The following is a 56,733-nucleotide window of genomic DNA, read 5'->3' as shown; positions in this document are numbered from 1 at the left end:
TTTACGTCGATACCAGTTCGGTCCTGCGCCCGCTGCTGCGCGGGCTTGCGATCACCCCGGATATCAATCAGCGGGTGCGCATGATGAGCAGTACCCTGTTCAGCAGGCCGAATCTCGAGAAGCTGGCGCGCATGACGGACCTCGACCTCGAGGCGACCACGCCGGCCGAGCAGGAAAAATTGATCGAGCGTTTGCGGGAGTCGATGTCGCTCAGCGGCCAGCGCGGTAACCAGTCTCTCTACAACATCAGCGTGCGCGACCGCGACCGCGAGACTGCCCGTCGCATCGCGCAATCCCTCATAACGGTCTTCATTGAAAGCTCGTTGAGCGAAAAACGTGGCGACACGAATGACGCCGAGAGTTTCCTCGACGAACAGATCGCCCAGTACGAGCGCAGGCTCATCGAGGCCGAGAACCGGCTGGCCCGCTTCAAGCAGCAGAATGTGGACGTGCTGCCGGGCCAGCGGGGCTCCGATTACTACTCCCGCCTCGAGACCCTGCGCAACGCCCTGGACGAGACCCGCCTGGACCTCGACGCCGCCAGGAAACGCCGCGACGCGCTCGCCGGCCAGCTCGGCGGCGGTGAGGATGGCATCGACCGGCTGGTGGCTTCCGGGATCATGACGCCGATCGACGCCCGGCTGCAGCAGTTGCGCATCAAGCTCGACAGCCTGCTCTCGCGCTATACCGACAAGCACCCGGAGGTGCAGCAGATCACCGGCCTGATCGGTGAACTCGAGGCCCAGCGGGAAGCCGCCCTCCAAGCGCCTGGCGACTCCCCCGGCCGGCTGGCCAACCCGCTCTACCAGGATGTGCAGACGCTGCTTTCCGAGGCGGAGGCGAACGTCGCCGAGCTCGAGGTCCGGGTGGCGGAACTGGAGCGACGGGAGGCGGAGCTGGCGGGCAAGGTGACGCAGATCCCCGAGGTGGAAGCGCAGCTCAAGGCCCTGAACCGGGACTACGAGGTCGTGCGCGCCCAGCACCAGGAACTGCTTGAGCGCCGCGAATCCGCCCGGCTCTCCCAGGGGGTGGAGGACAGCGCGAGCGACGTGACCTTCCGCGTGGTCGACCCGCCCTTCGTGCCCCTGGAACCGAGCGAGCCGAACAAGCTGTTGCTGAACGCCGGTGTGCTCGTCGTGGCGCTCGGCGCGGGTGCGGGGCTGGCGCTGTTGCTGTCGCTGCTGCGGCCCATGGTCGTCGATGCGCGCTCGCTTGCGGACGCCACCGGGCTGCCGCTGCTCGGCGTCGTCACCTTCAACAAAACGGCGGCCGAACTGCGCGCGGACCGCCTGCACTACGCTGCCTTCGCTACCTGCCTGCTGCTCCTGGTGGGGGTCTTCGGGGGCGTGGTGGTCGCGCCGGAGCTGTTACCCCTATGAGCAGCATCATCGAGAAAGCCCTGAAAGCGGGCCAGAAGCGTAGAGAGCCGGCCGAGCCGGCCCCGTCGACGCCGGAGGAAATGGTCAGCCGCCAGCCGGGGCGCCCCCCTTCCCCGCCCGAGGCGGTGGCAGGCGCGGTGCAGGCAGCGGCAAGGAGCGAAGCGTCCTCAGGCGCAGAAGAGACCGCCGCCGCGCCCGCGGACTTCGACAAGCCGGTGATCGAGATTCCCTTCGAGGCGCTGCAGGCACAGGGCTTCCTGTCGCCCCTCGTGCCGCGCAGCCGTACGGCGGAGGAATTCCGTACGATCAAGCGGCCGCTGCTGCGAAACATCAGCGGCCGTGGCGGCGCCAGCATCGATTACCCGAACCTGGTCATGGTGACCAGCGCCCTGCAGGGCGACGGCAAGACCTTCTCGTCGATCAACCTGGCCATGAGTATCGCCATGGAGAAGGACAAGACCGTGCTCTTCGTCGATGCGGACGTGGTGCGTGCGACGGCCGGCAAGCAACTCGGTGTGCCGGAGGATGCCCCCGGGCTTATCGACCTGCTCACCGGGGCGGTGGCAGACCCGGGGGACGTGATCCTGCGCACGAACCTGCCGGACCTGCGGGTGCTCCCGGCCGGTAATGCCAGCGAGCATGCCACGGAGCTGCTGGCGAGTAGCGACATGCAGCAGCTCATGATCGAGCTTTCCAACCGCTACCCGGACCGGGTTATCGTTTTCGATTCGCCGCCGCTGCTGCTCACTACGGAGGCCGGCGTGCTCGCCTCCTTCATGGGGCAGATTGTCTTCGTGGCTTCAGCGGATGTGACGCCGCAGGCGGCGGTGAAGGAAGGGCTGGAGCATATCGGCGCGGACAAGATGGTGGGCGTAATGCTGAACCGGGCCTCGCGCCGGCGCAGCGGCATCTTCGGCGTGGGCACCTATGGCTATTACGGCTACGGCCAGGGCTACGCCGAGTACGGCAGCGACCGCTACAAGGACACCGAGCGGGCTGAGGGCAGCGCATGATGCGGGGCCAGTGCAATGTCTTTCTGTTGGCCGCCGGCAGCGCATTGGTCAGCGGGGTGCTGGGGTCCGTTGGCGCTGCCGCCGCGGAGTGGACCCGTGGCGCCGGGCTCACCGTGGGCTCCTACTACTCCACGAACATCTGCCGGGCGCCGGACGACGAGCAGGGTGAGCCGGTGGGGACGGTCACGCCGCGTGTTAACCTGCAGGCCGACGGCGACCGGCTGGACTTCGCCCTGCGCGGCGCCGTGGAGTACAACACCCTGGGCGAGAGCGACATCGACTGCCCCCAGGGCGGGTTTGGCAACCAGGTAAACCGCGAGACCTGGGCGCCCAGGGGCAACGCGTTCGGTGAGCTTGAGGCCTTGGAAAACCTCTTTTACCTGGAAGCGGATGCTTTTGCGGCGCAGAACCCCCTCAACCCCTTCGCCGCAGGCGGTGACGACAACATCAACGCCACCGGTAACACGAACATCACCTACCGCTGGGGCGCCGGGGCCCGCATAGATCGCCGCTATGGCGAGCGCTGGGCCACCTTCCTGCGCTACAACTACAACGAGCAGTACAACTCCTTCAACCGCGCCCTGGGCGACTCGCAGGAAGACCGCGCGGAGCTGGATATCGGCATGGTGCCCGAAGCCAGCCGCTTCAGCGCCGGGCTGCGCGGCAACTACTCGGAGATCACCTTCGAGCGGCAGGGGGCGCTCCCGGAGTTCGACAACCGCCTCGCCCGCTTGGAGGTGCGCGCTGCCTTGAACCTGTCGCGCCGCTGGCAGCTCAACGGCTATGCCGGCGAGGAGGACAACAATTTCGTCTCGGCGGACAACGAGACGGACGGTGACTATTGGGACCTCGGCGTGCGCTTCACCCCCAACGAGCGGGTGACGCTGGACGCGGGCTATGGCGAGCGCTTCTTCGGTGAGACGCCGCGTTTCGCCATCGACTACCGGCACAAGCGCACGAACCTGCGCGCCGAGTACCTGCGGGACCTGCAATTCCCCCGCAATATCCGCGGCGCCGGCGGCGCCTTCGACCCGGATGACCCGCTGGACCCGGGCCTCGGCAGCCCCGGCGAGCCCCTGCCCGGGGCGGGCAGCCCGACTTTCATCGGCCAGGGCCCGGTACTCAACGAACGTTTCACGCTGGCCTATCGCTTCGAGGCGCGGCGAACGACGTTTACGCTGCGGGGTGCCGATTCGCAGCAGACCCGCGCGCTGGACAATGGTGAGGGTGAATTCCGCAGTATCAGTGGCACCGTGTCGCGCCGCATCGGCCCGGGAACGACACTTGACCTGAGCATGCGGTACCGGGAAAACGAAGGCAGCCTTCTTTTCGGCGGGTTAAGCGGGGCTCAGGGCCTTGAGGCCTGGGGCGGCAGTGTGGGCCTGCGCCGACGCCTGGGCCGGGATGCGGTGCTGACGCTGCGCTACGATTACACGGACCAGGAGGGCACGGGCGTGGCCGGTGCCGTCGGCGGTAATTTCAACACTTTCGAGGAGCACCGCCTCTCCCTCAGCCTGCGTTTCAATTTTGGCGCAGGTGGCGCAGGTGGCGCAGGTGGCGCAGGTGGCGCAGGTGGCGCAGGTGGCGCAGGTGGCGCAGGTGGCGCGGGTGGCGCACGTGGTGCTGGCGGCGCAGGCGCGCGGGGAATCCCGGGTCAGGGCCTGTGACCGCCATCCGCAATGCCATGACCGTGGACGTGGAGGACTATTTCCAGGTCTCCGCCTTCGAGCAGGCCGTGCACCGCGCTGAGTGGGACCGGCTGGAACTGCGGGTGGAGCGCAACGTCGATCGTATTCTGGCGCTCTTCGACGAACACGGTGTCAAGGCGACGTTCTTCACCCTGGGCTGGGTCGCCGAGCGCTGCCCGGCGATGGTGCAGCGCATCGTCGCCGAAGGGCACGAGCTGGCCAGCCATGGCTGGGAGCATGTGCGCGTGGTGAACCAGTCGCCGGAGGGCTTCCGCGAGGATGCCGGCCGCACCAAGGCCTTTCTCGAGGACCTGGGCGGCTGTGCCGTCAATGGCTACCGCGCTGCCAGCTATTCCATCGGCGCGCAGAACCTGTGGGCCCATGACGTGCTGGCGGACCTGGGCTATCGCTACAGCTCGAGCATCGCCCCGCTGCGCCACGACCTGTACGGCATGCCGGAAGCGCCGCGCTTCGCCTTTCTCACCGCGGGCGGGCGGCTGACGGAAATCCCCGTCACCACGATCACCGTGGCGGGCCGCCGGTTGAACTGCGGTGGCGGCGGCTGGTTCCGCCTGTTTCCCTACGCGTTCTCGCGCTGGGCTCTGCGGCAGGTGAACGAAAATGATCGCGAGAGCGCTCACTTCTATTTTCATCCCTGGGAGATCGATGCCTCGCAGCCGCGCACCGCAGGCCTGTCGCGCAAGGCCCGCTTTCGGCACTATCTCAACCTGGCGCGCACCGAGCCACGGCTGCGGCGATTGTTGCGGGATTTTTCCTGGGGCCGCATGGACCGTGTTTTCCACAGGCAGATCGCTGGCGAGGCGCCGCCGCTGACTTTGCCGGAGGCGTTGCAGGCTTGTTGCCGCCACGAATCGAACCAGGTACGTGCGTAGCTCTTGAGCGCGAAGCCCCCACTGCTCTTTCTGTGCCATCGCATCCCCTACCCGCCCAACAAGGGGGACAAGATACGGTCCTGGCACTTGCTCGATTGGTTGGCCGATCACTTTGCTGTCTATCTGGCCACTTTTGTTGATGACCCCGCGGATCACCGCTACGAAGACACCGTCCGGGGGCGCTGCGCCGATGCGCTATTCCTGCCCCTGGCACCCCGCCGCGCCAGGCTCCTCAGTGCGCTCGCGCTGCTCAAGGGCGAGGCACTGTCGCTTGCTTACTACCGTAGCGCCGCACTTCAGCGCTGGGCTGACGAGCGAGTTGCGGCACATGCCATTGAGCGGGCGCTCGTGTTCTGCTCCCCGATGGCGCAATACCTGCGGCCGGGAACGGGGGCGGGTGAGAGAGTCAGAAAGACCGTCATCGACCTCGTCGATGTGGATTCAGACAAATGGCGGCAGTACGCCGCCAGTCGGCCGTGGCCGCTGTCAGCGGTGTATGCGCGCGAGGCACGCACCCTGCTGAAGGCCGAGCGCGAGGCAGCCGGGTTGGCTGTGCGCACGTTCCTCGTTTCTGAAAGGGAAGCGACCCTGTTCCGCACCCTCGCGCCGGGTGCTGCCGAGCGCGTCTCTCATTTCAACAACGGCGTTGATAGCTGTTATTTCCGTCCACGGCCGGAGCAATCCACTCCCTATGCCGAAGACGAGTTGCCGCTGGTGTTCACCGGCGCGATGGACTACTGGCCGAACGTGGACGCGGTGACCTGGTTCGCTCACGAGGTGCTGCCATTGGTGCGGGCGCGCAACCCGCGAGTCGCTTTTTACATCGTGGGTAGCAAGCCCACGCCGGCGGTCGTCAAGCTCGCCGAGTTGCCGGGTGTTACCGTCACTGGCAGGGTCGAGGATGTCAGACCTTACCTGCAGTTCGCCCTGGCGGCGGTGGCACCGCTGCGTATCGCTCGCGGGGTGCAGAACAAGGTGCTGGAAGCAATGGCCATGGCCCGGCCGGTCCTTTCTAGCAGCGCGGGTCTGGAGGGGATAGCGGCAGAGCACGGTAAGACCGTACTCTGCTGTGACAGCCCGGTGGATTACGTAGCAGCCCTGGAACGCCTGATCGCGAATGAATACGACAAGCTAGGTGTGCTGGCTCGGGCGCTGGTCGAGGAACAGTTTAACTGGGCCCGGAACATTGCCCCGGCACATGAGGCGCTGCGATGAGCGGCCAGACTGGGTGCTGCTTATGCTGGTGGCAGGCCGGCTCCATCCGGCTTGCGGCTGCACTGTTCTTGGGCCTGTTTTTTTCTGGTGTGCTGCGGGCTGATGAGCGCATCGTCGTAAGCACAGCTGAGGAGCTTCTAGCGGCCGTCAAGGCCGGTAACGAGACAGGGGGCGTCACCGTTGCTCTGCGTGATGGCGTTTATGAACTCGATCGTGTGCTCAACATTAGCGGCGATCGCGTTGTGTTGGAGTCCGTCAGCCAGGGTCCGAGCGGCGCTATCCTGCGTGGGCGTGGTATGCGGCAGGGCGCCGGCAACCTCGTGGTGGTCAGCGGCAAATGGGTGCGCCTATCAGGGCTTACACTAGAGCGGGCAGGTAACCACCTCGTGCAACTGCGCGGCGAGGCCGATGCGGATTTCTTTAAAATGACAAACTGTGTACTGCGAGACGGCTGGGAGCAGCTGTTCAAGGTGAGTAAAGTCGAAGGAGAAGACGTTTCTGCCGATTTCGGAGAACTGCACAACAATATGTTTGCGTACAGTGCACGCTTCGGCCCGCAGTACTATATCGGCGGTTTGGACATGCACGGTGGACGCGGGTGGGTGATCAGTGAGAACGCCTTCCGCAATATCGCTAGCCCCGCCGGGCGCGTGGCTGAGCACGCTATCCACCTGTGGAAGGGCAGTGCCGACAACACCGTGAAGAACAACCTGATCATCAATTCGGACCGGGGTATCGGGTTCGGCCTGACGGCTGACCCGGCCAACGGTAATAATGGTGGCGCTATCCTCGGCAATGTCATCCTGCACACCCGTCGCGATGACCCTTTCAGCGATGTCGGCATTGCCCTGGAGTCCAGCCCGGGTACATTGGTGGCCAACAATGTCATTGAGCTGGCGCACAGCTACCCGCACGCAATCGAATATCGGTTCGAAACAACCCGGGGTGTCAAGATCGTGGGCAATCGTACCAACAAGGCGATTGTCGGGCTCGACGGTGGTAGAGCCGCGCTCCAAAGCAACACAAGCGGCTCCCTCTGGCGCCGTGCTATTGATATACTGCGGACATCGTGGCGCGGCTATTAGCAGAGGCAGGGCAATACCACGAAGTCTGGTGGTCAAGACTCATCTGCGGAGCCGCAGCAGGAGAAAATAAACTTGTCATATGGCGGAAAAAAAGTTTGAAGGATGGCGTAGGCGACCAAGCTCGGAGGCTTGTCTCAAGGACCGCGGCTGCACTCGCAATCATATCTCCAGTATTACCTGCGGATACATTGCCTGACACCGCCATGCTGGCTGGTCGCTATGAGCTTAGCTTCCAGGGCGGAATCCGTTTGCAAGCTGGTACGTTCGGCACGTCGCGGGTGGCCTACAACACAGGGCCGATAGCGGTGTCTGAAAACGGCGGAAGCCTCTGGATAGCCGGCCACACCCACCATTTCAGTATTGCGCGCTATGAGCTGCCGGCGCCCGTATTCTCCCGCAACATTGAGGACTACCCGATCGCACCAGTCGTTGATGGATTCGTAAAAATTGATCCGCCGGTTTCGGAAGGGAATTTGCCAACGCGCGTTACTGGTATCGAGCTGTTTAATGGAGCACTGGTTGTCAATGTGGCCGAGTATTACGACGCAGATGCGGACAACCTCCAAACCACTGTAGTTTTTGACGATGCGTGGAATCTTACTTCTACCTTAAGGGGATACTTTAGGTTGCAGGGCGCAACACATTCGGCGGGTTGGATGAGCGAAGTACCGGATCCACTAAAGTCTACGCTTGGCGCGCCTTATCTCGCGGGCTTTGCTAGTAACTTACCCATAAACAGCCGTTCCAGCATGGGCCCATCGCTCTTTCTCTGGGATCCGGCTGTGATAGTGTCCCGCTCCGTCCGAAGTGCGCAGGTGCCTGCTAAAGCAGTCCTTGATTACTCCCTCTCCAACCCCTTGCATCACGACCTTGGAAATCGTAGTGGAGCGAATAACGTCTGGACTCATCTTTCCGCCGCCGTGCACGGTTTCTTTGTGCCTGAGGATTACAACTACTTAGTTTTAGGGAGCTCAGGGGGACACGAAAGCGGCGTAGGCTATAAAATAAAGCAGGATAACGGTACTCAATGCGCAGGCTACTGTGCCTACGATCATCTCGATACTGGTAGTTACTACTGGCTATACAAAAAGGAGGAAATAATAAAAAGCAATAGAGGTACAGTCGCACCACATTCTCTCCGGCCGTTTGAGTATGGATACTGGCCCGTATTCACGCTAGGAAAAGAAATCTCCGGGGCTGATTTTGAGCCTTCGACAAAACGACTTTATTTGATGATTAACGATGCCGATCCGCTTCAGAGCCGCTATGAGCGCCAACCCGTGCTATTAGTTTACAATCTCGAGCTGGTGTCCACAGTCGACACCGGATCCGAAGACCCTCCAACGATACCCACTCAGGAGCCTCGTGCCGATGATCCTGCAGTTCACCAAGAGCCGCGCATGCCTGGGCCGGGCGCGGAGATTTTGATCGGGGAGAAATGGACCACTTCTGAAGAAGATCCGCATCTCGGATCTCCAGGAAACAACGCCCTTCCTTTTTGGCAGCGCATGTTGCACCGACGCCTCCAGTTGGATGGGGAGTAGGTTGCTCTTTAAGTTGCGCGAAATGCTTTAATACACATTAATGTTTCTACGCAGTATTCGTTTCAGAGCTTCCGGACAGGCCATAGTCAGGCGCTGCCTAGGCTTCATATTGAAACTGTTGAAGAGGGCAATGATGAGTCGACGACCGTATGGCAGTTTACATATCTGCTCATATAATAAGCTTTGGACGCTATAATTGATGAAACCATCGACCGTAGCACTTGTATAGTTTTTCTTAAATTCTAGTGCTAACCTATTAAGTGTGGTTCTAAGTTCATTGATGTCGTTGTGACTGTGGCTATCAATGAAGGTTAAGCTTGCTCCCAATTGAAGCCCACAGCTCTCCCTGATGGCCATCTGGGAAACCCTAGATCTTATAGAGTGCTGTAAGTCCGTCCTTACAGAGGATACGGTATTTTCGTGGATGCGGTACTTCACAAGGCGTTGCTGCAAATTGTGGAGCCGACAAACTCTAGACATTCTTACCCAGCAGTCGTAGTCGGCCGCAGCGTGCAGATCCTCGTCATACCCTCCAATTGCATTGAAGGCACTCAATCTGAACATTGAACTTGGATGGGCTATGGCACTGTTGAACATTAGCGCCCACCGAATGCATTCGTCCTCTTCAGGATAATCCCAGTGAGTAAGTTCGTCACCGCTCTCATCGATGAGTGTCAAGTTAGAGCCAACGCACCCAACAGACGGATTTGAATTAAGGAAAGCGACTTGCTTCGCTAGCCGATCCGGCGTAGCAACATCGTCACTATCAATGCGAGCTATCAAGCTGCCATTTGCTTTGCCGATAAGGGCGTTCGCTGTTTTGTAACATCCTAGATTTACACTATTGTAGAAGACTCTTACCCTAGGGTCCTCATATGTTTTCAGTAAATCACGCGTTCGATCCGTGGAGCAGTCATCCCCAATCAAAAACTCGAAGTTGCCATAAGTTTGCTTAAGAATGCTTTCGACTGTTTCGTTTAAGAAACGCTCTGAGTTGAAACAGGACATGACGACGGATACTAGTTGCATATCTCAATGATAAGCCAGACAAGAGGAAACGTAAATGTATTTCCCGAATCTGAGCACCGACTGGCGCGCCCGGGCGTCGCCAGAGCCGGCTCGGAGAAATGAGTTCTTTTAGTCAATAGCTGGTTAGAGTTTTAGCGATCATCGTGGAGTTCAACGATGATATTCTCTATCTCCTTCCCAAGCCGGTAATTATATCTGACCTTTTCAGCTATTCCGTGGGTGGCAACAGGCGTGTCGTATGTCATCTTCGCAGCGCATGCTTCTTCGACGAGGCGCTGTTGGTGAAAGTCGACCGGGTCGCTCCCCGAAAAATTAGTGTGGGTGTCGAGAAAAAATCTCATCTTCTCATCGCAAATGAGAGGAATGAACGGCGTGTTGGTTGCCAAGGCGATAATGCACCCATGAAGGCGACTGGAGACAACAATCGCGGCGGAAGATATTTGACGTACTGCGGAACGGTAATTGGTTCCCATATTGTCTGATTGTCTATAAACCAGTCCGCTTGCCGAGCAAAATTTAATGAGATTATCTCGTATTTTACCTACGTCCGCCCCAGCCATGCGTAGATCAGGCCCATGGACTATGTGAAGCAAAGTGTTGGATCGCTTGGCCGAAAATGATCCCATTGAGTGAATAAAGTTGACGCTCGGGCAGATACCCAGTCGAACAGGGTTAACGCGGTAGGCTCCCAGTTCCGACTGAGTAAACTTGTCGCGAACTCCGCACCACATAGCAGAACGTGCAATCTTGCTGACCAAATGTTGCGGTAATGCAGCCCTTCCAGGCATTGTATTGATGCCAATACCTATGAGGATGAACTTAATGTTGCTATTCAGCAGTTGTCCCCAAAAATGCTCGAACGCTGGTTGTAATAAACCGCCACCGCCAACAATCGCCACGATATTCCGTTCACGGCACAAGGAAAGGTAGGACGGCATATGCCGGCTCCAAGCATTGGCGCAGTAAAGCTCTCCTCCGTTAAGGCCAACAATTTCTTTGGCACCTCGAAAAGAGAGATAGTCGCCGATATTCCGCCTGTTTGCATAGATATAAACGACCGGGTTGTTTGAAATCCGAGTCCTCAGTTGTCGATGGTATTGAACAAACTTGGGGACACTTCCATACAGATCAATTGTCGGCTCCAGACTTTCGCTGTATCGCCAATACAGCGCTTCCTTAAACCTCTTTAGCATTTTTGGCCTCCTAACTCTTTCTAAAGGCGCATACCCGCGATCGAGCACCTCCGCCTGGCGTCATTATAGCCGGGGACGGCACAGCCCTCAGGCTGAGCGCAGTGGCATGTATGGGCGGTCTTAATATAACCCCTGTCAAGGCTCATAATAAATTAGCTGCCTGGTCGTTCCGCCGGACCCCGGGGTGGGGGAACTCGACTCAGTTCAGACTGCGGCTTTCAGAGCCTGTCAACGGATTCGCAAAAGGGCGATCGAAGCCATAAGAACGATAATACGAGTTTTCTTGATGGCGATGAATGGGACGAAAACCTGATCACTTTCTCCCGATCTTGGAATCAACCGAACCTGCCCGATAGCAAACAACTATCATCAATATGAGGATATATAAAGACACACCCCTGAATCGGTCCAAAAAACTGATAGCGGTCAGGTGGCCAATCATCGCTGCCTCCAGGCCCAAGGCCAATACGTGCCATGGGTAGGATCCCAATATCAAAGCAGACTGTTTTATCCTGAACAGATAAATGAAAGCAGTCGCAAATGTAAGACACAAAATAATCAAACCTGGATAGCCGGTCTCAGTAAGGGCTTGAAACCAAGTTGAGTGAGCAGCTCTGTTCCTTAAGCTTCCTGTATTGATATCGTCCGATATATACTCTGGTGACAAAACGATAAAGCTCCGAGCGCCCGCACCAAACGGGAAGTCCTTCGACATTTCAAATGCAGCAGCCCAGAAGTACAGTCTGGTGTAGCCTGTCTGCTTGTCCTTAGTGATCTCGGCTTCATCCTTTATCGATAAGAATCTATCGATGGCACTCTGGTCTACTACTAGCATCAGGCATGTGGCTCCGGCTGCCACGAGCGAGAGTATTTTCAGTTTCTTATGTGCGATCGGAAAGCTAGAGCGATATGTTTGAAGTACAAACCAACCAGCACCGGTCAGTACACCCAGAAAAGCACCTCTGCTATTCATGAGCACCAACGCGTTGACAATCAAAGCTCCGCATACAATCGAGATAAGACGTTGAAAACCCCTACAGAACCAAAACAACATCAATGAAAAGATAGCACCGATAACCAGCGTGGCTGCTAAACCGTTGACATCCGGCGCATCCACAACGCCGACACCTTCGACACGTCCATAGGCCGTTCTTCCGGTTTCAAGAATATAGTATCCAATATAGGCGCAGCCTAGCGTAAAAGCCCATATGAGTTTTTCGAGATCGTGTCTGCTTGTGGCAAGCTTAACCGAGGCAATAACCACTAAGAGCAGTTTTACAAAATTAAGCGCATCGTATGTATGGATGTCGGGCGCCACGGCCCAAAAATTTATCGTATAATAGTAGACCCCCAAAACAATAAGCAATAGAATGATTCTGTCGCCAAATACAGACTCAGAGCTATTTCTGTGATGAAAGGCCAAAACTAATATGGTTCCAGATATGTAGAAAGAGTAGTTTAGCTCGGGGACATTTGCATGCCACCAGCGGCTACTATCATATAAAAAATAAATCAAGATATAACCCGCAACTGAGAAGGCGGGAGTCTTCGCTAGGCTCAGGATATAACAGGCAATCTGCGAGGAAAAGAAGATAAAAATACTGACCATTTTATACCTACGCCTAGATTTATTCTGAGGTGCCTACTTGATACTTTACCAATATTCTATGAGATCAATTCCCCATTCCGCCTTAAGTTTTCTCATGTCATTGACATAGAAGCTTCTTATATCTTCAAGGGTTTGCCTGCTAAGAATCGGCTTTGTAAAGCGGCGTCCACCCAGCCGAGCGATATTTTCTAGAGACTGACCGATGAAATACGGAAGGGCTAAATGCTCAAAGTGATGGTTGTAGAACTGCATCAGTGCTTTGCCGAACTCTGTCATCTCAATGAATTCAGTGTTTTTATTATGGACCGCCTGTTTCTCCGCAGGAAGAAGGATTGGCCTAACGCCAAGAAATTTATATAACGATTCCATTGTCTCCTGAGGCTTGGCCTTTAGCTGGTTTAAGGTAGTCACGAAAAAATTCGCTTTCTCAAAATGCTGTAAATATTGGTCGAGCTGATAGGCGTACCTTCCTTGATTGATGATACTGCTTTTTTTCTCTTCCAAAATTCTATCCAGTGGCTCGACCGTCTGACCGCGGAAGGCATAATGTATATAGTGTGAGAGGATTCTTTCGACTGGGTCTCGAACAATATAAATAAACTTAATGTTCTCGCCCAGCAGCTGCCTGATCCTGCGTGGCGTCTCGCTTACATTTGGTGCAGATGTGTAGCTCGTTGATGCTTCCCCTACGGCATATGCTGTTGTTTTGAAATGAGAGAGGTACCACCTCTCTCCTTTTGAGTAAAAACGGTCTCTAGAGAAAAAATTGGTCTCTTTCGGCTCACTAAGAAAAATGTCATGATGATGCTGAAGGTACTTATGCAAACTCGTGGTACCGCAACGAGCCGATCCGATAATCATAAAGTTTGGTTTAGCCGGACATTTCAAGCGCATATCACCGCCTATTGCTAATCTTTCTATATAGGCCAATAGCGACTTCGCCTATAATATGTCTGGTGTAGAAGATCGTTCCGGCCCATACTACAGGAAGGATCGCCGTTGAAAGCAGGATAGCGGCAGTGTGGCTTACACCATCACTAGTCGTACTGGAAATCAGGTAAGCAACAGCAGCGCAGGCTGTGGTCACGACAAAAGACTTAATGTTGCTCCGCAGGTAGTCGGCCAGGCCGACTCCTACATTCCTCTTGATCAATCGGCTTAGTACAGCGAAGTCTACTAAACCTACTAGAAGGAAGACGTATACGACCTGCTCTGGTTCGTGTGCCGACACACCTACCACACCAAAGACGAATAAAGAAAAACTGAATAACCTGGAGATGAAGAGCGGCCTTTCTCTCTTCAGACTTAACAGTAGGGGAAACGCTGTGTAGTGTAAAGCTCTCAAGACCATCCAAATGCCGAGCAGCCGTGCATAAAAGACAGACTCCCCCCACTGTTCTCCAAACATCACGTAGATTAGCGATTCGCTTAAAATTGACGCGCACACGAGTGGCGGGACCACGAAGCAGTTAACTATGTTTGAGGCTTTTATGTAAGCAGTACCAACGTCATTCTGCTGCCGAGATTCCGAGGAAAAGTACGGTAACGCGATGTTGTTTACACTCGTAAGCAAGGTTCCATATACGAAGACCTGGAGCCCCATGGCACGCGAAAAAACCGCTGTGAAAGCGGGTCCGGCAACGCGTCCAAAAACTAGATCTGGAATAATTGTTTGGAACTTCTGCATCACTTGAATGCCGGAGCTGAGCGTGCCTACTTTCAGTACATCACCTAAGCCGAAGAAGAGTGGCTTCCATGACATCCAGGACGGGCGGACGACGCGAGCAATGATCACAGTAGTGACTGCAGTCACCGATTGTCCAATAGCAAGGGAGAAGTAACTTAGTCCAGCTTTAATAAGACCTATGGTTGTGATTAGACCAATGAGCGGTCCTATATTTTGTATGAGCAGGACTCGCCTGAATCTGTAGTCGCGTGAAAGTGTTGCGCTGGTTGCAGCTGTAAACGGCACGACAAAAAAACCAGCGCAAAGAATGACTAAGAGATACTGGATATTGTTGTTCCCGTAGAAGGCAGCGAGAGGTGATGAGGCGGCAATCAAAAACAGGGCAAAGCCGTAGGAAAAAAGGATAGCAAGACCGATGCACCTGCTGACCTTTTGTTTGGTTAGGCTTGCCTCTCGAATTATATAGGTATTTATTCCAATGGTTCGCAACTCAGAAGCAATAAGTGTTAGCGAGGAGGCAATAACGAACACACCGATCTCCTCCGGCGTTAATAGGCGCGCAACCAAAACAACATTGAGTAATCCAATTATGTTGGAGAAAAGCCCCGAAATCGACGATAGAATCGCTGCGTTTTTTATGTTCACCGCGATAAACCAGCAGCGATAATTCTGCTGAGCTTTATCGTGGCTACCGGGTCGGCCTTTGAGGGTATAGTACTTTCTTGAGGTGTTCTCACAGCAACGACCTATACACCTCAATATGAGTCTTGATTGACTCGTTCCAGGAAAACCTCTGAGATGCGTCAATCGATTGAGCGCTTATCTTTTTCCACAGGCCGTCGTCATTCAAGTACGCCCTCAATAGCTCACTCATAGAGTTCACGCAATCTACAGGCGCACAAGGGTAGGTGTCGCCTGCGACTTCAGTGAGTACATCGGCATCCGAAATTACGGTTGGGGTACCAAGGTGTAGTGCTTGAAGCAAGGGAAAACCAAATCCCTCTTCGCGTGAAACGAAGAGAAACGCTCTGCAAGACGAAAAGTAAGATGCTAATTTCTCAGTGCTAACCCAGCCAAGCAGTTCCACGTCATCTTCAATACCGTAGCGTTTGATCGTGCGAAGAATCAGTGAATCTTGTTGCTGGGTAAAGCCGCAGATTGTCAATTTATGAGTTTGCCGTGTTGATTCGTCAAGCTGTGCGTAGGCGGCTACAGAGGCCTCGCAATTCTTTTGAAAGCTTTCCCCGCCGAGCATTAATACACCGTTTCTTAGGGCTAAAGGCTTTCGGGTATTCGCATCATATCCATCCGGCATTCCGTGTCTGCAAACAGTAATGTGCGATGCTTTTACTTTAAGCAGGTCACTTATTGACTCCCTTGAGTGGTGAGAGACCGTGATGATCCTATTGGCTTTTCGAGCCACGCCGTACCGGTAGTTGAGCTTTATGTATACTTGTTTTCGCCAATGGTAGAATTTCTTTTTGAGGCTGCCAGTTTTCGGAATACCGTGGTTTTTTTTGATATATTTAAGCTCCATGCAATCATGAACTGTGGTTATCTGTTTCTTCGAGGTTAGCATACAGACGCGATTAGTCGGCATGTGTAGGACGTCGATTCGTGCTTTTCGTAAAAATCTGGGTAGCTTGTATAGCTCCCACAGCTGCTCGCCGTCAGATTCGATGTTTTGGATAACAACATTGCCGATTGACGAGAGTGCCTCGAGCCTTGGATTGTAATTTTCCTCATTGTCGTTGTGCTCATAGGTCTTGTTGATCAGTAGGTAGAATTTCACATCAGGCATTTGTTTAGGGATCATGGAACACAATTTTGAGACATAGGCAGGCATGCCTCGTTGCTTCCTTGTGAGAAATCTTGCATCGATGGCGATTTTTTTCATTCTTACTTTAAATCCACAGCAATGAACTTGTTTCAACTAACCCGAAAATTTCAGACTCAGCGCATTGGAGGCGATATATCGTAGATTCGTCTGATCCAGTGGATAAGCATGGGTACTATACTCGTTGCAATGAGTGAAGCAGGAGGAGGCTCCTATTGCATGGTTCGGTATCTAGCGTTCACATTGAAGCCTTTTGTGTTTTTTTTGCTGGCCAACCTGCGGCACCGCGAGCAAGAAGTTTAGCGGCATCGCCGTTAGTGTCTTGGAGGCTAGACGTCACAAAGTAAATGAAGATACCAAGCAAATAGATAGCGGCATAGAGCCCTCCGCCCAATAGCAGGTTGGCCAGGTCATTGCTTTCACGCGTAGCTATGATACCCGTCATTAATGTCGTTGTACCTGCTGTGGCGGCGGCTACGGATGTAATGGCAAAGCCTATGTATGGAGTTGCCGCTTGCAAACGGAGCATACGGTGCGCCACCCAGACCATCAGAATCAAGTTTAGCGTGCCAATTGCGCCACGGGTAAGACCGATTTCTGAAGGTGAGGCCCCGGTCACGCCGAGCAGTCCAATAACGATCAGCAAGAGCCCAGTCACGTCCAACGTGAACAAGACGCTGACTTGCCCCACGGCTATGAGTGCCTGCTCGTAGAGCACAAAGAAACTGAAGTACAGTAGCAATAGGGATAACGCCTGTATCATCGCCCCGGCTTCAGCCCACTGGCTGCCGAGCAGCACACTGATTACTGGGCTCGGAAAGCAGATGAGGAAACCGACGATTGGGAAGACCACGAGCGCGGTGGCTAGCTGGGCTAGGCGCAGGTCTTGCGCGAGCCGCTCGGGGCTTTCTCGGGAATGACGGAAGAGGGCGACAAGCGGGTCGCTCGCTGGTGCGATGAGCGTGTGCGCCGGCAGCATCACGATCTCTCGGGCCAGTTGGTATTGCCCGAGGGTGGTGGCGGGGAACAGTTTAGATATGAAAAACGTGTCGATCTGTGAGCGCGTATAGCCGACAACGCTCTTCAGCAGCAGCCAGCCCGAGAATGCCCATTGTTCTGTCGCGCACGTCAGCGTCAGACGCGGGCGGTGCCGCGCGACCCCGTAGGAGCCTAGCGTAAAGAATAGGCTGGCGGCAATGTCGCTAATGATCATCGCCCAGTAGCTGCGCAGCATGTAGGCTAACAGAATAACGAGAGCGAAGGTCAGCAGCCGCTGGGCGATTGATAGCGCGAAGATCCCGCGGTATTCGAACCCCTGCTTGAGGAGGTTGAGACGGGCGCTGGCCAGCGCATTGATCGGCAGCACGCAAGCACCCACGCGCAGGGCGTTGCTGAGGCGGGGCTCGCCGAAGAACTGTGCGAACCACGGTGCGATGGCTTCAAGCAGCAGCCAGAGCGTGAGCTTCATAAGCAGGTCGATGGTCCAGGCGGTATCTAGATCATCCCGGGATACTTCCGCTCTACGAATGATGTACTGGTCGCTGCCGGCGCTCGACAGTACGTCGAAGAAGTACACGGTGATCGAGACAAGCGCTACCAAGCCAAAATCCGCCGGCGTCAGCAGTCGGGCGAGGATGATTGTGCTGACCAGCCCCAAGGAGCGGTGGATCAGCTTGAGGGCAACGAGCAGCGCGGAACTGTTCATCACCTTCTGCGCCAACGTCTGCTCCTTCATCGTCGCGCCCGCTGTGAGCTAGCCGCTGCCCGCGACGGCGCCCGAGTGCTGCTGGTGGATAATGCGCAGGCGTCCGCCGCGGCAAGGGCGATGGATTATCTGCGGCGTGCCTTTTCGCGGCTGGGCAGACAGTCGGTGTGGCCGTAAGTCGGCGCCAACGCAACGCGCCTGGTTACCGATGTCGATGGCGTTCAAAATTATTTGCATGAAGTGTTGGTACTCCATGTATTCAGTCTCCTCCCCCCAACGCATCAGCATAGAGCGTTGCATCGCGTTCGGCCATGCGGCCGCTGGTTAACTCGGCCGCAAACCGCGATGTGGCGGCGTTTGCCACGGCGGCCCGGCCAGCTGGGTTGGCGAGTAGCTTCATGAGCGCCTCGGCGAGGGTCTCGCTGTCGTCACTCGGCGTGACCCGCCCGGTCTCTTCGTCGAGGACGATCTCCGGGTTAATGTCGAGCCGCTGCGAAAGCGGCTGCTGATGAACACGGCGGAGACTGGCGTTGCGCCTGCTGCGGTGTGCCGTTCTGCCCCGGGCTCAAGGAGATCCCGGTAGGGCGAGGGGTGATTGCGCAGGGGCGGCGGCGTCGGAACCCGCAGGCGAAACTGCCGATCCAGCTCCGCCTGTACCGTGGGATGCTGCAGGAAGCGATTGAAGAGCCTGAGCAACGGCTGCTTGAGGAGGCGCATGGCAGCAGTCTACTCCAAAGGCTTCGGGTTCGTCCGAGCCGTGGCCACCTGCCAGCAGCGATCGCGCCAGGCGGTGACATCGATGGCCCGGTGTACTACCTCGGAAAACAGGCCGATGGTCAGCAACAGCAGGGCCACCATCAGCGCGCGCTGGGCCCAGAATTCATCCGCGAGTCCGTAAACGGCTGGCGACAGCGCGTAAATGATTGGCATGTGCAGGATGAAGATGAGCAGGCTGTTGCGGGCGACGAAGCGGACCAGGCCGTTGCAGGGCACAGCGCGGAACAGCCAGAGCGCGAGCAGCGTGTTGCCCAGGTAAACAACGCTCACCATCACCGAGGCAAGCCAGGGCGCGAGGGAGGGCGCCACCGCCGGGAGGCGGGTCGGGAAGCTGCCGTTGAACTCCAGCGCGGCGAACAGGCGCGGCCACAGGGCGAGGGCGGCGAGCCACAGGGCGCCGACGATGGCTGCCCGCACGGCACCCGGGCGGTCGGACAGGTCGCGAAGGTACTGGCCAAGGAGAAAGACCGTAAGCCAGTTGGTGAGCAGCATGTAACCGGTGAACGGCCGCTCGAGGCCCAGGAAAAACGCGCGCACGCACACCTCGAGCACCAGCGCCAGGACCAGGTGCAGCGGGGTGACCCGGCGCGGCCCCAGCCACAGCCAGAAGGCCAGCAGGTGGAGGTAAGTGCCGATGTACCAGGTGGTCGGGTTGGCGGGGAAGAAGTTGAACAGCACGTTCACGCCCCCCAGCAACGGCAGGTAGTTGCTCTTGTTGATCGTGCCCTTGCTGAACCAGTAGATCGCGCTCAGTGCGAGGGCGCACAGGAGGCCGAAAAAGTAGACCGGGAAGGCGCGGTTGAACGCGGCGCGCAGCCGCGCTCGCCGGTCGTTGGCGAGGCCCCAGCCCGTGGCAAACACGAAGAAAGCGACGCCCAGTTGCTTGCTGTACACGGGCACGCTCACCACGTTGAACAGCGCGTCCGGGCCGCCGACCACGTGCCCGATCAGTATCAGCACCATGCCGCTGGCTTTCAGCCAGTCGATGAAGTCCTGTCGCGCGGACACAGCAGGGGCCGTGCTCATGGTTTCTCGACCAGCGTTTTGACGAAGCGCGCCGGGTTTCCGGCCACCATCACCCCGGCACGGACTTCGCTGGTGATGACCGACCCCGCGCCGACCATGCAGCCTTCGCCGATCGCGGCCACGATGATCGCCCCCTCTCCGATCCAGCAGTTACTGCCGATGCGGATACGCTGCAGCCGTTCCGGCTTAAACGGGCTCCAGCGGCCCTTGTCTTTCTCGAGTACGTGCAGCGCCTCGCCGCTGAGAATGCTCACCCGGCTGCCGAGGAGGGAATGCTCGCCGATGTCCGCCGAGCCGATTAGCGCGTAGCTGCCGATGTACACGTGGTGGCCGATGCAGCACTGGCGGTGGGAGACCACGGTGCCGAAGCCGATGTGGCTCTCCAGCGAGCAGCGCTCCAGCGTCAGTGCGTAGAAGGCGCGGCGGAGGAACACGCCGGGCAAGCCCGGCAGCAGCGCGACGGCCTGGGTGCAGATGTTGAAGAGCGTCTCGCTGCGCCCGTCACTGAGCCGGTCCTCGGCCCAGCAGGGAATCGCCAGCGGCAGCATCAGCAGCTGGCTGGCGAGGTTGAGGGCCTGCTTGACCGCGGTGCGCATCAGCAGGACTCCTGCCCGGGCGCCGTGGCGTTTTCTGCGGCGGCGCCGGCCGGGGCGCGTCGCAGCCGCTTGTAGCGCGCGCCGTAGAGGGCGCCCTCGCTCACCGTGATCCGCGCCGGTATCTTCCAGGCCGGCAGCCGGTCGCGGCAATGCCGGCGCACCCGCGCCTTGAGCGCGGCCGGTTCTTCCTGCGCGTCCAGTTCGAAGCGCGCGGCCACCACCGCCCCGGTGAGCGGGTGCGGCTCGCCGTAGACCACCACGTCGCGCACACCCTCGAGCTCCAGCAGCACGCTCTCCACTTCCGCCGGGTACACCTTGCTGCCGCCGACGTTGATCAGGTCGTTGCTGCGGCCCAGCACGCGCAGCCAGTCGCGCTCCTGTTCCACCACGTCGCCGGTATCCATGAAGCCGTCGGCGTCGAAGGGCGAGGGCGCGTTCAGGTAGCCGAGCATCGCGGATTCGGAGCGGATCCAGAGCGTGCCGCCCCGGATGCGTGTCTCGAACTCGTCGCCGCCCACCTGCATCCACAGCGACCCCGAGTCCTTCGAGCGCGAACGAAGGATGCCCACCTCCGACAGGCCATAGGTCTGCTGCAGTTTCACCGCCGGCAGCGTGGCGTGCAGGGCGGCCAGGGTGCTCGCCTGCATCGGCTCCGTGCCGTAGGTCACCAGCTTCAGCGACGACAGGTCATGCCGCTCGTGGGCGCCGGAAAGCAGCAGTAGGTTAAGAAAGGTGGGCGACGTCGGCAGCAGCTCCACCCGGTGCCGGGCGATGGTCGCCGCCACGGTCTCCGGCGCCCGGTCCGGTGCCAGCACCAGCGTGCCGCCGTTGGCCAGCGCGTAGAGCAGCGAGTTGACGCCGCCGATGTGATCCAGCTGCAGGAAGATGAGCATGCGCTGGGCTTTGCCCGGCCGGCGGAACTTGCCGAGGAGCCGGCCCATGTCCTGGACGATGGCCTTGCTCTGCCCGGTAGAGCCAGAGGAGAACAGCACCAGCCCGGCCGCGCTGCGCCCGCGCAGGTCCGCGTAGAGCGGGTGGCAGGCTTCGCGCCCGGTCGCGTGCAGCCGGTAGCCGTCCTCCTCGATGTCCACCCGGTACTCCACCTCGGCGATCTCGCGGAAGCTGTCGGCCTGCGGCCGCGCGTCGGCGGAGATGGGCACGGTGATGGCGCCGGCGCGGGTGAGGGCCAGGAACAGGGCGATGGCCGGCGCCGAATAGTCGCCGTCGAAGGAGACCACGCTGCCCGGCGGCAGCCCTTGTGCGGCGAGCCATTCCTCGGCGGCAAGCATGGCGTCTTGCAGGGCCCGGTGCGTGGTGACCTGGTCCCCGGCGAGCACCGCCGGGCCGTCACCGCCGCGGGCCAGGGCCTCGAAGAAGAAAGCGCTCACGCCGGCCCCCCCAGGTAGAGCACCTGGCCCGTGACCTGCGCGCTTTCCGGCCGCAGGAAGAACTCTACGGTGTTGAACACGTCTGCGGGCGTAGCCGCCGCGCGCACGGCGTGCCGCTTGCGCAGGGTGGCGAGCTTGTCCTTCGGCACGCCGGCGATCAACGCCGTATCCACGGGTGAGGGCCCCACCGCATTGCAGGTGATGCCATGGGCGCCGTATTCCTGGGCGATGATGCGGGTGAGCGTCTCTACGGCGCTCTTGCTGGCGGCGTAGAGGGCTTCGCCGGCGAGCTGCAGCGGCACCGCCACGGTGCTGAAGTTGACGATGCGCGGCGCCGGTGCCCGGCGCAGCAGCGGTAGTGCCTTCTGGCAGAAGAGCAGGGTGCCGCGTACGTTGGTTGCGAAGATCGCGTCGTAGCTCTCGACGGGGCTCAGCGCGAAGGCGTTCATGCGCGCGATGCCGGCGTTGTTGATGAGTCCGTCCAGCGCCACGCCCTCGCGGCGCAGCGCGGTGAACAGCTCGCCCACCGCGGCGGCGTCGGCGACGTCGAGGGTCTCGTGGCGGTAGGCCGGGTGCGCGAGGTCGCCCGCCGAGCGGGCGCAGCCGATGACCTGCTCGCCGGCGGCGAGGAAGTGCTCGGCCATGGCGCGGCCCAGGCCCCGGCTGGTGCCGGTGATCAGCAGGGTGCGCGGTGGTTTCGTGGGTGCCATGGCGGGCGGCGGCTCACGGCGTCTTGAGCAGGTCGACGGTGTAATCCGCGAGCGTGGCCACGCTGCGGAAGGGGCTGCGCGTCGCGGACAGGGCGCGCTCGTCGCTCAGGCTCACGCTGTGGCCGCGTTCGAGCAGGGCGTCCTCCACGTCCATGAGCAGGCTCACCAGGGCCATGGAGTCCAGGTGGCCTTCCTCGCCGTATAGCGGCGTGTCCTCGGCCTGCGGCACCTGGGCGTCGTCCGGCCGCGCCTGGTTGCCCAGGGCAATGGCCTCGAAGATCACCTCGATGATTGCATCGCGGTCCATGGTGTCATTTCCCCTCCCCCAGGATGTCATCATAGATGGCAGCGTACCGTTCGGCCATGCGGGCACTGGTGAACTCGGTCGCAAAACGCGCTTTTGCCGCCCCGGCCATGGCCTCGCGCCGCGCCGGGTCGGCCAGCAGGCCGGTAAGCGCGTCGGCGAAGGCCCCGGCATCGTCGCTCGGCGTTACCCGCCCGGTCTCGCCGTCGATGACGATCTCCGGGTTGCCGCCCACGTCGGTGACCACGCACGGCTTGCCGAGCGCCATGGCCTCGAGCAGGGTCATGGAGGTGCCCTCGCTCAGCGACGGCAGCAGGAACAGGTCCATGGCCGCGAGCAGCGCCGCCGGTTCCGGCTCGAAGCCGGTGAACACCACCCGGTCCGCGATGCCGAGCTCAGCCGCGAGCGCCTCCGTACGCGGGCGCTCCGGGCCGTCGCCGACCATCAGCAGCCGGGCGTCCGGCTGCGTACCGAGCACCTGCGCGAAGGCGCGCAGCAGCATGGGGTGGTTCTTGATCGGGTCGAAGCGGGCGATGGTGCCCAGGAGCGGCGCCTGCGGCGGGATGTGGTAGCGCTCGCGGGCGGCCCGGGCCGTCTCCGCGGGAACGTCGAGCTCGCCGATGCCGTTGTAAACGACTTCGACGCGCCCCGCGGGCAGGTATTCGTAGTCTACGAGGGCGCGGGCCGTGGCCTGGCTGATGGCCGTGACGCGAGCCGTGCGCCGCGCCAGCAGCGGGTTCACGAAGCGCCGCTTGCGGCTGCGCCGGTCCGGGTGAAAGCGGCCGTGCTCCGTGAATACCACCGGCACCCCCGTGCCCAGCGCGGCCAGCACCCCGTAGGCCCAGGGTGTGTACTGGTGGCAGTGGAGGAGGTCGATGCGCTGCTCGCGCAGGTGGCGGCGCAGGGCGCGCACCAGGCCGCCGTCCAGCCCCGGTCGGCGGCCGTGTGCGGTCACGTCGATGCCCGCGGCCTGCAGGCGTTCGCCGAAGGCGCCCACGGGCGCTTCCAGGCAGAAGACCGACATCGCATAGCGGCTGGCGTCAGCGGCGAGCACCAGGTTGCGGATGACCTGCTCGGTACCGCCGATGCCCATGTCGAAGGTCACGTGCAGGATGCGGGCGCTCATGCGGGGCCCTCCGCTGCCGGTGGCTCGGCGGGCATGTAGGCATCCCACCACAGCTGGAACATCAGCAGGCTCCACAGCACCGTGCTGTGGTCGGCGCGGCCGCGCTGGTGCGCCCGCCACAGGCGCCGCACCGCCCGCGGTTTGAAGTAGTCGCGGATCCCGGCGGGGGAGTTGAACAGGGCATCCTCCGCCAGTTCCTTCAGCTCCCCCCGCAGCCAGTCCGCCAGGGGGACGGAGAAGCCCATCTTGCGCCGGTACAGGATATCCGCCGGCAGGTCTTTCTCGAACACGCGCTTGAGGATGTACTTCTTCTCGCCGTCGCGCAGCTTGAGGTTCGAGGGCAGGCGGGCCGCGAGCTCGACCAGGGTGTAGTCCAGCAGCGGGGCACGCACCTCCAGCGAGTTGGCCATGCTCATGCGGTCGACCTTGACCAGGATGTCCCCCGGCAGGTAGGTCTTGAAGTCGGTGTAGAGAATGCGGGCGAGGTGGTCCGGGCCCCCGGAGCGCGCATAGGCGTCGAGCGTAAGCTGCGACGGGTGGTAACCGCCGAGACTGTCGCGGGTGCGGCGCCGGCACAGGCGCCGCCACTGGCCGTCGGTGATCTGCGCGTTGGAGAGGTAGAAGCCCATGGCGGGGCTCTGCGCGAGCGTGTGCAGCAGCGTCGCCGCCCGGCGGCACAGGCGCAGCGGCACCAGGCGCAGCGGCCCGGCGAGCGGCGCCAGGGCGCGGCGCAGCCACCGGGGCAGGCGCTCCCGCAGCCGGTTCTCCACGGCATCGATGGCGTACTTCTCGTAGCCCGCGAAGACCTCGTCGCCGCCGTCGCCGGCGATGGCCACGGTGACTTTCTCCCGTGCCAGCTGCGACACGAAAAAGGTGGGCACCAGCGACGGGTCCGCGAAGGGCTCGTCGAAGAAGCGTGCGATGGCGCGCAGGTTGTCGCGGACGTTCGCTTCCACCGTCAGCTCGTGGTGGGTCGTGCGGTACTGCTCGGCCACGCGGCGGGCGTAATCGGTCTCGTCGAAGCGCTCGTTGGCGAAGCCGATGGCGCAGGTGGTGATCGGCGGCGCCCCCGGCGGATTCTGCTGCGCCATGGCCGCGACGATGCCGCTCGAGTCCACGCCACCGGAGAGAAAGGCCCCGAGGGGAACGTCGGCGACCATGCGCCGCCGGGTGGCGGCGTGGATGCGCTGGCGCAGCGCCTCGGCGATGCGGTCCTCGTCGTCCGCACCGCTTACCGCGCCGGGGATGTCCCAGTAGCGCGTGGCCTTCGCGCCGCCGGTGTCCACTTCCAGGTAGTGCCCCGGCTCGAGCTTGAACACCCCCTCGAAGATGGTCTTCGGGTCCGGCACGTACTGGTAGGCGAAGTAGTCGTAGACCGCGTCGGTACGCACCCGCCGGGGCACCTGCGGCAGGGTCAGGAGCGCTTTCAGCTCCGAGGCGAAGGCGATGTCACCGTCCAGGAAGGTGTAGTAGAGGGGTTTCTTGCCGAGCCGGTCCCGGGCCAGGAACAGGCGCTGCGCGGTCGCGTCCCAGAGCGCGAAGGCAAACATGCCGTTGAGCCGCTCCAGGCAGCGCACGCCGTCGCGGGCGTAGAGCGCCAGGATCACCTCGGTGTCCGTGCCGGTGCGGAAGCGGTAGCCGGCGGCGGCGAGTTCGTCGCGCTGGGCCTGGAAGTTGTAGATCTCGCCGTTGAAGACGATGGCGAGCTTGCCGTCCGCGGAGTGCATGGGCTGGTTGCCGGCGGCGGAGAGGTCGATGATGCTCAGGCGCCGGTGTGCCAGGCCCACCTGCTCCGCCAGCCAGCTGCCGCCCGCGTTCGGGCCGCGATGGCGAATCGTATCGGCCATGCGGTCGAGGGTCGCCTCGTCGCCGAGGGACTGATGGAAGCGGGTGAAGCCGGCGATGCCGCACATGGCCGCGCCTAGAGGCTGATGTACTTGCGCAGGCGGCCGCCGAGGGCGACCGTCACCGGCAGGGGCAGGCGCCGCCAGGTGGCCTCCGCCACGCCGCGCAGGCGGCCGGGCCCGCCGGCCGCCTGCTCGTCGCGGCCCGGCGTTGCCGGCAGGGTGTACCAGCGCAGGGGCACCGGCTGCGCGCCCCACTGTGCCTTGAAGCGGTAGGTGCCTTCGCCGACGGTCGAGCGGCCGAAGTCGAAGCGGGCACAGCCCTGCTCGATACAGCGCGCGAGGATCTCCCCGTAGAGCAGCATGTTCGGCGCCAGCCGGTTGTGGGCACGCAGCGTGGAGGCCCAGGGGATGGCGGCCAGCGGCCCCTGGCGCAGCACGAGCCCGCCGCCGATGACGCTGTCGCCGTGGTGGACGAGGGCGACGGTGCAGTCTGTGCGGAAAGCCGTCGCTATCGCCTGGAACCAGCGCAGCGTGTGCGGCGGTGAGCCGAGCTGGCGCATGTTGCTGGCGTAGACCGCGTGAAAGGCGGCTACCCGCGCCGGGTCGTTGCCGAAGGAGACGGCCAGGCCGTTCTTTCCCGCCTTGCGGATCTGGCTGCGGTGCTTGGCCTTGAAGCCGTCGAAGAGTTCCTCGGCGCTTGCGGGCAGGTCGAGGAGCATGCGCACCTTGCGCCCCGGGGGCGGTTCACCCGGGGCCGGGCGGTCGTCGGCGGTGGCGGTCCCCCGCACTTGCCAGCGGGCGCCGCTGCGACCGCGCTGCGCGGCGGGGCCGGAGACCAGGGCCTCGGCAAGCCCCGGCGCATCGGCGAGCGGTTCGCCGCGGTCGCAGTAGGGCAGGGAACAGAGCACGCCGCGTCCCAGGGGGTGCGGCACGCGGGCTGCCGGTGCCACGCCCGCCACGCGGCCATCGATTTCCGCCAGCCGGTAGGCCGTGCGCAGCCCGTAGGCGGCTTCGAGCGCCTCTTTCCACGCGAAGCGGTGGTAGGGCGTGGCCAGGGGGTGCTGCGCCAGGTAGCCGTCCCAGCGCTCCCGGTCGCCTGCGGTGGCGGCGCGCAGTTCCACGGCTCAGGCCGCCACGCCCACGCGGTGGTCGATGAGGAGCGCGGCCTCCGAGAGGGTGCAGAAGGTCAGGTTGGCGCGCGTGCCGGCGTAGGCCAGCAGTTCCTCGATGTTGCGCTGGATGATGTCCATGGCACCCGGCGCCTCGATCAGGCCCGTGCCGTGGTCGATGAGGCTGGAGGAGTGCAGGTACATGTGCAGCATGGGGTTGTCGTTGGCGAGGGCGAAGTCCACCAGCGGGCGCATGTCGCGGCCGGAGGTCACCTCCGGGCTCAGGTAGAGCTTGCGCACGAAGCGCGTGTGCCAGGACAGCCCCACGAGCCGCAGCCGCTCGAGCGCAGGCCGCGAGACGGCCTTGTAGCGGGCGAGCATGCGCGCCGGGTCCGTGCCGTTGAAGCCCACGGTCACCGGGAACTCGAGCAGGTCGCGCTGTCGCCCCGGGCGCACGGGCTCGTCGAAGTCCGGCCAGTACGGCTGCAGGTGCGTCTGTTCGCAGTCGAAGTAGGCGTTGCGGAAGAACGGGTACATGCTCGAGTCGATGCCGAAACCCTTCCGGCGCAGAAGCTCGAGAATCTCGCCGTTGATCCCCCAGCGCCCGGTGCGGAAGGCATTCGGAACGACACCGAAGGCGCCCCGCAGTCGCTCCAGCAGCGCCTCGAGCTTGGCCTCGGTCTGCGCCAGGGGCAGGTTGACCACGTGCGACTCGTACTCGCCGGTCTCGCCGTAATAGGGTGGGTTGGCCCAGGGGTGCAGGTGCGCCCCGACCTCGCAGCGACCGCTGTCGATGATCGGGCGCAGCTGCGCCGACGCGGCGGGGTCGTCGGCCATGGCGTAGTCGACGAAGTAGGTGGGGCGGATGCCGAGCCCATCGCAGAAGGCCTGGAAGGCCGGCAGCCGGTCTGCGTTCGCGACGGAAAAATCCCGCTGCGGGAAGGGGCCGGACCAGTCCCACTCCTCCTCCGTGTCCATGGAGAGCACGAAAACGAGGTCGGGCCTGTGGCGGGCACCGGTCATGCGGCGCGCTCTCCGCCCGGGCGGGCCAGCTGCCGGAACAGCGCCGTGTACTCGTCGGCCATGCGCTGTGCCGAGTAGTGCGCGTGCACGAAGGCGCGCGCCGCTTCACCGAGACGGGCGGCGAGCGCGGCATCGTCGAGCAGCCGGTTCCAGTGGCCGGCGAGGGTATCGCTGTCGCCGGGGGCGGCGAGGAGGCCGGTCTCTTCGTGGCGCACGAGCTGATCGATGCCGGGGATGTCGAAGGCGGCCACCGGCACGCCCATGGCGCAGGCCTCCATGAGGCAGCGGGGGATGCCCTCGAGGGTCGAGGTCATCGCAAAGAGGTCGAAGCTGTGCAGGAGCGCCAGCCGGTCTTCGCGGAAGCCGAGGAAGTGGATGTCTTCCCGGGCGTCGAGCGTCGCCGCCTGCGCCTCGAGCGCCGCCCGCTCCTCGCCGTCGCCGAGGAGCAGCAGCTCCACGTCGCCGGCGCGCTCGCGGTGGAGGCGGTCGAAGATGCGCAACAGCTCCGCCACGTTCTTGCGGCTGATCAGCTGGCCGATGAAACCGATGCGGCGCTTGCCGCCGGGCACCGCCGGGCGCGGGCGCTGCCGCTCCGCCTCCACCTCGCCGAGGTCGACGCCGTTCTGGATGTAGTGCAGCCGCGCCTCGGCGACACCGGCGGCGCGGGCGTCGTCGCAGAGCTGCCGTGACAGCGGCGCGACCGCATCCGCATGGCGCAGGGCGCGGCAGCCCGCCCAGATGAACAGGCGCAGCTTGAGGTCCCGCGCATTCTCGAACCCGTGCGGCGTCACCAGGCAGGGGATGCCCGCGCGGCGGGCGGCGAGCACGCCGAGGATGTCCGATTTGTAGCCGTGGGTGTGGATCACGTCGACGCCGCGGCGCACGAGCAGCGCGGCCAGCTCGCCGATGACGCGGGTGTCGAAGCGGTGGCGCATGGGCAGCTCGAAGACCTCGCCGAGGCCGCCCTCGCGATACTCGCGCACCAGCTGCAGGTCCCGGTTTTCGGCCTCCCGGGTGACCGCGAGGTCGCAGCGGACGCTCTCCGGCAGGTAGGCCGCGAGGGCCAGTACCCAGCGCTCCGCCCCGTAGAAGCCCGTGGGGCAGATGAACTGGAGCACGTTGAGGCGGTCGCTGCTCATCGCTGGTGGGAATCCGTCTTTACCCGGTTGACCACGCCCAGCACCGTACCCAGGGCGCGCGCCGGAAAATAGTAGCAATAGAACCCGAGTATATAGGGCAGGGGGATGGCCTTGTCAGCGAGAAGGTAGAGCCGCGTCACATAAACGGCAATCGGCAGTGCCGCGGCGAGCAGCAGTGCCGCGGCCCAGGCCCCCTGGCCGAAAAGCGCGGCGCCGGCGCCGCCAAGGGCGAGGCCGGTCACCCCCGGCGGCACCAGGAAGCTCGGCCATTCCGCGAGCCGGATGGCGCGCCCTTTCAGCGAGGCGAGGTTCGACTGGCCGCGCCAGAGTTCCTTGCGGAACATGGCGCCGTAGGCCTTGTCTTCGCCGAGGTGCACATAGTGCGTGCGGCTCGTGTAGCAAAGCTCGCCGAGGGCCGCCACGCGCTCGGTGAACACGTAGTCTTCGCAGGTGACCAGCTCCGCCGGGAATCCGCCGGCGCGCTCGAAGGTCTCCCGGGCCAGGAGCAGGTTGCGGCCGGGGAGAAAGGTCACGGGCCCGTCCACGCCGGCATTGGCCAGGGCCGTGCGGATGCGTTCCAGCGGCGGCGCGTTCGCCCCGTTCTCCTGCCTGGCGCTGACCAGTGCGACCTCCTCCCGCGCCTCGAGGAGGGGCGCGAGCGTCGCGAGCCAGTCCCCGGCCAGGGCGACGTCGGCGTCCAGGAAGGCGAGCAGTTCGCCGCGCGCGGCGCCGACGCCGGCGTTGCGCAGGGCGGCGATGGTTTCCTCCCCGGGGCGCTGCAGCACGCGCGCCGGCAGCGTGCCCAGCAGCGCCTCCGTGGCCGGCTCCAGCGCCGGGTTCTGCGAAACCAGAACGATCTCGTAAGTCGGTGCCTCCCGCTGCGCAGCGATGCTCGCGAGGGTATCCCGGAGCATGCTCTCGCGGCCCTTGTGCGGGATGACGAAGCTCACGGCCGGTGCGCTCACGGCCGCTCCTCCCCGCTGCCGGCGGGCAACCGCGAGCGCAGGGCCGCGCGCTCGGCAGCCGGGCGCAGGCGCGAGACGGCACGCAGCGCCAGCCGCAGCGCCTCGGCCGCCTGCCGCAGGGCGCCGTGGCGCGGCGGCGCGCCGTGTTCGCCGCGGGGCGGGTTCTGCCCGGCCGGCGACGGCAGGGGCACGGTCGGCACCAGGTTCTGCAGGAGCAGGGCCTGGATGCGCGTGTAGTGCCGGGTGGGCTCGGCCTCGAGGGTGGCGGCCACGTAGGTTACGAACTCCCCCGCTTTCTCACGGTAGGGCGCGGGGTCCCTGGGGCTGAAGTGCGCCGCCTGGTACAGCACCGTGGCCTTGCGCAGATCCTGCGCGGTCCAGGTCTGGTTGGGAAACTCGAGGCTGTCCGGCCGGTGCAGGTACGGGGCCTCGTGGTCCAGCATCCAGTCGGCGACGTGGAGCAGGCAGTCGCGGGCGTAGAGGAAGTCAGCGTCCTGCTGGCCCTCTTCGACCTTGACGGCGAGAAAGCGGCACAGGGCCTGGAGGAAGACGGTGTAGTACCAGCTGGTCTCCGCGTCGTCGAGCCGGCGCCCGGCCAGGTCTTCGGCCGGGTGCAGGGTGCGGCGGATGATGCGCGCCACCTGCGCCAGCGTTGCCGGCGCGCGGTCGAGGTAGTAGCTGTCCAGGAGCGCCTGCAGGTAGTTGCCCGTGCCCCGGTCCAGCGGGTACTGGTCTTTAAGCGGGTGCCTCAAGTCGCGGCGGCCGCGATTGCGCAGGCCCAGGAGCAGGTCCACGACGGTGTCGCCGCCCTCGTAGACCCGGGTAATCCAGTCGCGCAGCCCGTAGAGGGCCGCGCGCGCGTCCTCGTCGCCGGTGAGCAGGTACCGGTAGAGGAGCCCCGTGGTGTAGCAGTGCTGGCCCCCCGGGCCGCCGCCGCCGGCGTGGTCCTCGTAGGCGTTCGCCGGCTGCAGCCGGGAGTAGGCGCGGTGGGTGGCCGTGCCCGCGTCCAGGTAGTGGTCCGTGTGCCAGAACAGGCCGTGGTTGTACTCCGGCCGGTCCTCGCTGGTGTGGTAGATGTCGATGGCCTCGATGTGCGTGGCGAGGTCCGCCGCCAGGCGCGCCCAGGCGGGCTCGGCGGTGAACAGGTGCTGGCGCAGGCAGCCGAAGAGCGGGTCGTACTGGTTGTTGTAGTGGGAAACGAGGGCCGTCCCCGGCGGGTGGATGTCGTTCTCGTGGTCCGCGTACAGCTCGCCGAAGTGACGCCAGCCGTACTCGTCAATGATCTCGCGCTTGGCGAAAAAGCTCTCCGGGCCCTCGGCCGCCCCCGTGACCAGGGCCGCCAGGGCCGGGTGGACGAGGCCGGGGTTGCCGAGCTCGGCCAGGCCGCAGCGGGCCACGTGAGAAGGATCGAGGGTGACCTGCGGCGCGCTGAAGACGGCCTCGCCGGCGCCGGAGCCGAGGAGCAGGGCACCGCGGCGGACCAGGCACTCCCCGCCCTGCAGCTCCTCCGCCTGCCCCGCCCGCAGTGGTACCGGCGCCAGCAGTAGCTCACCGTCCGCCAGGCGCAGGGCCGAGGGAAAGCGCTGCCAGAAATCCTCCAGGCGGGCGGCCAGGCGGGGCTCGCCGCGTTCGTCCGCAAGGCGGATCGTCGGGTCCGGCCGGTCCCCCGTGCCTGCCGGCACGCCGCCGAGCGCCAGCGTGTAGCCCCGCTGCGGGAGGGGCACGGCGCCGCTGTGATCGCGGTGAACGGGGCTTGACCAGTGGTCGCCGCCGCTGGACCACTGGGTAAGATCCACCCGGCCGCCGGTGGCCTGCCAGGGGGCACCGGGTGCCAGGCGCAGTGCCGTTTCCCGGTTTTCCACGCCCTGCCAGCCCAGGGCCAGCTCGGCCAGGTGGACGGACCCGGGGTCGCCCAGGTCCCAGCGGCCGCCCGGGTGAGCGGCGCGCGCCGGGTTGTGCAGCCGCAGGTCAAAGGTGACGTGACCGCTGGTGACTTCGGCGACGAGGCGGAGGCGGAAGTGCAGCGGCGCAGCGCGGCCGGGCACGGGCCAGTGGCCGGCGACCGTGACCGTGACGGCCTCGGCCGCGCCGCTGCCGTGGGTGCGGTGCGCGCAGTCGTCCACGACCGGCAGCGGCGTGCTGCCATCGGCGAGGCGCAGGCGGAAGCAGCCCGCCAGCCTGCCCACCCCGGGGAGGCGGATGTCGACACCGCGGAAGCGGCGCGTGTCGACCACGAGCTGAGCGGTGGGGAGCGTCACGGTCAGCCCCCGCGCATCGGCGGCAACCGGGGAGGCTTCCCGCACCGGGGGCGGTGCCGGTTCGGCGAGCCCGACGGCGAGACCGAGTGTTTCGCCGCGCCCGAGGCTGGCGCACAGCTCTACCTGGCACCACTTCAGGCTGTGGTCCGGCCAGAGGGCTGCTGGACGGAAGGTGGCGGGGACGGAGGCGGCAGCGCCGTCACGGAAAAGGGCGAGGCGTCGCGGATCGCGGCAGAAACCCCGCGGCAGCGGCAGCCCGAAGCGCAGCAGGCGGTCGCGAAGGGGAAGGCCGGATTCCTCCCGCACGGTCAGGGCCGGCCCCGGCAGTTGCTGTTCGCCCGCTGCCATCGCGCTTCAGGGCGCTGTCGCTGAGGCGTCGAGCTGGCGGGCCAGAGCGGGCCCCGCATCGGCCCAGAATGCGGCGAGGCGGGCACGCAGCACCTCGCGGGGCGCATCCCAGGGTGTGGCCAGGGTGATGAAGGCCGCGTCGTGCCGGCCGCCGAGCAGGGCGCCCCAGGCCTCCCGGAGCTTGGCCCGGTAGGGATCGGCGGCGAGCTGTGCCCCCAGGCGGTAGAAACGCCACACCAGCAGTTTCTCGCTCCCGCGCAGCAGCTCGGCCTCCGCCACGGCGGGGCCCTCGTCGCCGGCGCGTACCGTGCGCTGGGCGACGAGCTTCCAGTCGCCTTCGTAGGGGTCCGTCAGCCGGTTGAGGCTGGAGACAGCCTCGGCCCCGGGCCGCTGCACCGGGTACCAGCCGACGGTGAGATCCACCGGACCCCGGGGGCCGGTATAGCTCGCCGTCAGCAGCGCGGCGGGGTCCTGCAGCAGCGGCGTCCAGCCCGTCGCGCTGCCGGGCTGCCGCTCCCAGGCCGCCGATGCGGGCAGGGCGGGTAAGGACGGGAGTTCGCCGGTCGTGTCGGCCGGCGGCGGCCGCAGGAGCGCCGTGCTGCCGGCACTGAACAGCAGCAGCCCCGCGAGGCCGAGGGCCGCCGCGCGCAGGCTGCGGCGCGGTGGCGGAGCACCCGGCGTGGCGTCGCCGGCGCTGTCGGCGCCACCGGCGGTGGGGGGCGGCGCCTCCCGCCAGAAGCTCCCCAGCCAGAACAGCAGGAACATCACCAGGCCGAAGAACACCCAGCCGTAGAGCAGGTGGTCCGCGCCCACGGCGTACTTCATGCCGCTCAGGTGGCCGATCATGACGATGCCGTAGGCGCGCAGGCCGTTGGCAATGATGGGCACCACCAGCGCGGCGAGCATGAAGGCAGCCCGGCGCCAGGCGCTGTAGTAGGTGAGATAGGCGTAGATCGTGCCAAGGGCCAGGGACGCGATCAGGTAGCGCACGCCGCTGCATTCCTCCACCACGGACCAGTTGCCGCTGGGCAGCGCGAAGCTCAGCCCGTCGCGGTACACCGGCACGCCGGAGCGCTGGATGAGCTCCACGGTCATGTCCGCGGTCAGCTCCATCATGGGGGGGATAAGGCCCTGGCCGAGGGGGACCGCGAAGAACAGGTAGAGCAGCGGAAAGAGCAGTGCGCGGAGCAGGGCGCCGCCGCAGGCGAGCCAGGTGACCACCGGGATCATGGCCACCAGCGCGAGCTGGCGCACCGCGGCGACGTCCACGGCCGTCGCAAGCAGCCAGCCAGCCAGGAGCGGTACCAGCAGGAACAGCGCCCGCAGGTCCGGCGCCGGCCGCAGGGCACGCAGGCGATCCCGGTTTGTCCACACCAGCCAGAGGCTGATGGGCAGGATGAGGAAGCCATGGGTGAAGGTCTCGTTGCTCCACCACACCCGGGCCATGGACAGGGTCGTGCCGGCGAAGACCAGCGGCAGGCCGAGCATCACGGCGAGCAGGGGCCACAGCTGCGGTGTCGCCCGCAGATCCCCGGGAAGCGAGCCGGCGGCCTTCAGCCCCGCGTTCTCTGCCATCGCTGTTTCAGCCTCCGCAGCGCATCTTCGGCGCGGAAGCGCCAGTGGCCGTTGTGCCGGCGCTGGATGATGAAATCCTGCCGCCGGTCTGCGAGCTGTCGCTTGTACTGGCTGTCGCCACCCATGAAGTCATAGCTGTCGTACCCGGCCTCCAGGAAGTGTTGCATCAACAGGCAGTGGCCGGTGAGCCCCGGCTTCAGCCTGCCGTCTTCCTCCCCGGGGACGCCCTGCAGGTAGAAATAGGCCCGCCGCTCCCCGATCAGAAAGTAGAACACGCCGATCACATGTTCGCCGAAGGTTACGCGAAAAAGCTGGACCGTTCCGTGACCGAACCCACGTTTCAGCAAGGTCTCGTGGAAGGACACGAAGGCCGGGTTGGCAAAACCGCTGTCGTGCCAGCGCTGCCGGTGCCAGCTGCCCGCCCGGTGGAAGAAGGCGAGGGCCTCGTCGAGAGTCCGTGCCGCTTCCACGGCCGGGGGCCCGTGGCGCGCTTCGTAGCGGCGGAGGGACCGGCGCACCTGGTAGCGCGTGTTGCCGGAAAGGCCCTCGAGCACATCCTTGCCCAGGTCGCGCAGCGCACCCAGGTCGCGCAGGAAGCCGGGAATCTCCTGGAGCACGCGGCCGTGGCGGTGGCCGGGCAGTGCCTGCTCTGCAGGCGCCATGGACAGGTGCACCTCGTCGCAGCGGCCGGAGGCCAGTAGCGCCGTTACCACCGCGTCGGCAGCCGCCGTCTCATGGCCGGGCAGGGCCAGCAGGCCGTTGTACTCCACCCAGACCTGGTCGTCCCGCGGATTCCCGCCCTGGTGCAGCGAGGCGACGGTCGAGCGCAGTACCCCGTGGCGCCGCTCGGCGGTGAGGCCGAAGGCCCCGAGGGCGACCAGCGCCTGCCCCTGGTGCACCCTGACCACCAGTGCCCGCCCGCCCTGCTGCGCGAGCCAGGTGCTGAACCAGTCCCAGCGCAGAAAGGGAGGGGGAGCGATCTCCGCCTCGAGGCGGCGCCAGTCTGCCTCGAGGGTGGTGGCAGCCCGCTCCGCAAGGCACTCAACCTGGTAACCGTCCGTGGGCACCGGCTTCGCGCGCGGCATCAGGCCCCCGCTGTCACGGCTGCGGCGCCTGTTCACCGCTGGCTTCATCGAGCCGGGAGCGTACCACCCGGGCCGGGTTGCCGACGGCGATGGCATAGTCCGGGATGGGCCGGGTCACCACGGAGCCCGCCCCGATCACGCAGTGATCACCGATATCCGCCATGATCAGCGCGCCGTTGCCGATCCAGCAGTCCCGCCCGATGTTGACGGGCACGAACTCCCCGCCCTGGTCCCGGATCGGGATGGCGAGGTCATCGAAGCGGTGCTGGCCGGTCCCACTCATGATGTGCACCCCGCTCGCGATCAGCGTGTCGTCGCCGATGCGGCAGGCGCCGATGTTGCACTGGGGGCCGATGTAGACGCCGCGGCCGATGACGGTGTCGCGCTGGGAGAAGAGGGTGGCGAAGCCGATGAAACAGTCTTTGTCACAACCGACAAGGGTAAAACGGCAAAGTGCAATACGTAAGTAGCTGCCTGCCTTGCCTGGTACCTGACTGAAAAGTTGCATGAACGCGGTGAAGCGTCCATCCCCGCCGTATGGGGGGCATGCGTAGTCAAGCGCTACCAAGGGAAAGACAAACAGACTAGCGGTCCAGCGTGCGAGAGTCTTGATGACTGATTTCAAGCTGGCTGCGCCCCAGGCGGTCGAAGCTGTAAACGTCAAAGTCTAATGACAGATGACTAAAGCTGGAAGACCTGCTGCCGCTGCCGAATTTTCCATAACCTTGTTGAGGAACAAAAAAGGCCCCCTGAAAAAGGGGGCCTTACTTAACGGAGTGCTTCTGAGATGATGGCGCAACGGCCCCAGGCTTTAGCTATTAAACTTCCGCCTTACAGTTCCGGCTACGCCAAGAAGCCCAAGTGCAAAGAGAGCCAAAGTCGCGGGAGCAGGCACCTCTTCGAATCTCGCCGAGCCATCCGCTACGAAGGTAATCTGCTCAAGCTGCGCGCCGTCTTCAAGCTCTGCCTGGCCAGGCGTGGTTTGCAGATCAGACAGCGTCAGATTGATATTCAGCGTCGTAGGACGGAGGCCGGGACCAAATCCAAAGTCTTCGTCGCCGAAGTCGTCCGTGGCGCCAGAGTCAAAAAAGAAGTAGTCATTTGCGAAGAACGTTGGGAGCGCAATGATACTCGATTCATTGTTGCCAGTCGGAAGCGGGACGCCCGTGTTGTCAATACCAACGCCTCCGTCGTCGATATCGAAACTGGCTATCTCGAAATCGCTATTCCAAGTGTCGACAAGTGAAATGGTGCCTCCGGTAAAGGTAGCAGAACCATCGAGCAGGTCTGCCTCCCCCACAGCGTTACTCAACCTTGCCTCAAATTGGCATTCACCACCCAGGTTAAGCGGGAAGCAAAGAGAACCGAAAGGATCAGCTGCGCCGGTAACGTCGAAAATAGCGGATTGCTCAAACGTATAGGTCGTTGGCGAGGTGAACCCCGTCACATCTACAGTAACGCCGCCCGTTACAGTAAGACGCTCGTATTCTACACCGAGCACGGAACCGTCGCCCCCAGGCGCCAACCAAAACGGAATGATTGCGGCATTTGCCCCAGCCGCAAACACCATGCTGCTGACCAAGCCCGCCGATGCAAGGGCTTTTTTCATTGATAACATGACTACGTCTCCTTGAGATGTGCAGGCTACACCTTATTCAACGCTTCTGAGCGTCGCTTCATCAAGTGATATGCCAGAGCCGTGCCTTTACTAAAAAAATAAATAAAAAACAACAAGTTATAATTTCAAGGCGACACTGCTACATTGCTTACTGTAAGAAATACTGACAGGCCACTCGTCGATTGCTATGCCGCTCTATGTTCTAAGCTCTTAGTCATGTAGTTGAGGGGCTTCTTTGCTCCGACCTGAACTTTGGCGATCCCGCTCCTAACCTGGTGCAATCAGTATTGAGCGGTGAGCTTTCTGGCAGAGTGGCAAATGAGGGTGTCGAAAGGCATTCGCAGCCAGTGGGCACGAAGAAAAAGTAACCTCTCAGCTAATCGCTGGAGGTGGTGTGGCCTTCCGCCGGGCACCGCGCTCCAGGCCAGCAAGGTAGGCACTAGGCTGGGGCTGGTTTGACGCATTCCTGGCACTATGTCACGGGCGTCGAGAGTGCCGCCGAAGAGCGATACGAGTACCGATATCGAGTGTTTGAGCTGCAGGACTAGACCAAGGGCTGTAGCGCGTTCGCGTAACCGCTCCTCGGCGTCGAAAATAGTGAGCATCCGGTAAAGGTCATCAAGATCCCGCAGCCCTCCCCGCGGCTCATCGCTCACCAGCAGGTGCGCCACCACGTGGAGGATCATGTCTTCGTCGCAGAGCCGGTGGAAGGGCGTGCCGGGGATCGGGACGGCTGCGTCGAAGAGCGGGGCCGGGTCGAAGGCGAGCCGGTTGGTGCGCTGCACCAGGGCGTGGTGCACATCGAGTTCGAAGTGGCTTTCCGGGTGGCGCATCGGGGGTAGCTCATGGGCCCACGTCCGGTAGTAGTGCTCGTCGTAGGCGCTAAGCTGGCCGTCGAAGTGCCACCCCGCTGCCTTCAACCAGCCTTCGCAGGCCGGCAGGGCGGCTTCCGGCACCAGGATGTCGATATCGTTGAGGCCCCGGCCGCGGGCGACCGGCAGCCCCGCCGCGAGGTAGGCGGCGCCCTTGAGCAGCACCACGGGGGCCCCGATGGCCCCGGGCAGGCGCTCGAGGCTGGCGAGTTCGCGACGGGCGGTGACGTGCAGGTGGTCGAGGTAGGCGCGTGTGCCGGCCATGGACTCTGCGGCCGCCGCCGGTATGTTCTTGACGCCTGCGTCTTCCAGGAGGAAGGAGAGCCTCCCCAGCAACCGCGTGCGCCGGGCGTCACCGATCAGGGCATCCCAGGCCCTGGGCTCCAGCGCTTCCGCCCGCTTCGGGTCTGCAAGGACCTGCAGGAGCGGGCTCACCGGAGGTCGTCCTCCAGCAATGCTTCTATGCTATCCACCGCCTCTTCCACGTTGCCATGCTCCAGGCGAAAGCTATCGACATTGCGCAGCAGCCGGCAGGTGCTGGTGAAGCCGGCCTCACCGGTAACACGATAGTTGAAGGCATTGTTGATGAGACGGTTGAAGGTGACCAGGGGGGCCTCCGGGGTCAGCTCCAGGCGCGCCCCCTGCCGGTAGCGCGGGAAGATTATCCACCGGGGGCGGGCCGGCTCTTCTTGTCGGCGGAGGCTGTCCGCCGGCGGGAACAGGTGCACAACATCGCCCTTGCGTGTTCTGTCGTAGCGGGGCCCGAAGGTGAGCGCTGGCGCCACCCGCGCCAGCAGGTCGATGGATTCGTTCTTCAGCGGCGCGGCCCGGGGTAGGGGAAGCAGCAGGCCATCCTCGTGGCGGAGGATGCCGAACTCGTCCGAGAGCAGGCGCCAGCCCCGCCCGACGAGCGCTGCGCAAAGCGTGCTCTTGCCCGAGCCGGGGCGTGCCGGCAGAAGCAGCGCCCGACCGGCCTTCTCCACGACCGCGCTGTGAAGCAGCAGGTAGTTGTGGGCCGACATGGCGATGCACCAGTTGAGGCCCCACTCGTACATGGGGAACGCGTGGCTGAAGGGGTAGGGGTCGAAGGGGGTCATCCCGTCGGCCCGGAAGAGCGCCTGCCGCCGCAGCAGCCCCGCGACGCCGCGGCCGCGGGTCACGGCTATACGATAATGACACACGGTATCGGCCGGGAGCGGTTCGAGACTGCCGTAGGCCCGTTGCCAGGTGTCCAGGAAGGAATCGAGGCGGCTTTGCAGGCGGACGAGAAACGGCCCAGTGCGGAAGACCAGGTCGCCGCTGCGGGCGAGCTGCCTCAGTTCGCCACTGCTCGGGGGCGCCGGTTCCTTCATGGCCGGGTTTCGAGGATCCCGAGATCGGCCAGTTGTCTCAGAACCTGCTCTGTACGGCCCTTCCAGTGGTCACCGCTCTCCCCGAGCGACGCCATGACTGCCTCGACGAGGTCCGTCAGGCTTGTGCCGCTGCCTGACGCCACGAGCGCGGCCACGTGCGCGGGGAAAGCGTCAAGTACATGGGTCTGCCCCGTTCGCCGGTCGTACACCGCCGAAAACGAGTCAAAGTGCTCGAACCGCAACACCTCGGAACTGGCGCACCGCCAAAACACGCCTGCTGCGACCGGTGCCTCGCCGTCAGCCTCCTGAATAGTTCGTGCCCGATCCACCGATGGACATCAGGCAGGAGGCCTCCAGGGGCGTTGCGGCATACACATCGAAGTCGTCTTCCGGGATTTGCGGCCACATGCCCACGCGGACTGCTGCGCCGTTCTGGATGTCGTAGAGAACGAGCACCTCGCGCGTTTCGGGTGCTTCGTAATCATTGGCCAGATCGACATAATTGCTGGCATCGGAATCGAAAGCGGTATATGCGTTGCCGTCATGATCGTACAGGATGCCGCCGATGTCATAGAGGTTCTGGGGCGAGCCGCCGACGGCGCGTTTATAGTAGTTCACGGCCTCGCGGACCGCGTTGTCACCCTTGATGCTATTGCCGTTATCCGGATCTTTCTTGTTGGAGACCCCGCTCAAGGTGCACTGCTCCAGCCCCAGGGCACTGCTGAACGCCATGGCACTGCGCGGCGCGGCCGTGGCGACGAGCGGCGCGATTGCGGAGGCCTTGATCAGACGCCGCCGCCCGGCGTCGAGCCGAATCCCCAAATCTCGTTTGTCCGACCTGTCGTCCATTGCTTGCTTCCTGAGCCCGTAAGAGCCCGCCGGCATATCACGCGTGAAGATTATCGCGCCGTCCAGGCGCTGCCCACAACCTGCGCGGTAAAGTGTGACCCAGTGCTCAAACTGTCCAGAGACGCAGCTTTACCTTTCCACGGAATCTGTGTGATTCACTATGGGAGTTGCATGCAATTTGCAAGCCAGCAATAAATCCATCTATTTTCAATAAGTTGTGGGGCTTGCAGATCGCTGCTGTAAAGTTTGTCGACACTGGAGCGGCGGATTCGGGGAAAGCCCCCGCTGGTATCGTGTCCGGATTTTTTACAATCAGGGTCGGCGAATGCCCCACGAGCGCCTCGAGTCATACTCCGTTTCCGCGATTTCCATGGGGTTTTTTCCTTTTGGCGCGTTTTTTGCAGCTGATGCATCACAGTAAAATAGTGAGTCCCAGAGCCGTGCAACAGGCGGCTGGAGGGTGATCAAGATGATGAAAGATTGCGAAATGGTGGCGAAAATGAAGACGACACAGCCTTTGGTAAAGCGGGCAGCCTGGCTTGGGCTGGGTGCGATGTTGTTCGGGAGCGGGCAGGCCCTTGCCAGTCCCATTTTTCCCTTCTGGGATTTCCGGGTGGAGGCCGGCTTCACGACCTTCGCTGGCGAAGGCGCATCTTCCAGCAGTAGTATCGTGGGGGAGGATCTCACCTCTGGCCTCGTCGACCCGGATGACACCTCCCAGCCTTTTGACGCCGACGATGATTGGCAGACCATTTCCTGGGGCCCCACGGACGGCGCCCCGAGAAGCAGCATCGGTGTCGAGCTGGGCGATGGCTCGGGTACGAATTTCGTAGGGCAGCTTCAGACCGGTGGCCCGCTCGTGACGACCGGCAATGTGTTCCACCAGAACAACGTCTTGCCAGGTAACGGCGTCACCTTGGACACGGCTTCCCTCGTGACCCAGATCTTTATTGTCCCCCGGCTCGCGGCCGGCTCCCCCGTGGCGCCGCCCGACAGCGCGCTGGAGGACACGATTTCGCTGTCCATCAACTTCGAGGAGACCAGCAACAATAATAGCTGTGTCGCTGGCAGCAGCACGAATTGTGATGACGTTTTCGTGGTCAACGTCAAGGATGAAGCCTTCAACCGCTCCACCGGCCTCATCGAGCGGCTAATTTCTGTGGGCGGCAACGATTACATCGCGTCCGTCAAGATCGAGGGTCTCGGTGAACTCGGCACGGACGCCTGTGCGGAAGCGGAAGTCACCATCGAGCCGGGTGAGCCGACCTGCATCGGTCTGCTGACCGGTGAGGGCCAGAGTAATGTCTTCACGACCTCAGTCGGTATTCGCGCCGTACCGGCCCCCGGGACGCTGGCGCTGCTTGGGCTCGGGCTGCTGGCACTGGCGCGCCGTCGCCGTAGCTGAGCCGGGCCAGGGCCACTCTGAGAGCGACCGCTTCTATTTCAGGGCGGTCGTTTTTTCTTTTCGGTTTTCCTTCTCGGTAGGTCAACGGTCTCCGTAGGTCAACGTTGCTGCCGCCGCCGCTCCCCGCGGCGGCGGTCTTCGCGGATCAGGCGGCCGTTGATGGTTACCGGAAAAGAAATTTTCTGCGGCTTCTGTCGCCTGTCGAAGCCAGTGCGGCGAAGGCCGCGTGGGTTTGTACGGGTAAAACGTGGAAGCGGCAGGCGGCTCACCCGTCCCCGCAGGAATTGCTGCGCCGAAGCTGCCATGACAAAAACTGCAAGGCCGACCACCGCGGCGCCGATAAGAATTACCAGGATCACGCTCGCATCCATGGCGCATTCCCTGCAGGCTTTGGAGATTAGGCTGCCATGGTGGGCCGAAGTTAGGAAGATGCTTTCTCAGCGGTCCCCTAATTGCCAGGCAGGGCGTTGCTATCAGTGACAACCTGGGTGAGCGGGGCCGCTGTTTCGGTGCTCGTCCAGCCACCTGCGCCCCTTTGAACGGCCGCAGTACGCTGGCAGCGCTTCATAGCGCAAGCTATTGAACCCATCAGGGCGGCCGCTCCGGCGTCGGAGCGGCCGCTGCTCAAGGCGGCTATCCAGTCGTCCGGTCAGGCGAGCTTCTTTTGCCTGCGCCGGCCCGAACCAAGCCTCAGGCCGATCAGCCCGGCCACGAAAAGCGCAATGCCGCCGGGTGCCGGCACCTCCTCCAGGGTCTGGGCGCTCAGCTGGAGGCTGCCGAAGTAGAAGTCCTGCTGGTCGCTGCCATTCTCAAGGACGCTTCCGTTGTAGACGAGGCCGTCCTTCACCGCCGGCACGCCCCGGGGGTCGGCGTCCTGGGCGGCGTAGAACGCGTCATAGCGGAGTGTGCCCTCGAACAGGAAGGTGTCGCTGAGGCCCCAGGCGGCCAGGGGCGTTGTGCCGAGGTCCGGCCCGAACCAGTGAATGAGTCCATCCGTCACCAGCGTCCCGGACACATCGATATCGTAGAACCGGTCTCTGAGTTCTTTATTCGGGCCGACATCCTGGACGATCCGGAAGTCATTGAGGTTAATGGTGAACGCGGTGCCGCGGAACAGGCTGTTGTGGTTCACATTGCTTTCGTTTTCGGGCCCGATCGGCGAGCCGAACTTGTAGTCGTTGATTGCCCAGGCCTGGGTGCTACCGTCCGAGGCGGACGTCGAGCTGTAGCTGCCGGAGCCGCCGCCCAGGTAGTCGCGGAACTCGATCGTCGGTAGCGTTACGCCCCCGGTAGAGTCGTAGGTGAGTGACGGGCTGTAGAGGTCCAGGCCGAACTGGCTTGTGCCGAAGGGCTGGCCCGAGAAGATGTCATTGAAGCTAACGCCCCCGGGCGACAATGAATCGTCGGCGAACTGGAAGCCCATGCCATTGGTGTTGTCATAGCTGTATTGCGCCTTGACGTAGGCCTGGTTGTCCGGGTTCTCGTCATAGCCGCTCACTACGTCGTCGGGGCTACCCTGGGCGCCGCTGGTGTCGAGGTTGTTGTAAACGGTCATCAGGCCGCCGGTGGCGGTACCGAGATCGATCAGCGCGGCCTTGGCGGTGGGCGCCAGCGAGGCGCAAAGTATTGAGGCCGCCACCAGTTGCGCGGCCGGGCGTCGAGCGGCCGGAACCCGTGCAGTCGCTGTCTCAACCACGGCGTTACTCATGTCGTGCTGTTGCTCGGCTGGCTTCATGTTGCTTCCTTTTCTCTCGGCTGTGTGTATCTCTCACCGATCTCACTGGCACTCTGCGCTCGCAGGTCCAGCGTCGGTACGGCGATTGTTAGGCAGCAATCGGCATGCTATCTACTAAACATTGCCTGCTGACGCAGGTTTTGGAGACATCGGCACCGATCCCGGCCTTTCGTTTGTTAATTACGTCGACACCCCTTGCATCGGTGAAGTCAGTGCGACCCCGCGAGGGGTCGCTCTGTGGAGTGTTTTTTACTTTGAAATGGGCGTGATCAGGCGGACTTTACATGGCCAGTACGAGCGCCCAGAGCGAAAACCCCCACACAAAACAGCAGGAGCGTTGCAGGCAGCGGCACACTTTCAAGCCGGTGATTATCCACGGCTATGGCTCCGTCAATGTCTATGTTGGTGAACCATGCATACCGATTGCCGCCAACCTCACTCGGAATGAGATCAGAGGGGTTGTTGCGTGTCTCCCGGAAAACTTCACTGCCCCCAGCGTCTGAAAGGATCAGATCTACAGCGAGCGTACCAACCGAGTCGTAGAAGTAATGCTCAAAGGTGTACCAACCGGCGTCGATAATGCGCACGTGGTTCGGGTCGCTTTCCAGGTTTTCCTTTGGTTCAAAGTTAGAGTTATTTGAGCCACCTACGAGCAGATCACCCGTCGAGGTGTCCTTGGTTACATGGAAGATGAAATCCCTCTGGTGATTCCCGTCGCTACCGCTTGATGCGACGGAGTAGTCGAAACCTGAGCCTTCTACCCACTGTGGGTCAAGGTAAATGTCGATTGCGGCCCGGTAACTTCCCGGCCAGGTGTCGCGATAACCATCGAAACGAGAGAAAGGGCCTGTGGTGCCGCCGGCGGCTTCGGTAGCGGATTGAGTAAACTCAGCGTGCCAACCGCCGGAAGAGGAGGCGACACCTAGAGACCCGCTGCCGGAGGAAACCCGGGTGACTGTCCCAGCCCAGCCACTGGTTTCGTCGAACCACCCTGATGTGTCGCTCTCAAACCCCTGGAACCAAAAACTTGCTGAGGCACCGTTGGCGACGAGGGTCAGCAACGCCACTCCAAAACCTCTGCCCACGTTTTTTTTGCTGGCAAACATAGAATGTCTCCTTCGCAATGTTCCGATGCCGTTGATCCGGTGCTGCATCAACTAACGATTTTCAAGAGTTGCTACACGTCAGGCTCGTTGAAGCATTATGTGTGCCGGTGATGGTTAACTATCTGAAAAATATAGGTATTTATCCGTTCCGGTACGTCTATGCACCTGCCCGTGTAAAGCAAGTTGACACCGCGGTGCCCAGGAGAAGCCACTAAGACTAACTGGCCCGGAATGACAGCCTTGCAGGGGGCTGGCTGTTGGCGGAGCGTCGGTCGGCCTGTTACTCCGGCGTAGGTTCGCTCGTTTGCTGGTCGCAGGCTGAATAGAAGCCGTGTGTGGCGTTTCCTCAGGGCCGTGTTTGGCTCACGCTATTGCTCTAGCCGCTCTGGCGGAATCGTCGTCCGCACCCGCTGCCCCGTCGCCGGGTTCGCCCAGGCGGTGATCACCTGCCGGTCGATGGCATAGTCCATCCGTGCCGCCTCCATCGCCATCCGCCCCTGGCGCAGCCGCACCACGTTACGCAGGCGAATGAGGGCCCTGGGCTGGAAGTACTCGATGATCCGCGCCCGGGCGTGGACCGGCTCGCCGCCGGGTTCCGGCAGCTGCCGCATGCGCGCCGGCGCGCCGCGGGCCTCGATGAGCATCACGTTGCTGCCGGCCAGCGGGTCGCGGCTGTCGCTGGCGCGGCGGGCAGGGCGGTCGGCCTGGGTAAGCGTGACCTCGTCGGCGTTGATGACCAGCGAGCCCTGCACGATCTCCACGTCGCCGCGGTAGACGGTGGTGCCCTTGGTCTCGTCGCGGATCGCCTCCTGCGTGCGGATCGTGATCGGTTGGCGGTTGTCGTCGGGAAGAGCGGCCGCGTGCGGCGCCAGGGCCGCGACTACCAGTACAGCCATGACGCCGGCTGACAGACGGCTGCCTCGCTCGGCGCGTTTGCTCACAGTCGGTGCGCCTTCGGCCAGCGCCGCTTCAGGCAGATCCACTCGCCCGGCGTTTCGCGGATCCACGCCTCGAACTGTGCGTTCATCTGCCGGGACAGGTCGAGGGCCTTGTCGTCGACCCCGGCATCCGGCTCCGTGGGCGTCAGCGGGTCAAGTATCTCCACCCGGTAGCGCGCACCGCCGAGCCGCTCGCAGTGGATCGGGATGAGCGCCGCGCCGCTGCGCAGCGCCAGCCGCGCGGCGGTGGTGTTGGTCAGCGCGTCGCGGCCGAAGAAGGGCAGCAGCTCCCCGGTCTGCAGCCGCGTGTCCGTGGCCAGGCCCACGCTGTGCCCGTCCTTCAGCTCCTTGAGCAGCGGGCGCACGCCATCGTCCGTGGGCACGAGGCGCACGCCGAAGGCCCGGCGCAGGTCCTGCACCAGCGCATGGACCGCGGGGTTCGACTCCGGCGCATAGACGGTGCTGATGCGCAGGCCGCGCTCCCGGGCGATGAGGTTGGTCAGCTGCCAGGCACCGACGTGGGCACAGACAAACACCGCGGGCCTGCCCGCCTCGATCTGCGCGCGGGCGGCGTCGGACCAGTGAAAGGCGATGCGCCGGTCCCGCTCCTGCCAGAGCTGCTCCAGCTTCAGGAGCTCCGCGGCGGCCATGCCGAGGGAGCGGAAGACGTCCTTCACGGTGCGCTTGCGCCAGGCGGCGTCTTTCTCCGGGAAGGCGATGGCGAGGTTGGTGTCCGCCTTGCGGGCTTTCTGGGTCCAGGGGCCGACGGTGGCGAACAGCGCGCCGGCGACGCGGGTGGCCTGTTCCGGCTTCAGCCGCTGCACGCACCAGAACAGGCCCTTCAGGAGCGCCGCCTCCAGGGCCTGGGCGGCGCGGCCGAGCGCGGGGAAGCGCTCGGCAAGGGCCTTGGGCAGGAAATAGTAACGGGCCACGGCGCGCCTCAGCGCCCGGGGCGGGGGCTCTCCGCCGGCCGGGTGCCGAAGACGATGTCCCAGAGCGGGCTGCTCACGCCGTAGCGCCCGCCCTGGCCGGAGAAGTGGTGCTTCAGGTGGTAGTGCTTGAGGTACTTCGCCACCGGGTTGCGCATGGGGAAGTGGTGCGTGGCGTAGTGGATATAGTCGTAGACCAGGTAGCCGGCGATGAAGAATGCCGTGAACACCTCCAGCCAGGCGGCCGGCAGGACGGCACGGAACAGCAGGTAGAGCGCCGCCATGATCGGGATGGCGCCCGCCGGCGGCATCACCAGGCGGGTCTTGTCCTTCGGGTCGTCGTGATGGTTGCCGTGGAACAGGAACACCAGCCACTTGCCAAGGCGGCTCTTCGCGGGGAAGTGGAACAGGAAGCGGTGCAGGACGTACTCGGTCAGGGACCAGGTGAACACACCGGCGATCGCGAGTGCGCCGACGGTGCCCGCCGACAGGTCGTAGCTGCCGAGCCCGCGCCACAGCAGCCACGCGGCGATCGGCCCCCAGAACACCAGCGGGGTGATCGGGTGCACGTGCGACAGCCGCTCGAGGAAGTCGTTCTCGAACAGGCGGATGGATTCGTGCCGGGTGCTGCCCATGGGATCGCGCTTTCAGCCTAAGTGATTGCCGTGCCGGTATTTTACTCGTCCTGGCGCCAGGAAACGACCGGTTTGGCCCCGCACCTTCGGCAGTATTGCACGCTCTCGCGGGTGGTGCTGCGCGCCTGCGCCGCCTGGTGTCGCCGCTCAGGTTCGCAGGTGCCGCGCCACCGCCGCCGCGTCGGCGTCATTCACGCCGGCGGCGGCTGCGAAGTGTGCCCACCGGCCAACCGCCTCGACAACCCGCTCCGCAATTGCGGTGACGCGACCGCGGGACAGGCCGAAAACGCGCTCACCCCGGCCAAGCTCCGAAGGCAGCGGGGGATTCGTCTGCCAGCGATAGCCGGCCGCGTGGTAGGCGCCGGCGACCAGGCTCGGCACCAGGTCGTAGGCGGGTGCCAGGCGGAACCCCGCGCCGCGATGGATGAGGCTGATGTTGCGCTCGTGGTCGTCGGTGTTGTGGATACAGCGATTGAACAGCATCAACGCCAGCAGCTGCTCGAGGTCGTCCTCGATGGCGACGGAATGCCGCTGCAGCAGCTCGTGCACATCGTCGTAGCGAAACAGCTGCCCCCGGTCGCGCTGGGTGCCCGGGTCCTTGAGCAGCGCATTGACGGTGACCAGGTGGTGGCGCATGCCATCCTCTTCGATATCGAAGCGCTTGAGCAGCAGGGCCTCACGACCGTTGATGCCGCCCACGATGCGGCCTTCGGCCACCGGCAGGCCGGCCGCCCGCGCCATGCCCAGGCAGGCAAGTTCCACGCGGGCGTGGTTGAAATCGTCACCGCGGTGCCGGTTGAACTTGGCGAGGTAGTAGCCCGAGGCATCGTGGAACAACGCCTTGGGGCGGGCGCCGCCCACGCCGGTGCCCGAGTTCGCGAGGTAGAGCAGCTCGGCGAGCCCGGCATCGTCGGGTACCGGGCCGTCGCCGGCAGGGTCATCGAGCCGCTGCGCCGCCCGTTCCGCCTCCGCGAGGCGTTCAAGGCGCTGGCCCGGGCCGTAGCCTGGCGGCTCTCCCGGCGGAACCAGGCTCAGCGCGCCGAGCCGGCTCGGGCCCATGAGTGCCAGCGTGTCGATGACGCTGTTGGCGTTGTAACGGCGGCCATAGCGGGCTGCCGCCAGCCGCACCAGCACGCGTCGGCCCCACTGGTCCGGCAGGTAGTCATCGAGGAAACCGGGTGTACCTCCGTCACAGCGGAATTCCGTTTCGCCCGCCTGCAGGGGAAGGTGCTGCGGGTCCAGGGGGAAAGCCTCGGGGTGGGCGAGGTAGTCGGGTCGGTAGCGGAAGCCCACGCGGCGCAGCGCGCCGGCCTCTTCCGCCAGGACCACGTCGGCCGCCTGGCAGATGCCGAGGGCCCGGGTGGCCAGGTAGAGGTCAAGGCGCTGGCGGGTCATCGAACAGGCTGGGCGCTTCCGCCAGCAAGGTGTCGAAGGTGGCGGTGAGTCCCAGCACCCGGGCCGCCGCGTAGTAGCGGCCGATGCTGACGCTGAGGTCGCCCTTCTCCATTTTCTGCAATGTCGCCCGGCTTACGCCGATGCGCACGGCAAAGGCTTGCAGGTCATCGCCGGGGAAGTGGCGCCGGCGGGCTGAGCGCAGACGTCGGCCGAGCGAGGGTAAAAGGGCATCCATACCAGAATATTAGTATAAGGCAGCCTTTTTTCCACTATTTACTATTTTAATGGTAAAGCGATGCCTGCCCTGCCCATGCCGTGCCGTTCAGGAAGCGTCCTTTGACCCGCTGAGCGACGGCGCTTCCGGCGCGGTCCCCCGGGGCCAGAGCCGCTTCGTGCACAGCCAGTCCGCGGGCTCTTCTCGGATCCATTCGGCGAAGAGGTCGTGCAGCTGCTGCATCATGTCCCTGGCCTGCTCCCGCTCATCGGCCGCCGGGTCCCGGGGGGTGATCGGGGTGTGGAAGCTGACCTGGTAGCGGGCGTCCTCGAGCCGCCGGACCCGTGCCGGCACGAGGGCGCAGCCCTGCTTCAGGGCGAGCTTGGCCGGCATCATCGAGCTTGCCTTCGCGTGGCCGAAGAAATCGATGTCCTCGCCATCATCCACCCGCCGGTCGACGACGACCCCCACGCTCCGCCCGCCGCGCAGCGCCTTGAGCAGCGCGCGGGCGCTGTTGTCCCGGGGTACCAGCTCGCAGTTGAGTACGGCCCGGGAGCGCAGCAGCATCCGGTCCAGGTAGGGGTTGCTGGGGGGCGAGTAGAGCGTGGCGTTGGCGATCCCCAGGCGGGTCAGGGCGCTGCCGACCACCTCCCAGCTCGACAGGTGCGCGCAGGCGATAATACAGGGCTGCAGGTCCGCCGGGTTGGCGCCGGTGACGTCGATGGCGAGCCGGTGCGCCTCGCGCGCGAAGCGGTCCAGGTGCGGGTACTCGGCGAGGATACGGCCGCCCTGGCGCCAGCAGTCCCGGGCCAGCTGCTCGCGGGCTCCCGCGTCGAGCGCCGGGAAGGCGATGGCGAGGTTGTCCTTCACAAGCCGGTGCTTGCCTGCCAGCCGCGGCCCGACCCAGCCGCCGACCCGGGCGCCGAGGCGGGAGGCGAGGTCGACCGGCAGCAGCCGGAATCCCTTCAGCAGCAGCCAGACGAAGACGAAGTCGATGCGCCAGAGCAGCCGCCGCAGCCAGGGGTAGCGCCGGGCCGGGCCCTTGAGCGGGGCGCCGATGATGAACTCCGCCATCAGCCGAGCCCCGGCAGGGTCGCGAGGCCGGCCGCCAGCCCGATGGCCGGGCGCCAGCCCGTCGCCGCGGTGATCGCCGTGTTGTCGGCAACCCAGTCCGGGTGGCGCAGCTCGCGCAGCTTCGACGGTGTGAGCATCGGGGCACGGCCCAGGAGGCGGGCGCCGAGCAGGTTGCCGCTGGCAACCAGGTCAAGGAGCAGCCCCGGCAGCGGCAGCAGCCGCACCCGTCGGCCGCGCTGCCGCGCCACGGCTTCGGCGATGTCGCGCCAGCTGTAGCCGCCCTCGCGGCCGTCGTGGAGCGGGAAGGTCTCGCCGGTCGCCGCGTCCGCGCCCAGGCAGGCGAGGGTGGCGCTCACGGCATCGTCGACGTGCAGCAGCGAGGCGCGCGCGGCGGCACTGCCGGGCAGCGGCGCGATACCCCGGGCCATCGTGCGCAGCAGGGGCAGCAGTTCCCGGTCGCCCGGGCCGTAGACGGCCGGCGGCCGCAGGATGGTCCAGGGCAGGGAGGCGACGGCCGTCTCGCGCAGCGCGTCCTCCGCCTCCTTCTTGGAGCGGCCATACCAGGACAGGCGCGGCTCGCGGGCGGCGAGGGAGGAAAAGAACAGCAGGCGGGGAGGCTCCGGCTGCCCGGCGAGAACGAGGAAGAGGTTGCGGCTGCCCTCGACGTTCACCCGGTGAAAATCACCGTAGCGGGCGCCGCGGACGGCGCCGGCGAGATGGACCACGTAGCGGCAGCCGTGCACCAGGGCCTGCAGGGCGCCGCGGTCGTAGAGGTCGCCTCGGACCAGCTCGCAGCCCGCCGCGGCCAGCTCGCCGGCACTGCCGGGACGCCGGGCGAGGGCGCGCACCGGGTGTCCGCGGTGGCGCAGGGTCAGGGCGAGGTTGCGGCCGATGAAACCGGTGGCGCCGGTGAGAGCAACAGGGGCCCCGGCCGTGGGCCCCGCTTCGCCGTTCAGGCCGTGGCGACCCGAACGCGCAGTTCCTCGGCGACCGCGTTCAGGCGCTCCTCGTCGTGGGCGGCAATGAAGTCGAGGCGCGCCTTGGCCCGGGACAGCTTGCCGGAGGAGGTACGGGGCAGCGAGTGCGGGGGCACCAGCTCGACGTAGCAGTCGAGGCCAAGCTCCGTGCGGACGATGGCTGTCAGCCGGCGCACGAGACCGTGGCGCCTGTTCGGGTCGCGCTCCCGGCACTGTACGACCAGCACGCACATCTCCTCCCCCTCGTGGTCCGGGGCGGAGAAGGCGAGGGCGTCACCCACGCGCACTTCCGGCTGGGTCTCGGCGAGGTGCTCAAGGTCCTGCGGCCAGATGTTGCGGCCGTGGATGATGATGAGGTCTTTCTTGCGGCCGGTGATGGTAAGCACGCCGTCGGCGAGATAGCCGATATCGCCGGTGTTCAGCCAGCCGTCACCGCAGAGGGCATGGGCCGTCTCCTCGGGCAGGTTGAAGTAGCCGGACATGACGCTGGGGCCGCGCAGGTGGATGACGCCGCTCTTCCAGTCGGGGAGGGCGTTACCGTCCTCGTCGCGCACTTCCACCTCGAAGCTGGGCAGCGGGACGCCGCAGTTGACGAAATGGCGGCCGCGGCCTTCGGTCTCGCCCGTGTCCATGAGCACGGCCTCGTGCTGGTCGGCGAGGTGGTCGCTGTCGACGTAGTGCGTGCTGAAGCCCTGCGAGAGCGGCGAGAAGCTCACGCCGAGGGTGCACTCGGCCATGCCGTAGCAGGCGACGAAGGCGCGGCGGTCGAAGCCCGCTGGCTCGAGGATGTCGGCGAAGTGCTCGAGGGTCTGCGGGCGGATCATCTCGGCGCCGATACCGGCCACGCGCCAGTGGCTGAGGTCGTACTCGGCGATGTCGCCGGGGCGCACGCGGCGCGCGCACAGGTCGTAGCCGAAGCTGGGGGCGAAGGCGATGGTGGCCTTCGACTGCGTCATCATCTTAAGCCACTGGCGGGGGCGCATGGCGAACTCGCGCGTGTCGAGGTAGTCGACGGAGATCTGGGCCGCCACCGGTGTCAGTACGAAGCCCACGAGGCCCATGTCGTGGTAGAAGGGCAGCCAGGACATGAGGCGGTCGCTGCCGCCGATGTGCAGCCCGTGCGCGACGATACCGTGCAGGTTCGCCATCGCGGTCTCGTGGCGGATGATCACGCCGCGGGGGAAGCGGGTGCTGCCGGACGTGTACTGCAGGTAGGCGATGTCACCGGCCTCGACCTGCGGCAGCTCGATGGCCGGTACGTCCAGGCTGTAGAAGGTCTCCGGCGTCGCCACCCTGCGTACCGACAGGCCCTCGCTCGCTTCCTCGAGGAAGCCGAGGTAGCCCTCGGAGGCGACGGCGACGTGGGCGTCGCTGGCCTCGAGGAGGCGGTGCAGCTGGGCGACATACGCGTCGTGGGCGCCGATCTTCACGGAGGCGGGCAGCGCCACCGGGATAAGCCCGGCGTACTGGCAGGCATAGAAGAAACGGACGAAGTGGGGATCGGTCTCGGCGACGAGGGCGACGCGGTCGCCCCGGGACAGGCCGAGGCCCAGCAGCTGCCGGGCGAGATCCCGCGCCTGCTCACGCAGTTCACGGTAGGTGAGGCGATCGTAGATGCGGCCGCGGCCGTTGTAGAAGTTGCAGCCCGTGTCCCCCTGCGCGGCGTAATCCAGGGCCTCCGTGAGCGTCGCGAAGTCGGCCGGCCGGAACGGCAGCGAATGGTCGGTGGGTGTGGCTGAAATGTGCAACGATCCGTCTCCCTTCGGTCCTGGCTCCCTCTCGCGGTGCCGTGGCTCGGCCACCTGCGGGACGTGCTGCCGCAATATCCCGCTGCCGCTGTCTTCCCGCGGGAATACAGCGTCACAACACGTCGCTACGGGAGCGCATGGTAGCATTCCGCAAAGGCGCGGAAACAGGAAATAATACCAAGCCCGTCAATAACCTATCTGCATACGGGGAAGCTCTACATGAACTTCTCCGACGGCCTGGAAGCCCCCTCTCGGACCGCCGGCAGCGCCGGCGGTAACGCGATAACGGCCTCTGACAACGTGGGGGCCGGGAAAGTTCCGGCGACGGCGGCAATTCGCGGCGCCGGCGGGTATACTCGCCGGCCCGGTCAGAGACAGGGGCCGCCGGCAGGGGGCAGAACAGGGGGCAGAGGGTAGAGGGGAGAGGCGCGTGAGCGAGGAGGTACAGGCAGGTGAGCGGTCCCTGGCGGTGGTGCCCCTGGCGGGTTCGCGCGACCTCCGCCGCTTTATCGACCTGCCGCGGCAGCTCTACGCGGACGACCCCTGTTTCATCGCCCCGCTTGCCTTCGAGCAGCGCCAGCGCTTCTCGCCGAAGAGCCCCTACGCCGCGCACGCCCGCTGGCAGGGATGGCTTGCGCTCGACGGTGACCGTGCCGTGGGCCGCATCACGGCGCAGGTCGACAGCCTGGAGCGCGACCCGGCCCTCGGCTACTTCGGCATGCTCGAGGCGGACCGTCCGGATGCGGTCGGCCCGCTGCTGGCGGCGGCCTCGGACTGGCTGCGCGCCGCGGGCAAGACGCGGGTGCGCGGGCCCCTGAATCTGCACATCAACGAAGAAGTCGGGCTGCTGGTGGAAGGCTTCGACGCGCCCCCGGTGGTGCTCATGGGCCACGGCAAACCCTGGTACGACGAGGCGCTCCGCGCGGCCGGCCTCGCCGGGGTCAAGGACCTCCTCGCCTACCGCACGCGCCCGGACTTCGAGGCCCCGAAGGTCATGACCCGGCTCGCCGAGCGCGCGTCCCGCCGGGTCCGCATCCGCAGCCTGCGCCGCCGCGAGCTGGCCCGGGAGGCCGAGACCATGCGCCGCATCTTCGACGATGCCTGGGCCAACAACTGGGGCTTCGCACCGCTGGACCCCGCCGGCTGGGCCGACACCGTGAGCACGCTGGCGAAACTGCTGCCGGAAGACTACATCCAGTTCGCGGAGGTCGACGGTGAGCCCATCGCCTTCATCGTCGCCCTGCCCAACCTGAACGAGGCGGCGAGGGATCTCGACGGCCGCCTGCTGCCCTTCGGCTGGCTCAGGTTTCTCTGGCGCCTCAAGGTCAGCGGCGTCGCCTCGGCGCGCATCCCCCTCATGGGGGTGACCCGGGCCTACCAGCACTCCCGGCTCGGGCCCACGGTGGCCTTCATGATCATCGACGCGGTGCGCCGGGCGCTGCATGGCCGCGGCGTGACGGAGGTGGAGATGGGCTGGATCCTCGAGGACAATGCCGGCATGCGCAACATCATCGAAACGATCGGCGGTGAGGCGTACAAGCGCTACCGCGTCTACGAAAAGGACCTCTGAGCCCCATGCCCTTCGACCCCGGCCAAGACCCCATGACCGCCGTCGTCCTCGCCGGCGACCGCAGCAAGAGCGACGCGCTGGTGGAACGCTCCGGCGCCGGCGCCAAGGCGCTGCTCGATCTCGGCGGCGAACCGATGGTGCTGCGCGTGCTGCGCGCCCTCGGCGAGGCCCGTGCCATCCGCCGGGTGGTTCTCGCCGGCCCGGAGCGCGAGGCGGTGGACCGGGCACCGGCGCTGGTGAGCTACCTGGAGGGCGCCGCCGTGGAGTGGCAGGCACCCCGGGTATCGCCGAGCACGAGCGCCTACGAGGTGATGCAGGCCATTCCTCCCGAGGAACCGGTGCTCCTGACCACGGCGGACCATCCGCTGCTCACCGCCGAGATCGTCGATGCCTTCGCCCGGCAGAGCCTGGCCGACGACGTCGACGTGACCGTCGGCCTCGCGCCGCACGCCGTCGTCCTCGAGGGGCACCCGGGTATCCGCAAGACGGTGCTGCGCTTCAGCGACGGTGAGTTCTGCGGCTGCAACCTGTTCGCCTTCCTCACCCCGGAGGGGCGGCAGATCGCCGCCTTCTGGCGCAAGATCGAGCAGCAGCGCAAGAAGCCCCTGCGGGTCATCGGCATGCTCGGCTGGTGGGCGGTCATACGCTACCGGCTGGGGCTTCTGCCCCTCGAGGAGGCGCTCGCCAAGCTCGGCAAGCGCCTGGGCCTGCGCATCCGCGCTGTCGTGCTGCCCTACGCCAATGCGGCCATCGATGTCGATTCCATCGCCGATCTCGACCTGGTGCAGACCACGATCGATCGCTGAGGCTCCCCTGCCTCCCCCCGGAGTAGTAGTGCCCGCGGGCGCGGCCATGCGCTAGGCTTGAGCCACATGCCGTCACTTCCGCGGGAGGCCCGCCCATGACCTCGGTACCGAATACGCGCCCGGCCCTGACCCGGGCTGAACTCGAGGCGCACTGGATGCCCTACACGGGCAACCGCCAGTTCAAGAACGACCCGCGCATGATCGTCGGCGCCGAGGGCATCTACTACATCGACGACAGCGGCCGGCGTGTCATGGACGGGCTCTCGGGGCTGTGGACCTGCGGCCTGGGCCACAACCGGGTCGAGATCGCCGAGGCCGTGCACCGGCAGCTGAAGACCCTCGACTACTCGCCCGCCTTCCAGTTCGGCCAGCCGCTGTCCTTCGAGCTCGCGAACGTGCTCAAGGGGCTGACGCCGGCGGGGCTGGACTATGTGTTCTTCACCAACTCGGGCTCCGAGTCGGCGGATACTTCCCTGAAGATGGCGCGCGCCTACTGGCGGGCGAAGGGCCGCCCGGAAAAGACCCGGCTCATCGGCCGCAGCAAGGGCTATCACGGCGTGAACTTCGGCGGCATCTCCGTGGGCGGTATCGGCGCCAACCGCAAGATGTTCGGCCAGGCGATCGAGGCGGACCACCTGCGCCACACGCTGCTGCCGGAGAACCGCTTCTCCCGGGGCATGCCGGAACACGGCGCTCACCTCGCCGATGAGCTCGCGGAGCTTGTCGCCCTGCACGACGCCAGCAACATCGCGGCGGTGATCGTCGAGCCCATGGCCGGCTCCGCCGGGGTGATCCCGCCGCCCGCGGGTTACCTCCAGCGCCTGCGGGAGCTGTGCACTGCCCATGACATCCTGCTCATCTTCGACGAGGTGATCACGGGCTTCGGCCGCTGCGGCGCCATGACCGGCGCGGAAGCCTATGGCGTGGTGCCGGACATCATGAACGTGGCCAAGCAGCTGACCAACGGCGCGGTGCCCATGGGCGCCGTCATTGCCAGCAAGCCCATCTACGACACCTTCATGGCCCAGGACCTCCCGGACCACGCCCTCGAGTTTGCCCACGGCTACACCTACTCGGCACACCCCGTGGCCTGCGCCGCCGGCCTCGCGGCCCTGGACCTGCTGGTGAAGGAAGCGCTGCCGGCGCGGGTCGCATCGCTGGCCCCGGTGCTCGAGGACGCGATCCACGGCCTCAAGGGCAAGCCCGCGGTGGAGGACATCCGCAACTACGGGTTCGCGGCAGCGCTCACCCTCGCGCCGAAGGACGGCGACCCGACCCGCCGCCCCTTCGAGATCGCCATGCGCATGTGGGAGAAGGGCTTCTATGTCCGCTACGGCGGCGACACCATCCAGCTGGGGCTGCCCTTCGTGATCGAGCCGGAAGAGATCGAGCGCCTGGTCGGTGCCCTCGGCGAGGCGCTCAGCGAGAACGGGTGAGCGTCCGGCGCCGTAGCTGAAGACCGCGCGTCGCGTCGCCATTAAATTCGTTGGGTGCCCTGGAAAATGTAACCTTCCTGACTCATAATCGGCGTTAAAGTGTAAGGAAGGTCACATTATGCCCACGCCCGCCACCCCACCCAGCGCGGCGCGCCGGGCCCTGCGCAAGCTGGGCGCGGACATCCGCGAAGCGCGCAAGCGGCGGCGGCTGTCGATGGAGTTGCTGGCTGAGCGCGCCTTTACCTCGCGCAAGACCCTGCAGCGCATTGAGGCCGGCGACCCCATGGTCAGCATCGGCATCTATGCGTCGGTACTGCATGCCCTCGGTCTGCTCGACGGGCTCGCCATGACGGCAGACCCCGGTGCCGATGAACTTGGCCTGCGTCTCGCCGCGGAAGCGCTGCCGAGGCGAGTCAGGACCAGCGATGGCGGATGAGGTAGAGGTCCACTGTGACCTGCAGGGTGAGTGCTGGCGCGTGGGCACGCTCTATCGGCAGCCGGGCAGGGGGCGTGAGGCGGTTGCCTTCCAGTACCACCCGGCATGGCTGGAACATCCCGCACGCTTCTCGCTTGAGCCTGCGCTGGCGCTAGGTGTGTGAACTCAGCAGGTTGTTCACGGAAAGATCACTCCGGCTAATTGGCGGTTGGTAAGCGAGGCTAGCATGAGGCCTGTGCCAGTTGTACTGATGCAGCCAGGGCAACAGGTGCTGTCCTCGCTGCTCAGATGACTCATAGGAGCGCGCGTAGGCCCACTCGCGCAATGCCGTTTGGATGAAGCGCTCTGAATCGCTCCGGGTTTGTCGGAGGCTCCAGACCTTGAGAGGATGGAGCGATGAACAAACGACCGAAGTATCCACCGGAGTTCCGGGAGCGAGCTGTTCGCATGGTGCTTGAGCATCAGGGAGAGCATGGCTCTCAGTG

Annotated in this window: 51 protein-coding genes and 1 pseudogene (1 of these 52 only partly in view); 13 read left to right on the top strand and 39 right to left on the bottom strand. The window is 64.2% G+C overall.

Going from position 1 to position 56,733, the window contains the following annotated elements:
- From ACX93N_RS07990 to ACX93N_RS07960, 7 genes are all read left to right on the top strand, one after another.
- Positions 1-1,379, top strand: partial view of an XrtA system polysaccharide chain length determinant gene (locus ACX93N_RS07990; protein WP_459427878.1) — the 3' portion only. 148 nt of this gene lie to the left of the window's left edge; 1,379 of the gene's 1,527 nt are visible here — the last part of the coding sequence; the start codon falls outside the window, past its left edge; the stop codon is at positions 1,377-1,379.
- Complete coding sequence (locus ACX93N_RS07985; protein ID WP_459427877.1) at positions 1,376-2,392, top strand: XrtA-associated tyrosine autokinase; 1,017 nt, start codon at positions 1,376-1,378, stop codon at positions 2,390-2,392. Before ACX93N_RS07990 ends, ACX93N_RS07985 begins: the two co-directional genes overlap by 4 nt.
- Entirely contained in the window at positions 2,389-4,059 is a 1,671-nt protein-coding gene (locus ACX93N_RS07980) for a TIGR03016 family PEP-CTERM system-associated outer membrane protein (protein ID WP_459427876.1), read from the top strand. The genes ACX93N_RS07985 and ACX93N_RS07980 overlap by 4 nt, the downstream gene beginning before the upstream one ends.
- Complete coding sequence (locus ACX93N_RS07975) at positions 4,056-4,973, top strand: XrtA system polysaccharide deacetylase (protein WP_459427875.1); 918 nt, start codon at positions 4,056-4,058, stop codon at positions 4,971-4,973. The genes ACX93N_RS07980 and ACX93N_RS07975 overlap by 4 nt, the downstream gene beginning before the upstream one ends.
- A gap of 3 nt (positions 4,974-4,976) precedes the next feature.
- Positions 4,977-6,188: a TIGR03087 family PEP-CTERM/XrtA system glycosyltransferase gene (locus tag ACX93N_RS07970; protein WP_459427874.1), complete on the top strand. Its 1,212-nt coding sequence runs from the start codon at positions 4,977-4,979 to the stop codon at positions 6,186-6,188.
- Positions 6,185-7,273 (top strand): right-handed parallel beta-helix repeat-containing protein, encoded by a 1,089-nt coding sequence (locus tag ACX93N_RS07965; RefSeq protein WP_459427873.1) that lies wholly within the window; start codon positions 6,185-6,187, stop codon positions 7,271-7,273. The genes ACX93N_RS07970 and ACX93N_RS07965 overlap by 4 nt, the downstream gene beginning before the upstream one ends.
- A gap of 203 nt (positions 7,274-7,476) precedes the next feature.
- Positions 7,477-8,817, top strand: coding sequence for a hypothetical protein (locus ACX93N_RS07960; RefSeq protein ID WP_459427872.1), 1,341 nt, complete (start codon positions 7,477-7,479; stop codon positions 8,815-8,817).
- Between the two features lie 27 nt (positions 8,818-8,844).
- Here the strand turns inward: ACX93N_RS07960 and ACX93N_RS07955 are convergent, their stop codons facing one another.
- The 27 genes from ACX93N_RS07955 to ACX93N_RS07825 all read right to left on the bottom strand — a co-directional run bounded on the left by ACX93N_RS07955 (position 8,845) and on the right by ACX93N_RS07825 (position 39,844).
- Entirely contained in the window at positions 8,845-9,825 is a 981-nt protein-coding gene (locus ACX93N_RS07955) for a glycosyltransferase (RefSeq protein ID WP_459427871.1), read from the bottom strand.
- Between the two features lie 152 nt (positions 9,826-9,977).
- Positions 9,978-11,039, bottom strand: a complete 1,062-nt coding sequence (locus ACX93N_RS07950; protein ID WP_459427870.1) for a polysaccharide pyruvyl transferase family protein — start codon at positions 11,037-11,039, stop codon at positions 9,978-9,980.
- 313 nt (positions 11,040-11,352) lie between these two features.
- Positions 11,353-12,648, bottom strand: coding sequence for an O-antigen ligase family protein (locus ACX93N_RS07945; protein WP_459427869.1), 1,296 nt, complete (start codon positions 12,646-12,648; stop codon positions 11,353-11,355).
- Positions 12,649-12,693: 45 nt separating this feature from the next.
- Positions 12,694-13,578, bottom strand: coding sequence for a sulfotransferase family protein (locus ACX93N_RS07940; protein ID WP_459427868.1), 885 nt, complete (start codon positions 13,576-13,578; stop codon positions 12,694-12,696).
- Positions 13,544-14,980 (bottom strand): oligosaccharide flippase family protein, encoded by a 1,437-nt coding sequence (locus ACX93N_RS07935; RefSeq protein ID WP_459427867.1) that lies wholly within the window; start codon positions 14,978-14,980, stop codon positions 13,544-13,546. The genes ACX93N_RS07940 and ACX93N_RS07935 overlap by 35 nt, the downstream gene beginning before the upstream one ends.
- Positions 14,981-15,068: 88 nt before the next feature.
- Positions 15,069-16,232, bottom strand: a complete 1,164-nt coding sequence (locus ACX93N_RS07930; protein WP_459427866.1) for a glycosyltransferase family 4 protein — start codon at positions 16,230-16,232, stop codon at positions 15,069-15,071.
- A gap of 178 nt (positions 16,233-16,410) precedes the next feature.
- Positions 16,411-17,907, bottom strand: coding sequence for an oligosaccharide flippase family protein (locus ACX93N_RS07925; RefSeq protein ID WP_459427865.1), 1,497 nt, complete (start codon positions 17,905-17,907; stop codon positions 16,411-16,413).
- 696 nt (positions 17,908-18,603) lie between these two features.
- On the bottom strand, positions 18,604-19,680 hold the full coding sequence (locus tag ACX93N_RS07920) for an acyltransferase family protein (RefSeq protein WP_459427864.1): 1,077 nt from the start codon (positions 19,678-19,680) through the stop codon (positions 18,604-18,606).
- On the bottom strand, positions 19,677-20,276 hold the full coding sequence (locus ACX93N_RS07915; RefSeq protein WP_459427863.1) for an acyltransferase: 600 nt from the start codon (positions 20,274-20,276) through the stop codon (positions 19,677-19,679). Before ACX93N_RS07915 ends, ACX93N_RS07920 begins: the two co-directional genes overlap by 4 nt.
- Positions 20,276-21,664: an ANL family adenylate-forming protein gene (locus tag ACX93N_RS07910; RefSeq protein WP_459427862.1), complete on the bottom strand. Its 1,389-nt coding sequence runs from the start codon at positions 21,662-21,664 to the stop codon at positions 20,276-20,278. Before ACX93N_RS07910 ends, ACX93N_RS07915 begins: the two co-directional genes overlap by 1 nt.
- Entirely contained in the window at positions 21,661-22,374 is a 714-nt protein-coding gene (locus ACX93N_RS07905; RefSeq protein ID WP_459427861.1) for an SDR family NAD(P)-dependent oxidoreductase, read from the bottom strand. Before ACX93N_RS07905 ends, ACX93N_RS07910 begins: the two co-directional genes overlap by 4 nt.
- Positions 22,375-22,387: 13 nt before the next feature.
- The gene (locus ACX93N_RS07900) at positions 22,388-22,681 is read right to left on the bottom strand and encodes a hypothetical protein (protein ID WP_459427860.1); all 294 of its coding nucleotides are present in this window, start codon (positions 22,679-22,681) and stop codon (positions 22,388-22,390) included.
- A 4-nt stretch (positions 22,682-22,685) separates the two neighbouring features.
- On the bottom strand, positions 22,686-23,804 hold the full coding sequence (locus tag ACX93N_RS07895; protein ID WP_459427859.1) for a glycosyltransferase: 1,119 nt from the start codon (positions 23,802-23,804) through the stop codon (positions 22,686-22,688).
- Positions 23,801-25,717, bottom strand: a complete 1,917-nt coding sequence (asnB, locus tag ACX93N_RS07890) for an asparagine synthase (glutamine-hydrolyzing) (RefSeq protein WP_459427858.1) — start codon at positions 25,715-25,717, stop codon at positions 23,801-23,803. Before asnB ends, ACX93N_RS07895 begins: the two co-directional genes overlap by 4 nt.
- Before the next feature lie 8 nt (positions 25,718-25,725).
- Positions 25,726-26,772 carry a GNAT family N-acetyltransferase gene (locus ACX93N_RS07885; RefSeq protein ID WP_459427857.1) on the bottom strand — a complete coding sequence of 349 codons (1,047 nt, stop codon included), beginning with the start codon at positions 26,770-26,772 and terminating at the stop codon, positions 25,726-25,728.
- 3 nt (positions 26,773-26,775) lie between these two features.
- A complete protein-coding gene (locus tag ACX93N_RS07880) occupies positions 26,776-27,783 on the bottom strand; it encodes a polysaccharide deacetylase family protein (RefSeq protein ID WP_459427856.1) in 1,008 nt (335 codons plus the stop codon).
- Complete coding sequence (locus ACX93N_RS07875; RefSeq protein WP_459427855.1) at positions 27,780-28,922, bottom strand: glycosyltransferase; 1,143 nt, start codon at positions 28,920-28,922, stop codon at positions 27,780-27,782. Before ACX93N_RS07875 ends, ACX93N_RS07880 begins: the two co-directional genes overlap by 4 nt.
- Positions 28,919-29,887, bottom strand: coding sequence for a glycosyltransferase family 2 protein (locus ACX93N_RS07870; protein WP_459427854.1), 969 nt, complete (start codon positions 29,885-29,887; stop codon positions 28,919-28,921). The genes ACX93N_RS07875 and ACX93N_RS07870 overlap by 4 nt, the downstream gene beginning before the upstream one ends.
- Entirely contained in the window at positions 29,884-32,493 is a 2,610-nt protein-coding gene (locus tag ACX93N_RS07865) for an RIFT barrel domain-containing protein (protein WP_459427853.1), read from the bottom strand. Before ACX93N_RS07865 ends, ACX93N_RS07870 begins: the two co-directional genes overlap by 4 nt.
- A 6-nt stretch (positions 32,494-32,499) precedes the next feature.
- Positions 32,500-34,068, bottom strand: a complete 1,569-nt coding sequence (gene xrtA / locus ACX93N_RS07860) for an exosortase A (protein ID WP_459427852.1) — start codon at positions 34,066-34,068, stop codon at positions 32,500-32,502.
- Complete coding sequence (locus ACX93N_RS07855) at positions 34,047-35,153, bottom strand: GNAT family N-acetyltransferase (RefSeq protein ID WP_459427851.1); 1,107 nt, start codon at positions 35,151-35,153, stop codon at positions 34,047-34,049. Before ACX93N_RS07855 ends, xrtA begins: the two co-directional genes overlap by 22 nt.
- Positions 35,154-35,166: 13 nt before the next feature.
- The gene (locus tag ACX93N_RS07850) at positions 35,167-35,661 is read right to left on the bottom strand and encodes an acyltransferase (protein WP_459427850.1); all 495 of its coding nucleotides are present in this window, start codon (positions 35,659-35,661) and stop codon (positions 35,167-35,169) included.
- A gap of 303 nt (positions 35,662-35,964) precedes the next feature.
- A complete protein-coding gene (locus ACX93N_RS07845; protein WP_459427849.1) occupies positions 35,965-36,771 on the bottom strand; it encodes a PEP-CTERM sorting domain-containing protein in 807 nt (268 codons plus the stop codon).
- A gap of 281 nt (positions 36,772-37,052) precedes the next feature.
- Positions 37,053-38,078, bottom strand: a complete 1,026-nt coding sequence (locus tag ACX93N_RS07840; protein WP_459427848.1) for a nucleotidyltransferase family protein — start codon at positions 38,076-38,078, stop codon at positions 37,053-37,055.
- Positions 38,075-38,995, bottom strand: coding sequence for an HprK-related kinase A (locus ACX93N_RS07835; protein ID WP_459427847.1), 921 nt, complete (start codon positions 38,993-38,995; stop codon positions 38,075-38,077). The genes ACX93N_RS07840 and ACX93N_RS07835 overlap by 4 nt, the downstream gene beginning before the upstream one ends.
- On the bottom strand, positions 38,992-39,204 hold the full coding sequence (locus ACX93N_RS07830) for an HPr-rel-A system PqqD family peptide chaperone (protein ID WP_459427912.1): 213 nt from the start codon (positions 39,202-39,204) through the stop codon (positions 38,992-38,994). Before ACX93N_RS07830 ends, ACX93N_RS07835 begins: the two co-directional genes overlap by 4 nt.
- An 88-nt stretch (positions 39,205-39,292) precedes the next feature.
- Positions 39,293-39,844, bottom strand: coding sequence for a hypothetical protein (locus tag ACX93N_RS07825; RefSeq protein ID WP_459427846.1), 552 nt, complete (start codon positions 39,842-39,844; stop codon positions 39,293-39,295).
- Between the two features lie 469 nt (positions 39,845-40,313).
- Here ACX93N_RS07825 and ACX93N_RS07820 point away from each other — a divergent pair, with 469 nt between their 5' ends.
- The gene (locus ACX93N_RS07820; RefSeq protein ID WP_459427911.1) at positions 40,314-41,249 is read left to right on the top strand and encodes a THxN family PEP-CTERM protein; all 936 of its coding nucleotides are present in this window, start codon (positions 40,314-40,316) and stop codon (positions 41,247-41,249) included.
- A gap of 98 nt (positions 41,250-41,347) precedes the next feature.
- Here the strand turns inward: ACX93N_RS07820 and ACX93N_RS07815 are convergent, their stop codons facing one another.
- From ACX93N_RS07815 to ACX93N_RS07765, 11 genes are all read right to left on the bottom strand, one after another.
- Positions 41,348-41,620 (bottom strand): hypothetical protein, encoded by a 273-nt coding sequence (locus ACX93N_RS07815; protein ID WP_459427845.1) that lies wholly within the window; start codon positions 41,618-41,620, stop codon positions 41,348-41,350.
- Positions 41,621-41,898: 278 nt separating this feature from the next.
- The gene (locus ACX93N_RS07810; RefSeq protein WP_459427844.1) at positions 41,899-42,984 is read right to left on the bottom strand and encodes a hypothetical protein; all 1,086 of its coding nucleotides are present in this window, start codon (positions 42,982-42,984) and stop codon (positions 41,899-41,901) included.
- Between the two features lie 269 nt (positions 42,985-43,253).
- Positions 43,254-44,090, bottom strand: coding sequence for a PEP-CTERM sorting domain-containing protein (locus ACX93N_RS07805; protein ID WP_459427843.1), 837 nt, complete (start codon positions 44,088-44,090; stop codon positions 43,254-43,256).
- A 368-nt stretch (positions 44,091-44,458) separates the two neighbouring features.
- On the bottom strand, positions 44,459-44,986 hold the full coding sequence (gene lptA / locus ACX93N_RS07800; protein WP_459427842.1) for a lipopolysaccharide transport periplasmic protein LptA: 528 nt from the start codon (positions 44,984-44,986) through the stop codon (positions 44,459-44,461).
- Positions 44,987-45,027: 41 nt separating this feature from the next.
- Positions 45,028-45,960, bottom strand: coding sequence for a lysophospholipid acyltransferase family protein (locus ACX93N_RS07795; protein WP_459427841.1), 933 nt, complete (start codon positions 45,958-45,960; stop codon positions 45,028-45,030).
- A gap of 8 nt (positions 45,961-45,968) precedes the next feature.
- Positions 45,969-46,592 carry a sterol desaturase family protein gene (locus ACX93N_RS07790; RefSeq protein WP_459427840.1) on the bottom strand — a complete coding sequence of 208 codons (624 nt, stop codon included), beginning with the start codon at positions 46,590-46,592 and terminating at the stop codon, positions 45,969-45,971.
- Between the two features lie 147 nt (positions 46,593-46,739).
- Positions 46,740-47,987 (bottom strand): type II toxin-antitoxin system HipA family toxin, encoded by a 1,248-nt coding sequence (locus tag ACX93N_RS07785; protein WP_459427839.1) that lies wholly within the window; start codon positions 47,985-47,987, stop codon positions 46,740-46,742.
- Entirely contained in the window at positions 47,968-48,222 is a 255-nt protein-coding gene (locus ACX93N_RS07780) for a helix-turn-helix domain-containing protein (protein ID WP_459427838.1), read from the bottom strand. The genes ACX93N_RS07785 and ACX93N_RS07780 overlap by 20 nt, the downstream gene beginning before the upstream one ends.
- 87 nt (positions 48,223-48,309) lie before the next feature.
- On the bottom strand, positions 48,310-49,275 hold the full coding sequence (locus tag ACX93N_RS07775; RefSeq protein WP_459427837.1) for a lysophospholipid acyltransferase family protein: 966 nt from the start codon (positions 49,273-49,275) through the stop codon (positions 48,310-48,312).
- Positions 49,275-50,231 (bottom strand): NAD-dependent epimerase/dehydratase family protein, encoded by a 957-nt coding sequence (locus ACX93N_RS07770; RefSeq protein WP_459427910.1) that lies wholly within the window; start codon positions 50,229-50,231, stop codon positions 49,275-49,277. The genes ACX93N_RS07775 and ACX93N_RS07770 overlap by 1 nt, the downstream gene beginning before the upstream one ends.
- Positions 50,228-52,000, bottom strand: coding sequence for a fatty acyl-AMP ligase (locus ACX93N_RS07765; RefSeq protein WP_459427836.1), 1,773 nt, complete (start codon positions 51,998-52,000; stop codon positions 50,228-50,230). Before ACX93N_RS07765 ends, ACX93N_RS07770 begins: the two co-directional genes overlap by 4 nt.
- Positions 52,001-52,430: 430 nt before the next feature.
- On the opposite strand from ACX93N_RS07765, the gene ACX93N_RS07760 reads away from it, so the two are divergent.
- The 5 genes from ACX93N_RS07760 (at position 52,431) to ACX93N_RS07740 (ending at position 56,411) form a co-directional block, all read left to right on the top strand.
- Positions 52,431-53,570, top strand: a complete 1,140-nt coding sequence (locus ACX93N_RS07760) for a hypothetical protein (protein WP_459427835.1) — start codon at positions 52,431-52,433, stop codon at positions 53,568-53,570.
- Positions 53,571-53,602: 32 nt separating this feature from the next.
- Positions 53,603-54,376, top strand: coding sequence for a nucleotidyltransferase family protein (locus ACX93N_RS07755; RefSeq protein ID WP_459427834.1), 774 nt, complete (start codon positions 53,603-53,605; stop codon positions 54,374-54,376).
- 95 nt (positions 54,377-54,471) lie between these two features.
- Positions 54,472-55,812, top strand: a complete 1,341-nt coding sequence (gene aptA, locus ACX93N_RS07750) for an omega-aminotransferase AptA (RefSeq protein WP_459427833.1) — start codon at positions 54,472-54,474, stop codon at positions 55,810-55,812.
- A gap of 118 nt (positions 55,813-55,930) precedes the next feature.
- Positions 55,931-56,248, top strand: coding sequence for a helix-turn-helix domain-containing protein (locus tag ACX93N_RS07745; RefSeq protein WP_459427832.1), 318 nt, complete (start codon positions 55,931-55,933; stop codon positions 56,246-56,248).
- Entirely contained in the window at positions 56,238-56,411 is a 174-nt protein-coding gene (locus ACX93N_RS07740) for a hypothetical protein (protein ID WP_459427831.1), read from the top strand. The genes ACX93N_RS07745 and ACX93N_RS07740 overlap by 11 nt, the downstream gene beginning before the upstream one ends.
- On the opposite strand, the pseudogene ACX93N_RS07735 reads toward ACX93N_RS07740, so the two are convergent.
- Positions 56,400-56,612: pseudogene (locus ACX93N_RS07735) on the bottom strand (integrase core domain-containing protein); the annotation flags it as partial. The gene ACX93N_RS07740 and the pseudogene ACX93N_RS07735 overlap by 12 nt on opposite strands.
- Between the last annotated feature and the right edge of the window lie 121 nt (positions 56,613-56,733).

Source organism: Pseudohaliea sp., assembly GCF_054552115.1.
Note: the sequence above shows the minus strand (reverse complement) of the source record. Positions and strands in the feature narration are given on the sequence as shown.

What these genes read in the sequence shown, in the direction of transcription:
- ACX93N_RS07855 (WP_459427851.1), bottom strand. Translation starts at nt 35,153, where the DNA reads ATGCCGCGCGCGAAGCCGGTGCCCACGGACGGTTACCAGGTTGAGTGC.
- ACX93N_RS07845 (WP_459427849.1), bottom strand. Translation starts at nt 36,771, where the DNA reads ATGTTATCAATGAAAAAAGCCCTTGCATCGGCGGGCTTGGTCAGCAGC.
- ACX93N_RS07780 (WP_459427838.1), bottom strand. Translation starts at nt 48,222, where the DNA reads ATGGATGCCCTTTTACCCTCGCTCGGCCGACGTCTGCGCTCAGCCCGC.
- ACX93N_RS07980 (WP_459427876.1), top strand. Translation starts at nt 2,389, where the DNA reads ATGATGCGGGGCCAGTGCAATGTCTTTCTGTTGGCCGCCGGCAGCGCA.
- ACX93N_RS07930 (WP_459427866.1), bottom strand. Translation starts at nt 16,232, where the DNA reads ATGAAAAAAATCGCCATCGATGCAAGATTTCTCACAAGGAAGCAACGA.
- ACX93N_RS07775 (WP_459427837.1), bottom strand. Translation starts at nt 49,275, where the DNA reads ATGGCGGAGTTCATCATCGGCGCCCCGCTCAAGGGCCCGGCCCGGCGC.
- ACX93N_RS07925 (WP_459427865.1), bottom strand. Translation starts at nt 17,907, where the DNA reads ATGAAGGAGCAGACGTTGGCGCAGAAGGTGATGAACAGTTCCGCGCTG.
- ACX93N_RS07850 (WP_459427850.1), bottom strand. Translation starts at nt 35,661, where the DNA reads ATGCAACTTTTCAGTCAGGTACCAGGCAAGGCAGGCAGCTACTTACGT.
- ACX93N_RS07880 (WP_459427856.1), bottom strand. Translation starts at nt 27,783, where the DNA reads ATGACCGGTGCCCGCCACAGGCCCGACCTCGTTTTCGTGCTCTCCATG.
- ACX93N_RS07920 (WP_459427864.1), bottom strand. Translation starts at nt 19,680, where the DNA reads ATGAGCACGGCCCCTGCTGTGTCCGCGCGACAGGACTTCATCGACTGG.
- ACX93N_RS07965 (WP_459427873.1), top strand. Translation starts at nt 6,185, where the DNA reads ATGAGCGGCCAGACTGGGTGCTGCTTATGCTGGTGGCAGGCCGGCTCC.
- ACX93N_RS07865 (WP_459427853.1), bottom strand. Translation starts at nt 32,493, where the DNA reads ATGGCAGCGGGCGAACAGCAACTGCCGGGGCCGGCCCTGACCGTGCGG.
- ACX93N_RS07960 (WP_459427872.1), top strand. Translation starts at nt 7,477, where the DNA reads ATGCTGGCTGGTCGCTATGAGCTTAGCTTCCAGGGCGGAATCCGTTTG.
- ACX93N_RS07810 (WP_459427844.1), bottom strand. Translation starts at nt 42,984, where the DNA reads ATGAAGCCAGCCGAGCAACAGCACGACATGAGTAACGCCGTGGTTGAG.
- ACX93N_RS07785 (WP_459427839.1), bottom strand. Translation starts at nt 47,987, where the DNA reads ATGACCCGCCAGCGCCTTGACCTCTACCTGGCCACCCGGGCCCTCGGC.
- aptA (WP_459427833.1), top strand. Translation starts at nt 54,472, where the DNA reads ATGACCTCGGTACCGAATACGCGCCCGGCCCTGACCCGGGCTGAACTC.
- ACX93N_RS07745 (WP_459427832.1), top strand. Translation starts at nt 55,931, where the DNA reads ATGCCCACGCCCGCCACCCCACCCAGCGCGGCGCGCCGGGCCCTGCGC.
- ACX93N_RS07895 (WP_459427859.1), bottom strand. Translation starts at nt 23,804, where the DNA reads ATGAGCGCCCGCATCCTGCACGTGACCTTCGACATGGGCATCGGCGGT.
- ACX93N_RS07955 (WP_459427871.1), bottom strand. Translation starts at nt 9,825, where the DNA reads ATGTCCTGTTTCAACTCAGAGCGTTTCTTAAACGAAACAGTCGAAAGC.
- ACX93N_RS07905 (WP_459427861.1), bottom strand. Translation starts at nt 22,374, where the DNA reads ATGGCACCCACGAAACCACCGCGCACCCTGCTGATCACCGGCACCAGC.
- ACX93N_RS07740 (WP_459427831.1), top strand. Translation starts at nt 56,238, where the DNA reads ATGGCGGATGAGGTAGAGGTCCACTGTGACCTGCAGGGTGAGTGCTGG.
- ACX93N_RS07915 (WP_459427863.1), bottom strand. Translation starts at nt 20,276, where the DNA reads ATGCGCACCGCGGTCAAGCAGGCCCTCAACCTCGCCAGCCAGCTGCTG.
- lptA (WP_459427842.1), bottom strand. Translation starts at nt 44,986, where the DNA reads ATGGCTGTACTGGTAGTCGCGGCCCTGGCGCCGCACGCGGCCGCTCTT.
- ACX93N_RS07985 (WP_459427877.1), top strand. Translation starts at nt 1,376, where the DNA reads ATGAGCAGCATCATCGAGAAAGCCCTGAAAGCGGGCCAGAAGCGTAGA.
- ACX93N_RS07950 (WP_459427870.1), bottom strand. Translation starts at nt 11,039, where the DNA reads ATGCTAAAGAGGTTTAAGGAAGCGCTGTATTGGCGATACAGCGAAAGT.
- ACX93N_RS07790 (WP_459427840.1), bottom strand. Translation starts at nt 46,592, where the DNA reads ATGGGCAGCACCCGGCACGAATCCATCCGCCTGTTCGAGAACGACTTC.
- xrtA (WP_459427852.1), bottom strand. Translation starts at nt 34,068, where the DNA reads ATGGCAGAGAACGCGGGGCTGAAGGCCGCCGGCTCGCTTCCCGGGGAT.
- asnB (WP_459427858.1), bottom strand. Translation starts at nt 25,717, where the DNA reads ATGTGCGGCATCGCCGGCTTCACCCGCTTCCATCAGTCCCTCGGCGAC.
- ACX93N_RS07815 (WP_459427845.1), bottom strand. Translation starts at nt 41,620, where the DNA reads ATGGATGCGAGCGTGATCCTGGTAATTCTTATCGGCGCCGCGGTGGTC.
- ACX93N_RS07900 (WP_459427860.1), bottom strand. Translation starts at nt 22,681, where the DNA reads ATGGACCGCGATGCAATCATCGAGGTGATCTTCGAGGCCATTGCCCTG.
- ACX93N_RS07875 (WP_459427855.1), bottom strand. Translation starts at nt 28,922, where the DNA reads ATGAGCAGCGACCGCCTCAACGTGCTCCAGTTCATCTGCCCCACGGGC.
- ACX93N_RS07945 (WP_459427869.1), bottom strand. Translation starts at nt 12,648, where the DNA reads ATGGTCAGTATTTTTATCTTCTTTTCCTCGCAGATTGCCTGTTATATC.
- ACX93N_RS07825 (WP_459427846.1), bottom strand. Translation starts at nt 39,844, where the DNA reads ATGGACGACAGGTCGGACAAACGAGATTTGGGGATTCGGCTCGACGCC.
- ACX93N_RS07755 (WP_459427834.1), top strand. Translation starts at nt 53,603, where the DNA reads ATGACCGCCGTCGTCCTCGCCGGCGACCGCAGCAAGAGCGACGCGCTG.
- ACX93N_RS07820 (WP_459427911.1), top strand. Translation starts at nt 40,314, where the DNA reads ATGATGAAAGATTGCGAAATGGTGGCGAAAATGAAGACGACACAGCCT.
- ACX93N_RS07805 (WP_459427843.1), bottom strand. Translation starts at nt 44,090, where the DNA reads ATGTTTGCCAGCAAAAAAAACGTGGGCAGAGGTTTTGGAGTGGCGTTG.
- ACX93N_RS07835 (WP_459427847.1), bottom strand. Translation starts at nt 38,995, where the DNA reads ATGAAGGAACCGGCGCCCCCGAGCAGTGGCGAACTGAGGCAGCTCGCC.